Below are 56,915 nucleotides of genomic sequence, written 5' to 3'. Positions count from 1 at the left end.
CTGTGGCCTCGGCACTGGATCAGAAGAACCTCAGCATCCACGACGCCCAGATCATGAATTCGCGCAACGACTACGTGCTCGATACCTTCATCGTGCTGGAGCCAAACGGCGAGCCCATCAGCCCCAACCGTACCGCCACCATCAAGAAGGCGCTGGAGAAAGCCCTTCAGGAGCCGGGCAAGCTGGTGCTGCGCAGCAAGCCCCTGTCCAGACGCCACCGCCAGTTCAGCGTGCCGACCAGGGTGGTTTTCCTGCCCCACAAGGGGGAAAACCGCCACACCCTGCTGGAGCTGACAGCCCTGGATACCCCGGGCCTGCTGGCCCGTATCGGTGCCGTGTTCCAGCAGTGCGGCCTCTCCCTCCATGCCGCCAAGATCACCACCATCGGTGAGCGGGTGGAGGACTTCTTCAGCCTCACCACCCTGGCCGGAGAGCCGCTGAACCCGGAGGAGCAGCAAGCCCTCGAGGAGAGGCTGGTCAATCAGCTCAACCCCCAGGAACCGCTTGGCGAGAGCGCCTGACACGCTCGGATGAAGCCTCGAAAGAGGCTTTTTGACGTATTGATTCCTCAATCAGAACAAATGGTTGGACCACTCAAGTACAATAAATCGCCCTGATTCTGAAGAAATCGGCGAGAGCCCTTAAAAACGATTGGAAAAGTGTGATACAACAAACAGAATTTTATAAAGGAAACCTGTCATGACCCAGTTGCAACAGACCATCGAAGCGGCCTTCGAGCGCCGTGACTCCATCACCCCCGGCTCCGTCGATGCCGCCACCAAGGCCGCCATTCTGGAAGCCATCGACCTGCTGGACTCCGGCAAAGCCCGGGTTGCCGAGAAGATTGCCGGCGAGTGGGTCGTCCACCAGTGGCTGAAGAAGGCCGTGCTGCTCTCCTTCCGCATCAACGACAACGGCATCATCAAGGGCGACGATGCCCAGTACTACGACAAGGTTCCCCTGAAGTTCTCCAACTACACCGAAGAGCAGTTCAAGGCTGCCGGTGTACGCGTCGTGCCGCCCGCGACCGCGCGCAAAGGCTCCTTCATCGCCCCGAACACCGTGCTGATGCCCTCCTACGTCAACATCGGCGCCTTCGTCGATGAAGGCACCATGGTCGACACCTGGGCCACCGTGGGCTCCTGCGCCCAGATCGGCAAGAATGTGCACCTCTCCGGCGGCGTCGGCATCGGCGGCGTACTGGAGCCACTGCAGGCCAACCCGACCATCATCGAAGACAACTGCTTCATCGGTGCCCGTTCCGAGGTGGTTGAAGGGGTGATCGTCGAGGAGGGCTCCGTCATCTCCATGGGGGTCTTCATCGGCCAGTCCACCCGCATCTATGACCGCGAAACCGGTGAAATCCACTACGGCCGCGTCCCGGCCGGCTCCGTGGTCGTTTCCGGCTCCCTGCCCTCCAAGTGCGGCAAGTACAGCCTCTACGCCGCCGTCATCGTCAAGAAGGTGGATGCCAAGACCCGCGCCAAGGTCGGCATCAACGCCCTGCTGCGCTCCATCGACGAGTAATCCACGCCGATGTCATCAAGGGCACCTCTGGTGCCCTTTTTCATGCCCGCTTGGGTGGGCGCCAACTCCCCCCTGCCCCACCAGCACTGCACACCCCATGAGACGATACCGCTTATGGCAGTGCTGGCAAGGCGTTCACCCCTCCCCTTGGCTCATTGATTAAAGAAGACCTTTTTGACACCAATTTGAATTTGGCGCGCCTGTCACAGGCAAGGCGTCCGGACTCGGGTAAGATAGAGGGGTCAGGATCGTTTCAAACCAAGGAAGCCCGATGTACGAGAATCTCAAGAGCCTGGGGATCCAGGAACCCACCTCGGTGGACAGCTACACCCTGCGCCAGGAAGCCAACCACGACATCCTCAAGATCTATTTCAAGAAGCAGAAGGGTGAATTCTTCGCCAAGAGCGTCAAATTCAAATACCCTCGCCAGCGCAAGACCATGCTGGTCGACTCGGGGACCCATGAGTACAAGGATGTCACCGAGATCAACGCCAACCTCAAATACGTGGTGGATGAGCTGGACAATCTGACCCAGGGCGGCCAGCCTTCCGCCGATCCGGACATCAAGCAGAAGATACTGCGCGACCTGCGTCATCTGGAAAAGGTGGTGCAGAACAAGATCAGCGAGATAGAACGGGATCTCGAAAAGCTTTAGCCGGGCTGATGCAGCAAAGGCGCCCAGGGGCGCCTTTTTCATTGGGTAACACCATGCTGGCGCCGTCAGGAAAGTCCCCGCACATGTCCCGCCACCAAACGCAACCCAGCAAAAAGGGAGGCTTGCGCCTCCCTTTTCGGAACTCGGATATCGGAGCGCAATCAGTTGCTCTTCATCCAGATGTCCATTTCAGTTTTCAGGTTGTCGGACTTGGTGCCGAAGATGGCTTGTACACCGGAACCAGCCACCACCACACCGGCGGCACCCAGCTTCTTCAGACCAGCCTGGTCAACCTTGGCCACATCCTTCACACCGACACGCAGACGGGTAATGCAGGCGTCCAGAGAGGCGATGTTCTCTTTGCCACCGAAGGCGGAGACCAGTGCAGCAGACATCTCGTCCTTGCTTTGACTGGCAGAGGACTCTTGAGCGGCTTCGTCTTCACGACCCGGAGTTTTCAGGTTCATGGCACGGATGACCACGGTGAAGACCACGTAGTAGATGACCGCGTAGACCAGACCCAGACCCACCAGCAGCAGCATGTTGTCGGCACGCGGGGATTGCACCACGAAGTCGATGAAGCCGTTGGAGAAGGTGTGACCGTGAACGACACCCAGCATGTTGGTCAGGACATAGGCCAGACCGGCAAGCAGGGCGTGGATGGCGTACAGTACCGGGGCCACGAACAGGAAGGAGAATTCGATAGGCTCGGTGATACCGGTCAGGAAGGATGTCAGGGCAGCAGAAGCCATGATACCTACGATCTTGGCGCGGTTTTCCGGCTTGGCGGAGTGCGCAATGGCAAACGCGGCAGCAGGCAGACCGAACATCTTGAACAGGTAGCCACCCGCCAGTTGACCGAAGCCGTTACCGGCAGCACGGGAAGCGTCATCAGCAGTCAGGAAGCAGGTCATGATGCCGTGTACGGTTTCACCGGCGGCGTTGACGCAGGTACCAGCCTGATAGAAGAACGGCACGTTCCAGATGTGGTGCAGACCGAACGGGATCAGGGAGCGCTCAACCACGCCGTAGATGCCGAATGCCAGGACCGGGTTCTGGTTGGCAGCCCAGTCGGAGAAGGCACCGATGGCACCACCAATCGGCGGCCAGATGAAGGAGAGCACGACACCCAGACCGATGGAAACGAAACCGGTGATGATGGGCACGGCGCGCTTGCCGGCGAAGAAGCCAAGGTACTCTGGCAGCTGGATCTTGTAGAAGCGGTTGAACGCCCAGGCAGCCACGCCACCGGCGAGGATACCACCCAGCACACCGGTATCGATCTTCTCGACACCCATCACAGGCGCCATCACAGTCAGGGTGGCGGTCATGATGCCGTAGCCGACGATGGCGGACAGGCCGGACACACCGTCGTTATTGGTGAAGCCAAGGGCGACGCCCACGGCGAACAGCAGAGCCATCTGGCCGAATACGGAACCACCGGCCTGCTCCATCAGTTGGGAGACGATTTCCGGCAACCAGCTGAAGTGGGCAGCCCCCACCCCCAGCAGAATACCTGCAACGGGCAAGACCGATACGGGCAGCATCAGCGCCTTACCGACCTTTTGCAGATTAGAGAAAGCATTTTTTAACATGTGTGCGCTCCTGAATGGATTTTTTTCCGACAACGACTCAGGGCAGTTTATTGATGACGATGTGCTTCATCCGTCACTGCGCCAAGTGCGTTTTCCGGGTTGCTTATTTTGACCAGCAGAATATAACCCAGCGGGGGTGGAAATGCCTCCGTCGGAAACAAGGGAATAATAAATTTGGAGGAGAGATCACAAGATAATAAATAAGCAGAGAGGGGACTGTCTTGAATATTATTTCGTATTGTTATAGCTTCGCCGCAAAAAGAAATAAACCACTTCAAAATAAATCACAAAGAAACCAAACAATACCCAACGATACTCACTGTAACCAAATGTAACTTATTGCGGATTTATATTATCCAGTCTACCGATTAAAAAGGCCTCCAACAAGGGAGGCCTCCAATAAATATCGATTTTAATAAACCGAGATATTTAGTTCTTCTGTGAACGTTTCACTGCATCAATAAAGACCGATTTCGCCTTGGTTGAACCGGCGCGCTCGGCTTCATTCACGAGTTGCATCGCCTTGTCGATGTCACCGGCCTTCACCGCTTTCTCGATCTGGGCGTTGTAGAAGCTCTCGGTCTCGCTCAGCATGGCGGGAGCCGGTTTGCTCGGCGCTGCGGCAACGGCTGCCGTGGTGGCCGCCGTCGCAGCCACGGCAGTGGTAGCAGGCTTGGCCTGGCTCATCGCCACTTTGTCGGCGTATTCAGGCTTGAACACGGCTTCCAGGCCTTGTCCCTTGGCCATGTCCGTGACCTTTATCTGTACCAGACCCCAGGGCGAATGGGGAATCACGGGGTCCTTGATATCCGGCTCGACCGTGCCGTTGGCACGGGCAAAGGCCTTCGCGGGGTGCAAGATGGTGGTGCTGCCCGCCGTCTCGTTGGCCGGCGCATAGACCACCATATAGGTTTCAGTGGCGGGATTGCCCGGCATGCTGCGGTCCACAAACACACGTCCCTCAATCCTGTCATTGTCGAGCAGGTGGGCAGGTTGGTAGCTGAATACGGACTCACCCAATACGCGAGTCACCTTGAACTGGGCATCCAGCATGATGACCTTGGGAACCAGAACCGTCTTGCTCACCTGGGACGCCAGCGTGATGGCCAGGTTGCCGGTATTGATGGGCAGACGATAGGCGGCGAAGTAGCTCATCCCCTCGTCAAACTGATAACTGGGCTGCTTGCCGTCGATGGCCAGCAGCGTCTCGCCTTCCGGCAGAGAAACATAATTGAATTCGTTGAAATCCTTGCAGCAGCTCGTCGCCTGGGAGAGCGCCTGCTTGGCCTGATCGGCATTACTCAGAATGGAGGCGTGATCCTGCACAGGCACGACCATGCTACCGGAACAGCCGGCCAACAGCGCGGTAACCACGGCCGCGATAGACATCTTTACCAGTTTCATTCTTCTTCTCTCCATAACCCGATTGCCAATTCCTGAGAAACAAAACTGCCCCCATAAGGGGGCAGTGACTAACTTAACTGAAGATATTGCTTACCACCAGGCTTCTGCTTGCACACCGAAGTTCCAAGTGTTGTCGTCGTTGTTGCTGCCATTGAAAGTCTGGCCGTTGTCGCCACCGGACTTCAGATAGGAAGCGAACACACGGATTTCCGGACGGGCCCAGAAGCTGGGGCCGGCAGACCAAGCCTGTGCAATGGTATACTTCTGACCGTCACGATCCTGGCTATCCTGCCCCTTGAGGTCTTTGGTGTCATGATAGTAGCCCAGCTCCAAGATGGTCTTCTGGATCTCATCCCATTTGTACATGGGACGAACCACTACGGAGAAGGTATCGGCATCAGAACCCGCCACACCGTCGATGGTCACGTCATTAGACTGGCCGTAGACTAGCTGGTGGCCAAATTCGACCTTGTCACCAACCGGCAATACGCCCCAGTTGATGATGCGGAAGCCATCACCGCTGGCACCGTCCTGGCTGGTCCAGCTACCAGCACCGTAGTAAATCGGCAGTGTGGCATAGCTGTCACTCATGTATTGCAGAGTGGTCTTGTTGAAACCCCCCAGCAGGTTTTGAGTCAGTTCAGCTGTCAGCATGACACCGTCTTTAATGTCGTCGTTGGCCTTGTCTTGATCGTCGGTCGGATTGGCGATGGCATAGTCAACACCCAGCTCCAAGGAAGCATCGCTCCAGAGCGGAATACCGGCATAACGGGCATCCAGAATATTGTTGTTCAGCTCACCAGCATCACTGCGGGTCCAAGCAAAGGAGAGTTTCCCCGGGCCTGCTTGGATATTTTCGATACCGGCACCAGCGCCAGACACATCCCAGTAGTAGAAGTCGGAGATATGGATGTCGTGACGCTGGTAGTAACGCTTACCGGCCCAGAGGGTGGCTTCCGGGGCAAAACCGAGCACCCCCTTGGCTTGCACGTTGAACTGACGCAGGGCGAAAGTGGCATCGTCTTCACACTGCTTGGTGTCGAAATTACAGCTGGTGCCGGTCCCTTCCCAGTCGTTGGACTGGTTGCTGACCATGGCGACCATGGAGTCTACGTAGAAGGACTTGCCATCTTTGTTGAAGACTTCCTGACCCAGTTGCACTTCGCCGTAGGTTTCGTTTTCGTTACCAAGACGACCCACTTTATTCTTATCGAAGGTCTGCATGTCACCATCTTCGGAGATGCCGACACCTGAACGGAAGTAGCCGTGGAAATCAACGGCGAAGGCGGCTTGGGAAGCCAGGGCTGCGGTTACTGCTGCAGCGATCGGGAGCCACTTTGCTTTCATTTTCATTTTCCTTATTCCCGCTGAGAGGAGTGTGATCCTGATATTCAAGTTCTTATCACCGGAAAAACGTTTTGGTGATAACCGAGGTCGATTATATGTACCCAAATTCCCTGCAAACATGAGCTGATTCACAAAACGATGACAAATCGCACGCCGCCAACAACTACAGCAACAACAGCTCATTAAACTTAAGTTTGTTGGCCAAAGTCTCCAGTATCGAGCAAAAACAAGAAAACAAACACCAAAGAAAGCGCTTTCAAATATTAATTCGCGACGAGATTTAAGTTATAAATCCGTGTCGCAGTAGCAAAAACATGACTGAAATCGCTTTCAATGCGGAACTTTTAATTTTTCAATTTGTCGTGGGTGATGATGAATATGGCCAACCGGTTATCATCATTGGCGAGAAAAATAACCGGACGAAAGAGAGGATATATTTGGGAGCTGATGCGTGACGCCCCAAAAATAAAACACCCCCGTCAGCACACTCACGGAGGTGAATTTATTCTCGGGGAGAAGGGTCTGGCTACAGTCTATTTTCCCAGGTTTTCAACCACGCCAGCGCCGCAACTTCCGGCTCATCCTCCACCGTTGCATCTATCTCCAGACGCGGCACCAGGGCGTCGGCGGCCAGCTCCTGCAGCAGTTCATCGAGCCGGCGCCCTGCCCCGCAGAAGTGTTCATAGCTGCTGTCTCCCATGGCGATGAGGGCATAGCGCCATCCCTTCATATAAGGAGCACGATCGGCCAGGGCACTGGCAAAGGGCTGCAAATTGGGAGGTATATCCCCCTGCCCCGTGGTGGCGGTCACGATGAGCAGAAAGCGGGAGGCATCGATGTCGGTCAGCGCCGCGTCATCGAAGATCTGGCAGACATGGCCATTGGCTTGCAGGTGGTCACAGAGGGTCTCGGCCACCAGCATGGCAGAGCCGTAGACGGTGCCGACCAGGATATCGATCTCGGCCATCAGCGACTCCTCAGGGACAAACAATGGGCCCGGCAAGACCGGGATGGGTAGGAAGAGCCCCCCTGAACGGGCGGGGGGCACGCGATTGCGCAGGCGATATCTCGTTGAGCCATAAGTCATTCCTCTGACGTACCTGGGCTACAGCATGCCACAGCCCGGTCAGAGGCAACAGATGGAAAGAGGCTCAGGCGCCGTAGTCTTGCTCGCTGGCAGGCCAGCCCAGACGGGCGAACAGACCCAGCACCTCGGGGCCCAGGGGCGCCTGGATCCGCATCGGCACCTTGAGCACCGGATGCTCGAAGCTCAGACGGTGCGCGATCAACAGCAGGCGGTCGCACCCATAGTGCTCGCGAAAGAACCGGTTGTGCCGGCCATCCCCGTGGGTGGTATCACCAACGATGGGGTGGAACAGGTGATCCAGATGGCGGCGCAGCTGGTGCTTGCGCCCCGTCTTGGGAAAGAGGCGGACCAGGCTGTAGCGACTGGTGGGATGCTTCTTGGAGACGGCGAAGGGCAGCTCGACCTGATGCAGACGACGAAACGCGGTCACCGCCTCCTGAGCGGGGCGATCCGGGTCGCTGAAGGCATCGGCAATCTTGTCCAGCTGCTCCTTGAGCGGATAGTCGATGAGCCCCTCTTCGGGGGCCCATCCACGCACCAGTGCCAGGTACTCCTTGTGGACCTGACGGGCAGCAAAGGCCTCGGTCAGGGTACGGGCCACGGCAGGATCGAGAGCAAACAGCAGCACACCCGAAGTGGGCCTGTCCAGTCGGTGCACGGGGTAGACATGACGACCCCCGATCAGATCCCGGGTCATCTGCATGGCGAAACGGGTCTCGGCCTTGTCGAGCCAACTGCGGTGCACCAGGAGACCGGACGGTTTGTTCACCGCTACCAGCCAGTCATCCTGATAAAGCAGTGTCGGCTGCAAGGCATCCGCTGTCCGGGTCTGCTCGTCCATCATTGTTCGACCACTTTGCCGGAGAGCAGCAGATCGAAACGGGCGATCAGACGAAGCAGGGCCTCGACCTCCGCCAGCTCCTCTTTATAGACCTCACTCGCCATGGGATAGAGGGAGACGCTGGTCGGCAGCGGAGCCTGCAGCAGCACCAGCTGCTCCATGCGCGGGATCAGCACGAACTGCAGCCACTGATCGAAACTCAGGGTATCGACACAGAACGGCAGCTCGCTTGCCAGCGCCTCGCTCCCCGGATGGTCGGCTTGCCAGCGTTCCAGACGTTGCAACTCGGCAGTCAGCTCTCCCAGCAGACCGGCAACCAGCAGATATTGATTCATCTCGCTCACTTCCTCATCGCGGGCCCGGTCTGCGACGGGGCCCCACTCAATACGGCCATCAAAAAGGGGCGCTACTATACACCGACCCCGCAATGGCTGCCATGTTGCCGTCACCTTCATACCCTGCATCACCGCCTCTGGCTATCTGGTGCAGCCCCCTTATAATCGCCCGCATTATCTTCAAGCGGGATCTCTTCATGTCTTCCATCAACACCCTGACCGAGTTTCTGACCCAGGCCGATACCCAGTTCCAGCTGTTCGATCTGGGCCGCCAGGTGCGCCCGCTCCCCAGCGACCTCTTCGTGCGCATCGAGCAGCAGCAGGAGCCCTACCCCTGGCCGTTACAGCAGCACGCCTGGCTCGGCGTGCACTTCTTCCAGCCAACCGAATCCAGGCACTACCTCTGGTTCCTCAAGTTCGCCCTCGATGAACGCGGCCTGCTCATCTCCAGCGGCCCCAAGCATTTCATGGATCAGGTGGTAGAGACTCTGGGCTACAAGCTCACCGGTGAACTGGACGAAGAGAAGGCCCAGCGTCTAGCGGACAACCCCTACACCTTCCGTCCGGCCGAGGCCAAGATGGCCAGTGTGCACGCCAAGCTGGCCCGCCAGCTGGAACAAGCCCCTTCCGCTTACTACGAGGCCCTCTGCCACTATCTGGCGGCGCCGGGGGAAGAGGGGTGGCAGGCACTGGGACTGCAAGGGTTTGCAGATATCGCGGAGCGGCTACAGGTAGAGCGCAACCTGGCACTGGTCTGCAAGGCCTTGCCCGTGCTGCCGCAGGCCCCCCTTTACGCCCTGTGCCAAAGCCTGGAGAACGCCCCCCTGCCTCCTGCCCTGCAAGGCGCATTGCTGGAGCGCATCGGCAAGGAGCAGGAGTGCGCCGAGCCTGACCCCGAAACCCTGGCCTATCTGTGCCGGGCACTGGCCTCCTGCCCGGGCAACGGACTGCGCACCAACAAGCTGCTGACCCTGCTGCAAACCCGGCCAAGCCCCTCCCTGCTCCTCGCCATCGCTGGCCGCCTCTGGCCCGATCTGAAACACCCCGAACTGCTCGGCCTGTTTCTGGAGCAGCTCGCCCTGCAACCCACCCAGTTCTTCAACCAGGTATTTGCCGAGCTCGTCACGCTACCGGCCTTGCGCAATGATATGCTGGCAAAACTGCGTGACCCCGAACGCAGCGAGGCCCTGGGTCTGGCCATCGGTCGCCTGTTAGCTTCCACCTAGGCCCGGCACGACGGCCCTGTTGCCTGAGGTGAACAGGGCCCCACACACATCACAGAAGGAACCCGCTGATGGGAGAAATGCTTGGGATCTTGCTGCTCGGCCTCGTTGGCTGGGCCTTCTGGCAACAGCGCCGCCAGGCGGAGCTGGCTTGGCAATACATGCGCCGCTACTGCCAGCACCACGACCTGCAACTGCTGTCGCTGGCGCGGACACACCGCGCCCTGGGGCACAAGCCCCTGCGCCTGCTCACCTACTACCAGTTCGAGTTCTCCAGCGACGGAGAGAGCCATTATCAGGGGCAGCTCTGCATGCAGGGGCTGCATGTCGCCGGTGTCGAGCTGCCACCCCATCGTCTCCCCTCCTAGATTTGAGAGCACGGGGGCTGGCTATACTCTTCCACAGCCCCCTTCCAAGGAGTACCGAGATGGAATTGCTCACCCATGACATGGCCGCCCTGTTTGCCCAACTGGGGCTGGCCAGTGACGACATCAGCCAGCAGCGTTTTATCCGCGACCATCCCATCGATCGCCATACCCAGTTGCCCGACGCGCCGTTCTGGACGCCTTCCCAGGCAGGCTTTCTGCGCGATGCCCTCAACTACGACGCCGACTGGGCGGAAGCCATCGACCAACTGGATCTGATGCTGCGCCAGGGGACCTGATCCCCCCACTCCCGGCGGCCAGCGTTGGGTAGACGCGGAGCCGCCAATCCCCTCCCTCCATCGCCCAGGCGCCCCTCCCTCTCGCCACCCACGCCCTTCGCTCCGCTTTCCTGATGGACAGGCTTTGATTAAGCTCTGTGCCACTATCCACCCGCAGCAAGACGGCCGTGCAGGAGCCAAGATGTCAGCCCAAGAGATCATCCAGATAGCCAACGAACTCAGTGCCAGGGGGATCACCCCCTCTACCGCCATGGTCAAGGCCCGCCTCAGCCATCCCGTGCCCATGGCCGAGCTGCTCAAGGTGTTGAGCCAGTGGAAGCAACAACCCCAGCCCGCGTCGACAGCGCCCGCCCCCGCCAGTGCCCCCGCCAGTGCCCCCGAGGCATCCCCCTTGGCCACGGAAAGCGTCACTCTTCAGCAACTGAGCGAACAGCTCGCCCGGCTGGAGCAGAAGGTCGATCGCCTCACCGATCTGCTGCTCAACCAGAAGCCGGATTGACCCATCGCCATGTATATCCTCGAACTCACCTTTGAGTGCTACCGCGATACCTCCCTCGGGGAGGCCGAACGGGCCATCGTCCACTACCTCGACATGCTGCGCTATCAGGGTCAGATCCTGGGGCGGGAGTTTCCCACCAGCATGCACGAAGGCTATTTCGTCAGTCGGGTGGTCTGCCCGGAGCAGGACAGCCTGCACCCTGACAACCAGAGCGAGCTGGTCGCCCTTGCCGAGCAAGGTCTGCACCAGGCGGGCCTGCTCGCCCCCAAACTCCACCTGCAAGGGGCGGATCTGCTCTCGGACAGCACGGACCCGTGCGCAGAGCAGGGGGAGCGTCCCAGCTGGATGCTGCTCTACACCAGCTTCCTGCACAGTTGCTCTCCCCTGCGCTGCGGCGACCACTTCGCTCCCATCCCGCTCTATCGGCTGCCCGCCGTCGCCAACGGTGACCACAAGCAGATCATCAAGTGGCAGGAAGATTGGGAAGCCTGCGATCAGTTGCAGATGAACGGCTCCATCGCCGAACACGCCGCCCTGCACGAAATCGGCGAGGTGGGCAGCCGCCTTCATCGCCGGGGCAGCGATCTCGCCAGACGGCTGGAGGTCCTGAGCGGCATCCCCACCTATTACTATCTCTACCGGGTCGGTGGCCTGAGCGCTGCCGAAGAGCGGGCTCGCCCCTGCCCTGGCTGTGGTGGCCCATGGGCGCTGGCCGCCCCCCTGCACGAGATCTTCGACTTCAGGTGCGAGCCTTGCAGGCTGGTCTCCAACCTCTCCTGGGACTTCAAGGAGTAGGTGCCCACCGCGCACAATGGCGCATTAAAAAGAAAGGGCCTTGCCAGGTGGCAAGGCCCTCTCTTTTGGGGCATCACTGGGGCAAGGTTTCCAGTCGCGCCAGAAAGGCCGGCAACGAGGGGGCCAGCGTCAGGCGCCGCCCGGAGTCCAGCCACTCCAGCCACACCTGGCCGCTCTCGTTATCGAGGGAGACCAGCGTCATCTCGTTGCGGGTCGTGGCAATGAAGAGTGAAGGGGATCGCTTCAACTTGCGCAGCATCAGCAGGTGGCCGATGAGGTTCTCCTTGAGCAGATCCAGATCGGCATCGTTCCACGGCAGGATGAGTTCGATGCGCAACCCCTTGAAAGAGCAGGACAGAGGGCGGCTGAACCAGTGGCCAAACAGGGCGATGGCGCTAGGATGCAGGGTCAGCTCCAGGGCGTTCGCCATGGCCGTGAAGTCGGCTGCCTGCTCCCGCTGGAACGGACGCCAGGCGACCCGCCCCTCCCTGGGTTCATCCAGCTCGCAAGGAGAGCGCCAGTCGGCCTCCCAGTCACACAGGGGCAGCCCCCGCCTTCCTTCGCCATCGCGCTGCCAGCGTAAAAAGAACTGCTCCAGGGCAGACAGGACTTGATCCGACATCGATATTCCCCACAATAGCGGCCTCTGATGGCCGCAAGTACCTGATCGAAAAATCGGGCCATTGCACCATCAAACCCCTTATCAGACAAGCGTGAGCAAACCAGCATGAGCAAACAAGAGAGATACGCCGGCGCCAGTGCGCTGCAAGGCCTGAGCCTGGGGCAGCAGTCAGCCTACATCAGCCAGTACACCCCGAGTCTGCTGCAGCCCGTGCCACGCAGCCTGAACCGCGACGATCTTGGCCTGAGAGGTGAACTGCCGTTCCAGGGGTGCGACGTCTGGACCCTGTATGAACTCTCCTGGCTCAATGCCAAAGGCAAGCCCGTGGTTGCCATCGGGGAGGTCTTTGTGCCTGCTACCAGCCCGAATCTCATCGAGTCCAAGTCGTTCAAGCTTTACCTGAACTCCTTCAACCAGACTCGCTGCGACTCCCTGGAGGCAGTGCAAGCGCTGCTGGTTCAGGACCTGAGTGGCTGCGCTGGTGCCCCGGTGAGCGTCACCCTCTTCACCCTCGACCAGGCCCCCCACCAGATAGCCCAGCTGCCCGGTGAGTGCATCGACAGCCTGGATATCGAGGTGGACGGCTACGAGTTTGACGAAACCCTGCTGCAAGGGGCCGCCGGTCGCGAGATCGTGGAGGAGACCCTGCACAGCCACCTGCTCAAGTCCAACTGCCTGGTGACCAGCCAGCCGGACTGGGGATCCGTGGTGATCCACTATCGCGGCCCGCGTCTCGACCGGGAGAAGCTGTTGCGCTACCTCATCTCGTTCCGCCAGCACAACGAGTTCCACGAGCAGTGCATCGAGCGCATCTTTACCGATCTCAAGCACTTCTGCGCCCCGGAACAACTGACCGTCCATGCCCGTTACACCCGCCGCGGCGGCCTGGACATCAACCCCTTCCGCAGCGACTGGGAGCCGGTTCCGGCGAACCTGCGCCTCATTCGCCAGTAATCACCAGCGCCGCCATCCTGCGGGCTGCGGCCGGCTGCGCATCACCTCAGTAAACTCTGGACGGGCGGGGGTGGGCTTGGATAACATGCCTGCACCTCCGTGCCGTTCTTAATCCAATGAATCAACTGTTTTTTCTGGCAATGATGATGTCCTCCCTGTCGGCTCCTGATCTGGATCTGGCCAAGGAGCAGTTGTCCATCGACCTGCAGCAGGCCCAGACCCTGGTGCTGACCGATCCCGCCAGATGTGCCCAGATTGCCACCTCCTTCCTCGAACGCACGGCCAACAATCCCAAGCAGATCATCAGCAACCGTCAGGAGTACGGCTATCGCGAGCCGATGCTGAACTACGGTACCGCCACCCAGACCACGGGCGCCTATCTGCTCAAGGGGGAGTGTCTGCAGCAGCTAGGGCAGTTCGCCCCGGCACAGGAGTCCTTTGAGCAGGGCATCGCCATGGCCGAGAAAGAGCAGCAGTTCGAGCTGCAGGCCCATGGGCTCTATCTGCTGGTCCGAAGCCGCAACCTGCAACAGCATACCCATGGCGCCGCGGCCCCCCTGCTCGACAAACTCGACAAACTGCTGGCCAATCCCGACCTCAAGGAGAGCCAGTTGCAGGTCTACAGCCGCTTGCTGCGCGTCAACGCCAGCATAGAGGAGCGGCAATTCGATCTCGCCAAACAGCAGCTGGCCGAGACCCGCAAATGGGCGGATCACGCCAAACAGCCTCTGGCCAGGGCCTGGACCAGCGCCGTGGGCGGGGATCTCTATCAGGCTCTGGGTCAGCCCCAGCTTGCACTGGGGGAGTACATCGAAGCACAACAGCAAGCCAAGCCCCTGCAGGATCCCCTCTTCCTCGGCCTGCTCTCGAACCAGATGGTCAGCCTCTATCAGGAAGAGCAGGAGCCACAAAAAGCGCTGCAATACGCCAGCGAGGCGGCCAACTATTTTCATGCCCTCGGCAATCCTTCCATGCTGAGCGACGCCCTGATCGTGCTCGCCCGCCTCAACCGGGATCAGGGCGAGATGAACATGGCGCTGGTCTATTTCTTCAATGCCCTCGACCTGCTGGACGAGAGCAGCAACCGCACCCGCATCGCCCACCTCAAGTTCGAGATAGGCAAGACCTACCTGCAGACCGGCAACCTCAACCTGGCGCGAAACTATCTGAACGCCGCACGCCAGTCCCATGAGCTGGGGGATGACAAGGAGTCGCTCATCGACACCCTGCTGTTGCTGGGAGAGCTGCACCTCAAGCAGCAGGAGGCGGGCATCGCCATCCTGCAGTTGGAGAACGCCCTCACCCTGGCTAACCGGATTGGGGACATCCGGCGCCAATTCGAGATCTTCCGCCTGCTCTCCGTCGCCTATGAGCAGAAGGGTTACCTCCAGCAGGCCCTGGAGAGCTACAAGAATTACCACCAGCGCAGCGAACTGGTTCGCCAGCAGCAGCTGGCGCTGGAGCAGGAGGCGGTGCGCGACAACTACGCCCAAGTGGAGCGAGTGCAACAGGTCAAGGAGCTGGAGCAGCAACTCGACGTCAGCCAGCACCAGCAGGAGCGATACCTCTGGACCAGCGTCAGCACCGGGCTGCTGCTGGCACTCTTCATCTATCTGTTCTTCACCCTCTGGCTGAAACTGCGGGTCGCGCGCCTTCATGCCAAACAGCTGGGAGAGGCCCTGCTGGTAGAGCCGCGCAGCGGCTTGGCCAACTGGCAGCGACTGATGAGCCGCTGGCCGCGGGAGATGGCCAAGCGCCAGCAGAAATCCGAGCGCTGGTACCTGAGCGAACGCCCCACCAGCGAATTTGACGACAAGCTGCACTACCTGCTGTTCCGGGTTCCCTTCCTGAGCAACAGCCTAGAGCAGCATGGGTATCAGGTCAGCCGCGAGATAGAGCAGGCCTTCGGCCGCTACGTCAACGAACTGACCCCGCAGGATGGCCGCATCTACGACCTGCGCGAAGGCCACCTGCTCTATGTGGTGCCCCAGCGTCACGTGGCCCAGTTGCATCAGCTGGCCCAGACCCTGCTCGACACCCTGGCAGCCTTCCCCTGCGAGCACCCGCTGGACAGGCGCATCAGCCTCGGCATCGTCAGTCATCCCTTCCTGCCCAAGGCGGCCATGGCCCTCGATCACCACGGCCTGTTCGATCTCTGCTACCTGGCCCTCTCGGGTGCCATTCAGCTCAGCGAAAAATGCCAGCAGAGCGTCTGGCTTGAGCTGGCTGCCATCGATTGCCAGCAGGCCGCATTTTTTAACGGAGATGTGTGGCAATGCTGCTTGATGGCAATTGACAAGGGACTGGTAAAAGTAAATTCTTCTCATGAAAAGCAATGGGTTAACTGGCTTGCGCTTTCACGGACGAAGGTTGCGGACAATCCGTGACAAAAAGGTACTCAACGGGGTCTTTGATTGGCTTTCTGTTGCTGGACGAAACAAAAACGATAATGACAACAGGGCGACCTGAAGAATGAATGATATGGCTGCCGTAACAGGACAACTGGCAAGACTCAGGGAATCCCTCCAGCAGAAACAGCAGGAGCTTGACGGCATGGCGAGCTTCTCCGATGCCGAACGCACCCGCAGTATCCAGTTCATCGGCAAGTTGATGCAAGCCTGTCGCGGCCACGATCGCGAGCTCGACAACCGGCTCGCCAAGCTCAAGCAGAAACTTGAAGGCAACCCTCCGCTCACCTCCATCGATGCCGATCTGATCGCCATCGAGAAGCTGTTGCAGCAGCACAGCCACACCATGGAAGAGTCCATCAGCCTGACCCGGGCAGCCATCGATCTCGGCAGCAAACAGCTCAAAACCATCAAGGGGTTTCCGGAAGATACCCGCCGCGCCCTCAAGGAGTTTCTCGCCAGCCCGGAGAGTTACGGCATCGGCGATCACCAGAAGAAGGTGATCCGGCTGCTGGAGTTCTACCAGCAGGCGATCAAGATCCAGCTGCTGCCGCGCAAGCCGCTGATTCCCCCTTCGGCGGAGATCCCCACCGAGCTCTCCAGCCCGGCCCCTACCGACTCCTTTGACATCAAGGCACATGCCCAGATTTCAGACGAGTTGCAGCGTCTCATCACCGAGCTCGACTTTGCCGGCGCCGTGGGCGAGAGCCTCGCAGACATCCGCCGCCAGTTGCTCGGGGGCATCACCCCTGCCCTGCTGGCCGAAGCCTGCCTGCAGATCATCGAACTCATCATCGAGGGTACCCGGGAAGAGCGCAAAGCCTCCCAGGCGTTTCTCAGCACCCTGAACGAGAGTCTCTCCTCGGTCCATTACAGCTTTACCGAATCCCTGGATGAAGGGCGGGCGCTGCAAAATGCCGCCCATCTCAGCGGACAGGCGCTGGAGCGGGAACTCGCCGCCATCGATCGCGCCATGGCAGCCCATGACTCGCCACAGATACTCAGGGGCGCCATTTCTGGGCATCTGGACACCATCCGCCGGCTGCAGCAGGAGCGGGAGGAGATGGCCAACCGCGAGCGCCACCTGCTCACCCACCTCTCCAACATGGAAGCCAAGCTCAGGTTGATGAAGGACGAGACCGCCGAGTACAAGAAGCGGCTCAGCATCCAGAAACACAAGCTCTTCCTCGACAGCCTGACCCAGGTACACAACCGGGCGGCCCTGGACGAGCGGCTCGAGCTCGAATACAAACGCTGGCTACGCTATGGCACCCCCCTGTGCCTGGCCATCATCGACATCGACCACTTCAAGCACATCAATGACAACTACGGCCACATGGCCGGCGACAAGGCATTGAAGGTGGTTGCCAAGGCCCTGCAGAACGCCTTGCGCGACACCGACTTCATCGCCCGCTTTGGCGGTGAGGAGTTCGTGGTCTTGCTGCCGAACATCAATCCGGACAAGTACCAGAAGCCGCTGGAGAACCTGCGTCAGACCATCAAGAGCATCCCGTTCCGCTTTCGCGATGCCAGGGTCGAGATCACCATCTCCATCGGTGCCACCCTGTTTCGGACCGGCGACCATACCACGGATGCGTTCGAGCGTGCCGACAAGGCGCTTTACAGTTCAAAGCACTCCGGCCGGGATCAGGTCAATCTCGCCTGAATCCGCTTTGAGGAGCGGCTAAAAAAGCGGCAAACGCACAGTCCCCCTATTCCCCTGCCCACCCCCTTGCCTCTACTATCGAACCCGAGGGATGCCAAAGCATCCCGTTTTCTCCCCAGGGAAAGCACAACGATAACAAGCGAGTGAAAGGGGAAATTATGATTACACACATCAATCCCGTGGGCAGCATGGACCTGCTGTCCCAGCTCGAGGTGGATCGCCTCAAGCAGACGGCCTCCAGCGATATCTATCAACTGTTTCGCAACTGCTCGCTGGCGGTCCTCAACTCCGGCAGCCATACCGACAGTTCCAAAGAGATACTGGAACGTTTCAAATCCTTCGATATTCACGTGATCCGGCGCGAGCGCGGGGTCAAGCTCGAGCTGTTCAACGCCCCCGAGCACGCCTTCGTCGACGGCGAGATCATCCGCGGCATCCAGGAGCACCTGTTCTCCGTGCTGCGGGACATTCTCTATGTGTCGACCCAGCTCGAGTCCAATCGTCTGGTCAACCTGACCAGCTCCACCCATATCTCCAACGTGGTGTTCGCCATCCTGCGCAACGCCAAGGCGATCCTGCCCGGCGCCGATCCCAACCTGGTGGTCTGCTGGGGCGGCCACTCCATCAACGAGGTGGAATACCAGTACACCCGGGCAGTGGGTAGCGAGCTGGGTCTGCGCGAGCTCAACATCTGTACCGGCTGCGGTCCGGGCGCCATGGAGGGCCCCATGAAAGGGGCCGCCGTCGGCCACGCCAAGCAGCGGGTGCGCAACGGCCGTTACATCGGTCTCACCGAGCCTTCCATCATCGCCGCCGAACCGCCGAACCCCATCGTCAACGAGCTGGTGATCCTGCCGGACATCGAGAAGCGGCTGGAAGCCTTCGTGCGTCTGGGTCACGGCATCATCATCTTCCCGGGCGGGGTCGGCACTGCCGAGGAGCTGCTCTACCTGCTCGGCATCATGATGCACCCGGCCAACGATCGCCAACCCATCCCCATCGTGCTGACCGGCCCGAAAGAAAGTGCCGACTACTTCCGCGCCATCGACGACTTCGTCAAGGCGACCCTGGGGGAAGCCGCCACCAGTCTCTACCGGATCATCATCGGCGATGCGCCCGAGGTGGCCCGCGTGATGAAGGAGGCGATGCCGAAGATCCGCGAATACCGCAAGTCGGTGGGAGATGCCTACTCCTTCAACTGGTCCCTGCGGATCGAGCCCGAGTTCCAGCTGCCGTTCGAGCCGGATCACGCCAGCATGGCCAGCCTGGATCTGCATCGCAACCAGCCGCCCCAGCTGCTGGCAGCCAACCTGCGCCGCGCCTTCTCAGGCATCGTCGCAGGCAACGTCAAGGAAGGGGGCATCAGGGCCATCGAGAAGAAGGGTCCCTTCAAGCTGCACGGCGACAAGGAGCTGATGCACCTGATGGACAGGTTGCTGGAAAGCTTCGTCAAGCAGCAGCGCATGAAGCTGCCGGGCAGCCAGTACGTTCCCTGCTACGAGATAGTCAAATAGCCGGGACACCACAATGCACCGGAGGGGCCCATGGGCCCCTCTTTCATTGACTGGTCTTCTACGGGGTTAGCAGAAGACGCCACCATTGTTACAATGGCACTCCCCGACGCCCGGAGTGCCCCATGCCACACCTGCTCATCATCGATGCCCTCAACCTCATCCGCCGACTGCACGCGGTGCAGAGCCAGCAGGGACTGACCCCGGCTCAGGCCCTGCTCGCCACCCGTGCCAACCTCATCAACACCTGCAAGAAGCTCCTGGCGGCCAGCGAGCCGACCCACGCCATCGCGGTCTTTGACGGTGAGGTCCACAGCTGGCGCAAGACGCTCTATCCCCCCTACAAGGAGGGCCGCACCCCCATGCCGGATGAGCTGAGAGAAGGGCTTGCCGACCTGCAGGACGCCTTCTGGGAGTGCGGTGTGGATGCCCTGCTCTCCCAGACCGACGAGGCGGACGATCTCATCGCCACCCTGGCAAGCGGCATTGCCCAGCACGGCGCCAGCGCCACCATCATCTCCACCGACAAGGGGTTCTGCCAGCTCATCTGCCCGCAGATCCGGGTGCGGGATTACTTCAACAAACGCTGGCTGGATGCCGCCTTCGTCCAGCAGCAGTACGGCGTTACACCGACCCAGCTTGTGGACTTCTGGGCCCTGACCGGTATCAGCGGCTCCAACATCAAGGGGGTGCCCGGCATCGGCCCCAAGACCGCCACCCAGTTGCTGCAGCAATACGGGGACCTGGCTGCCATGCTGGAGGCCTGTGAGCGGGAGGAGGCCACCAGACCCCTGCTCAAGCTGCGCCAGCACCGGGAAGAGGCCCTGCTGGCCCAACGCCTGGTCCGGCTGCAGCACGATATCCCGCTCGGGTTCAACCTGCGGGAGATCCGCTACCCTCCCGTCCCTGATGCCGGGGCGTGATCCCCAGCACACCATTTCCCAAGACAGGCCGTACCTGTTGACATAAATGGGTAAAATGTAAAGAAACATGGAGGATGTGGTACAAAAATGGTATAAAGCCGACGAATCCTCCCCCTCTGTTCCCTAGAAGTGGATACGCCTCATGTCAAAAAGAAAGATTACCGTCATCCCGGGCGACGGCATCGGCCCCAGCATCATCGAATCCGCCATCCAGATCCTGACCCACGCGGGTTGTGACTTCGACTACGAATACGCAGACGCCGGTCTGGTAGCCCTGGAAAAACATGGCGAGCTGCTGCCCCAGGCCACCCTCGACCTGATCGAGAAGAACAAGGTCAGCCTGAAAGGCCCGCTCACCACTCCGGTCGGCGGTGGCTTCACCTCCATCAACGTCTCCCTGCGCAAGAAGTTCAATCTCTACGCCAACGTGCGCCCCGTCCTCTCCTTCAAGGGCACCAAGAGCCGTTACGACAACATCGACATCATCACGGTGCGCGAGAACACCGAAGGCATGTACTCCGGTGCCGGCCAGAAGCGCAGCGATGACAACCAGAGCGCCGAGGCGATGAGCATCATCACCCGGGAAGGGGCCGAGCGCATCGTCACCTTCGCCTTCGAGCTGGCGCGCCAGGAAGGACGCAAGAAGGTCACCATCATCCACAAGGCCAACATCCTCAAGTCCACCTCCGGCCTGTTCCTGGAAGTGGCCCGTCAGGTCGCGGCCCGCTACCCGGACATCCAGAACGAGGAGATGATCGTCGACGCCGCCTGCATGAACCTGGTGATGTACCCGGAGCGCTTCGATGTGATGGTCACCACCAACCTGTTCGGCGACATTCTCTCGGATCTCTGTGCCGGTCTGGTGGGGGGGCTGGGCATGGCGCCAGGCGCCAACATCGGTGAAGGGGCCGCCATCTTCGAAGCGGTACACGGCTCTGCGCCGGACATCGCCGGCAAGAACATCGCCAACCCCACCTCGGTGATCCTCGCCTCCATCCAGATGCTGGAGTATCTCGGCATGCAGGACAAGGCGGAGCGCATTCGCGAGGCCGTGCGGACGACCATCGAGTCCGGCGATCGGGTGACCCGTGACCTGGGGGGCACAGCGTCCACCAGCGAATTCACCCAGGCCATCATCGACCGTCTATAAATAGAATCCAACCATATGATTTTAAAAGGGAGCTTCGGCTCCCTTTGTTTTATGCCAACGCCTCCCTACCTCCCTCGCCAGATGAATACTATGTTGATATGAGGGATAAGGAGATCCACCATGCGTGCTACTTTCATCTTGCTGATTGTCAGCAGCAGTGCCACGGCATTAGACAGGCCAGTCGACAATGCCTGGTTGACGCCGCCTCCCCAGCACGAGGCGCCAGCCAAGCAGACCTGGCAATCCACCCTGGATACCAACGATCTGCTCAAACAGCCCAAGCCGCTCTCCCTGGGGGTGGATATCACCACCGACAGCAACGGCAATCGGCAGATCACCCCCTATCAGAAGCTGAACCTCACGGCAGAGAAGAGCGTCAGCCTCTCCTTCGAAAAGCAAAAGCCCAGGATCAAGTTCAACGCTGGCGGCATCAACACCTCGGTCAAGCTTCGCGGGGATGGCGTCAAGATGCAGTTCAACCCCAGTGACAAGACCATTCCCCTGCAAATTGAGCTGAAGATCACCGACGACGAGTCCATGATGCGTCTGGACTACCGATTCTGATGACCCAGACACAACAAAACCGGACGTCGCCGTCCGGTTTTTTCATGCCCTGTTCCCGATGCTGCTTCAGGACTTGGGTGCCAGCTTGGAGACCCAGAATTTGTTGTAGACGTGCACCGTGATCTCTTCGCGATCGTGATAGAGCTGCTTGGCCTGAATGATGAAGCCGCTGTCGATCTCCGCCAGCAGTCCGCGCAGCACCTCGATGTTGTGCACCGCCTCGGCATAGCGCTTCTTCATCGGCAGCTTGAGGTTGAACATGGCTTCCTGACAGTCGTTCTCCCTGAACCAGTCGGCCACCATGTGGGTCACACGCGCAGGCTTGTCCACCATGTCGCACACCAGCCAGTAGGTATTCTTCTTGCTCGGCCGCCACACGAAACCATCGTCACGGATGTGCTTCACCTGACCTGTGTCCATCAGGGATTGGGCCATCATGCCGTTGTCCACCGCCGTCACCATCATGCCGCGACGCACCAGCTGATAGGTCCAGCCACCCGGGCAGGCGCCGAGATCCACAGCCTTCAGGCCGGAGCACAGACGCAAGTCCCACTCTTCCTTCGGCACGAAGACGTAGAACGCCTCTTCCAGCTTGAGGCTGGAGCGGCTCGGGGCATCGGCCGGGAAGCGCAGGCGCGGGATCCCCATGTGGAAGGCGGAGTTGTTGAAGGAGTAGGAGTACCCCAGCATCAGGTGGTCATTGGCCAGGAAGAAGGCGTGGAACACGGGACGGTTCGGGGTCTCCTTCTTGGTCAGGATCTCGTTGCTGCGCAGCGCCTGGCGAAGCGGCACGGTGAACTTGCGGCAGAAGGCGGAGAGCTCCTTCGCCTCGTTGGTATCGGCCGTCTCCACCCGAAGATCACCGCAAATGGCGTAACCGCTCGCCGCCTCCAGGATGGGAGAGACCCGATCGCTTATTTCCAGATCTTTCAGCTCGTGGGTCACCACCAGCATCTGGCGAATGAAGATGAGCTCGCGGAACGGCAGCTTGCGCGCCAGCAGATCGGCCTGCTCCTCGTCATACAACTCGAAGATCACATAGCCGCTGTCGTCCTTGACCCGGGCAAAGCCGTAGCACTGCATGTTGCCGGCACGCTCGGTGATCTCTGCCGCCGCCTCTTTCTCAAAACCCGGGCGGCAATAAAGCAGCAGATTATTCATTCTTTCCTCCAAGACGACAGCCGGCCCACATCAGAGCCGCCCATCCCAACATAAAACAGAGGCCACCGGCCGGGGTGATGAGCCCCAGCCCCTTGCTGCCAAGCAGCACCATGGCGTAAATACTGCCGGAGAATCCCAGGATCCCCAGCACAAAGACGGCGCCCGCGAAGGTGATCACCTTGCCGCGCACGCCGCACAACCCCAGCACCAGCAGGGCCAGGGCGTGGAAAAACTGGTATTGCACGGCGGTGTTGAACGCCGCCAGCAACGAAGGAGCAATGCCGGTCGCCGCCAGCCCGTGAGCGCCGTAGGCCCCGAGCATGGTGGCCGTCAGGCCGAAGAAGCCCGCCAGCACCAGCCAATGTCGTTGGATCTGCATCTTCTCTCCTTGCACGCTTCTTCTCTCGACCCGCTCGAGATGGTCAGGAGCGGCCCACCGCCGCGATAAAACCCTTGATCCGCTCCGCGGCCAGTCGCAGGTTCTCCTGCTCGCTCATGCCGCTCGCCTTTCTCGGTTTGAAACCATGATCCCCGTCGGTCAGCCAGTGGACCGATACGGCGGGTGAGAAGGGGAAATCGGCCAGCTCGGCGCGAGAACCGAAGGTATCACGCTCCCCCTGCAGCAGCAGCGTGGGCGTCGTGATCAGCTTGAGCACCTCGCCCCGCCATGCGTCGGGCTTGGCCGGGGGGTGGAAAGGATACCCGAGAACGATCAATCCTGCAGCATCCATCTCGTCGTCCCCCTCGCAAAACAGCTCGGCCGCCATCCTCCCCCCCATGGACTTGCCCGCCAGAAACAGCCGGGGATGGGCAAACTGACGCACCATCTCGCGCCAGTGAGCCAGCAGCACGGGTTGTCTGTCCGGCGGCCTGCGTTTGCCGTCCTGAGCCCGTTTGATCATATAGGGGAAGTTGAAGCGCACCACCTCGATATCCGGCCCCGCCAGCAGTCGCGACAACTCGGCCAGGAAGCCGTGCTCCATGCCCGCCCCCGCGCCGTGGGCCAGCAGAATGCGAACGGGGGCGTCACTCGCCCCCTCTCTTGTCAGGTCAGTCACCAAGTCAACTCCTCAGGCATCGGCAAGGCGGGCACGCCTGCGGGCCTCTTCCTGCTCCACCAGTTCCAGCATCCAGTCGCGAAAAGCCACTATCTTGCCCTGATCGGACTGCTGCTCCTGACACACCAGATAGAAAGCGTTCTTGCTCACCAGCACCTGTTCGAACGGGCAGATGAGACGACCCGCCTCGATCTCCGGCTGGGCCAGAACGCTGTGGCCGAGCGCCACCCCCTGACCGTGGATCGCCGCCTGGATCACCATGGTGGAGTGGCTGAAGATGGGCCCCTGATTGACATTGGGGGCGTCGATGTCGAGCTGGCGGAACCAGGCCTTCCAGTCGCGCCGGGAGGTGTCGTGCAGCAGGGTGTGACGGGTCAGATCGTCCGGGGTGCGCAGGGGCTTGGGGCCGGTCAGCAACAGGGGCGAGCAGACCGGGATCAGGTACTCGGTGTGCAGTTTGTCCGAACGAAGACCCGGCCAGTTGCCGCGGCCGTAGTAGATGGCCACGTCCACGTCGTCGGTCAGCGACCCCTCGTCCATGTCCACCGCCTTGATCCGCACATCGATGTCCGGGTGGCGTTCGCTGAACTTGACCAGGCGGGGCACCAGCCACTGGATGGCGAAGCTCGGCTGCAGGGAGACGGTGAGCGCCCCCTTGGCGCTGCGGGCCAGCAGCTTGTCGGTCGCCTCGGAGATGGAGGCGAAGATGTCCTTGATGTCGAGGAAGTAGCTCTGCCCCTCCTCGGTCAGCAGCAGGGAGCGATTCTTGCGGCGAAACAGCTTGATGCCGAGATACTCCTCCAGCGCCTTGATCTGGTGGCTGATGGCTGCCTGGGTCACGAACAGCTCTTCTGCTGCGCGGGTAAAGCTCAAGTGACGAGCCGCGGCTTCAAACGCTTTCAGTGCATTGAGCGGAGGTAAACGACGAGACATGGAATCGGCCGACGATGAATTTTTCTAATGGGGCGCATTATAAATTGTCGGTTGCGGGTCGACCAGTGAATAAACATAATTCGCCACGCAATTCGTTGTCATATGGCTCACACCTTCTCTTCCATGTTGGTTTACATGTGGTTTTTGTGAGTGAGTCGACAGTGATTGTGGTGTTGTGTTTCTTCCTCTGCGGGAAGAAGGGCTAAATCAGGTCGATTTAACCCAGTCTGTCATCTGAATGTGTTTGGCGCCTCCGGTTGGATGGCGCCTTTTTTCTTATCCTCCCCTACACCCGGAACTGGCCCACCAGTTGCTGCTGCTTGTCCGCCAGTTGCGACAGCTCGCGCCCGTTGTCAGCGGAGGTCGCCGCTTCCGCCCGAATGGTATGGCTCACATCGCGAATGTTGCTGACGTTGCGATTGATCTCGTCCGCCACGCCGCTCTGCTCCTGCGCGGCCCTCGCGATCTGCTCATTCATCTGGTGGATGGTGCCGACCGCCTGGATGATCTGCTCCAGCACGCTGACCGACTGCTCCACCTTGGTGAGGGTCAGATCCGCCTGGTGATGACTGGTCAGGATCGCCTTCACCACCGCCTCCGTCCCCGACTGCAACTGGCCGATGAGGTTCTGGATCTCGACGATGGCGTTCTGGGTTCGGCCCGCCAGGTTGCGCACCTCGTCGGCGACCACCGCAAAACCGCGCCCCTGCTCACCGGCTCGGGCCGCCTCGATGGCCGCGTTCAGAGCCAGCAGGTTGGTCTGCTCGGCAATCCCCTGGATCACCACCAGGATGTCGTTGATGTTGTCGCTGTTGGCAGAGAGGTGCTCCACCACTGGTTTGGCATCGCTTATCACCGTCATCAGTCTGGACATGGCCTCCTGGGTCTGCGCCACCACGGACTTGCCCTCCTGGGCCGCCGTGTCGGCCTCATCGGCCGCCGCCACCGCCGCATTGGCATTGCCAGCGACCTGCAGGGCGGTAGCGCTCAACTCTTCAAACGCGGTCGCCACCAGATCCACCTCCTGATACTGGGACTGCATGCCGGCGCTGGTACGGGCTGCCCCTTGCGCCGCCAGGGCCGCACTGGCCCGAGTGCCCGCAACGGTGTCGATCACCTCGCTGATGGTGGACTGCAGCTTGTCCAGAAACTTGTTGAACCACTTGGCCAGCTCGCCTATCTCGTCATCCCTGCGCAGATCGATGCGCTGGGTGAGATCCCCCTCCCCGCTGGCGATGTCCTTGAGGCGTGCCACCACGGCGCGGATGGGCGCCACGATGCGCTGGGCCATCAGCCAGATGCAGAGCAGGGCGAGCGCCGAAATCCCGCCACCTATGGTGAGCTGGGTGGCCACGCTGCGCTGGGCCTGATCCTCAAGCTCCCCTTGCAGTTGCAGGGCTGAGGCGAGCACCACGGCGCGGGGCAGCTCGATATAGGTGCCCCACTTGCGATCCGTACCGCGCATGCTGACCGGCACGAAGGTCTGCAACAGTGCGCCATCCGGGCTCCAGCGCGTCACCACATCTCCCTTGGTCAGCCACCCCTTGAGATCCTGCGCCAGCCCTTGCTGCTCCAGCAGATTGCCAAGGGCGACGGGGAACCCTTCCACGCCGGCCACCCGCCCTTCACTGCTGAGCAGAAGCACCTTGCCCTGCCCCTTGTAGAGGGTCCGGCCCATCTCTTCCACCAGGCTCTGCAGGGTCCCCAGGGAGATGTCGACCCCCACCATGCCAAGCAGGGAGCCCTGGTCCAGCAGCGGCACGGTTACCGAGGTCATCAACACCTGCTGGGTCCCCACCTCGTCCACATAGGGTTCGAGCAGACAGAGCGCCTTGCTGCGGATGCTGCAACTGTACCAGTCGTTCTCAAGGCCGCCGTGTCCGGAGGGCTTGTCGTTGGCCAGTATCGCCTCGTCCATCACCTCCAGGGTCACCTTGCCATCGACCCTGGCCCAATAGCTGGAGAAACGCCCCTTGTCGTTGGCCCCGAGCGCCGTCGACCCCTGATAGTTGTCATCCTCCCCGTCGAGCTGGTTGGGTTCGAATACCGCATAGACACCGAGCAGGTTCGCTGACGACTCCGCCGCATCCTGCAACTGCTGGTTGACGGCATTGCGCAGCGCCTCGGAGTGAACGAAGTTGTCGGCCGCGTTCTTGCGCTGGAACAAGATACCCTCGGCAAGCAGGGTCGCCCTGAAGTAAGCCTCATCGAGGTAGCTGGTCACCCGGGCTGCCTGGGTCGCTCCCATGGCCTGCATCCAGTTTTCTGCCGCGTGCTGCCCCTCCAGGGTGGTGGAGGTGAGCACCTGCTCCTGCATGCGGGCCGCGTTGAAAAGAGAAGAAGCCACCAGCGCGACGGCACTGGCCAGCAGACAGCAACCGGCGATCAGGGTGATCCGTCCCTGAACAGAAAGAGAACTCATGCCACTATTTCCTAACGTCTACAGATGTGAACACTGTATCGGTTTTGGATACAAAAACTTAACTAAATCAGCAGAAATCCAGGCTTAATTGATTGATTTCACCCGCTCCGGGCAAACCAACGACCAGACCGAGCAGGCGAATGGGCTTTCCTTGAGCCCGTTGCAGTCCCTCGTGCAGCAGATCGTGGAAGCGGGCCGCCTGATAACTCCCCTTGCGATAAACGGTGGTCTGGTGAAAATCGGCAAACTTCAGCTTGATCCCCTGCCCCATCAGCATCTCCGCAGGGCAGGCCTTGGCAAAACGCTGCTCCAGCTCGGGAATGAGCCGGCTAAGCACCTGCCAGCAGGCGTCCTCGTCCAGCACGTCGCTGGCGAGCGTCGTCTCCACACCGATGCTCTTGCGCACCCGCCTGGCCTGCACCGGCTGATCGTCATGCCCCCAGATGCGGCCGGCCAGCATCTCCCCGAGCTTGCCGAAACGGGCGATCAGCTCCTCGTTGCCGAGCTGGCGGGCATCTTCGCACGAATACAGCCCGAGGGACTCCAGCCGCTCTGCCGTCTTGCGGCCGATGCCGGGCAACTTGCCAAGAGGGAGCTGACGCACGAACTCGTCCACCTCCTGGGGGCGGATGACGAACAGGCCGTCAGGCTTGCGCTGCTCCGAGGCGAGCTTGGCCAGAAACTTGTTCGGCGCCACACCGGCCGAGGCAGTCAACCCAAGCTCGGCGCTGATGGCGGCGCGGATCTCCGCCGCCATCATGGTGGCGCTGCCACCGCAGCGGGGACTCTGGGTCACGTCGAGATAGGCTTCATCGAGGGAGAGCGGCTCCACCTGCTCGGTGTAGCGCAGGAAGATGGCGCGCAACTGGCGCGAAGTTTCTTTGTAGACGGCCATCCGCCCGGGGATCAGCACCAATGGCGGACAAAGCTTTCTGGCCAGGGCGCTCGGCATGGCGGAGCGCACCCCGAAGCGGCGCGCCACGTAGTTGCAGGTGGAGATGACCCCGCGTCGGTCGGCGGCGCCACCAATGGCGAGCGGCACCTCCCTGAGGGCCGGGTTGTCCCGCATCTCCACCGCGGCGAAGAAGCAGTCCATGTCGATGTGAATGATCTTGCGCATGGCCGTGTCTGTTGCTGTGTCGACAGCCTCCCGAACAGATCATAGGGATAGACCCTGGGCATCCGGCGAGGAGACATGTCGAACGCCAAAAATACTGTATGGATAACCAGTTGGACGTTCCATGCTACCCCAAGCCTGTCATTTCTGCCAGTCTGCGCGCGGGCGCGGCGGCATAGACTCTCAAGGCCACATCCACACGAGACTCAAGGAGGAGAAGCATGAGCATCATCCGGGCGGGGCTCTGCCTGCTGCTGTTGCCGCTAGCGACCATGGCCAAGGATCACCCGACAGCCGAATGCAGCTGGCTGTACAAGCGCATCGAGATACTGGAAACCGCCATCAGGCAGGGAGATGAACTGGGCACCAGGGAAGAGCTGGCAAAGCGAAAGAAAGAGTTCAAGGCAAAGGCATGCAGCCAATATGACTACTGACCCCATGCCACATATAAAAACGAGCCGACCCAGGGGTCGGCTCGTTTCGTTGCAAGGCTGCCTTCAGAGCGATATCCACCGTTAGATGATGCGGTTGTCCACCAGCATCTTGCGACGGGCCTCTTCCTTGGCCATCTTCTTCTTGCGGTTGTCACAAGGCTCGGGGCAGTCGCACTCCTTCTCGATCCCGATGGAACCCAGGCCGCCACAGGAGCCGGAGATGGACTTGCGCTGGAAAATGTAGCCGATGGCCATGGCCACCACAACCATCAGAAACACCCCGAAGGTGATCAGAAAGATCTGCATGTAGTTACCCCTTACTTCTTGACCAGATATGGTTTGAAGGCATCCGAATAGGCCTCTTCGAACCCGTCATCCGTCTTGGTGATGGTGAAGATGGCCAGCCCCCGTTCCTTGGCATAGGCCAGGCTCTTCTCCGGCCCCATGACCATGAACACGGTCGCCAACCCGTCTGCAGTCATGCAGGAGGGGTGGATGACGGTCACCGACACCAGGCGGTGCTGGATGGGCTTGCCCGTCAGCGGATCCATGGTGTGGGAGAAGCGCTTGCCGTCCAGCTCGTAATAGTTGCGGTACTCGCCCGAGGTGGCCACCCCGTTGTCACCGGGCAGGATCACCTCCTGTACTGAACCGGCATTGACGGTCGGCTTCTCGATGGCGACACGCCAGGGATGCCCCTTGCCGTTGACACCGTTGATCCGCAGCTCGCCGCCGATCTCCACCAGATAGTTGCGCGCCCCCTGGGACTCCAGGTACTCGGCCACCTTGTCCACGCCAAACCCCTTGGCAATGGCGGAGAGATCCACGTAGAGGTCCGGGATGTCCTTTTGCAGGGTATCGGCATCGGCAGAGGTTATCACATGCAGATTGCCAAGGCCCGTCTTCTGCCGGGTCTGGGCGATCAGCTCGTCGGACGGCACCTTGGTCGGTCTGGCATCCGGCCCAAAGCCCCACAGATTGACCAGAGGACCGACGGTGACGTCCAGCGCCCCGCGGCTCTCGCGGCCAATGTGAATGGCCTCGGTCACCACCCGCGCGGTATCGCGGGAAACCACCACAGGGGTATTGCTCTTGTGCTGGTTGAAGCGTGACAGCTCGGAATCCGGGCGATAGGTCGACATCTGATCGTTGACCCGCTCCAGCAAGACATCGACCTCGGCTTGCAGCCTGGCGGCATCCTGAACGGCGCTATCCGCCACCTTGATGGAGTAGTAGGTACCCATGGTGCTGCCGGTGATGTGGATCTCCGGCTTCGATTGGACCGTTTCCTGACCGCACCCAGTCAAGAAAAAGGCTAGCCCGAAGGCTAGCCAGGTCTTTACAACGCTGCGCATGGATTAACCACCGAAGTCATCCAGCAGGATGTTCTCGTCTTCAACACCGAGGTTCTTCAGCATGTTGATGACGGCGGCGTTCATCACGGGAGGCCCGCACATGTAGAACTCGCAATCCTCAGGCGCCTCGTGGTTCTTGAGGTAGTTCTCGAACAACACGTTGTGGATGAAGCCGGTGTAGCCATCCCAGTTGTCTTCCGGTTGCGGATCGGACAGGGCGACGTGCCACTGGAAGTTGTCGTTCTCGGCCTGCAGCATGTCGAAGTCTTCGACATAGAACATCTCGCGCTTGGAACGGGCACCGTACCAGAAGCTCATCTTGCGCTTGGTCTTCAGACGGCGCAGCTGGTCGAAGATGTGGGAGCGCATCGGCGCCATACCCGCACCACCACCGACGAACACCATTTCGGCGTCGGTGTCCTTGGCGAAGAACTCGCCGAACGGACCGGAGATGGTCACCTTGTCACCGGCCTTCAGGCTGAAGATGTAGGAAGACATCTGGCCGGGAGGGGCAGTCCAGTTGCTGGGAGGCGGGGTTGCGATCCGCACGTTCAGCATGATGATGCCGAACTCTTCCGGATAGTTCGCCATGGAGTAGGCACGGATGATCGGCTCGTTGACCTTGGACTCCAGCTCGAAGATCTTGAAGCGATCCCAGTCGCCACGATACTCCTCGGGAATATCGAAGTTCTTGTACTGCACGTGGTGGGCAGGCGCTTCGATCTGGATATAACCACCGGCGCGGAACGGCACGCTCTCGCCATCCGGGATCTGCAGCTTGAGCTCCTTGATGAAGGTGGCCTTGTTGTCATTGGAGATGACGGTACAGTCCCACTTCTTCACGCCGAAGATCTCTTCCGGCAGCTCGATGTCCATGTCGGAACGCACGGTGACCTGGCAGGCCAGACGCTCCCCATGACGGGCTTCGCCCTTGCTGATGTGATCCAGCTCGGTCGGCAGGATGTCGCCGCCGCCGGATTTCACACGCACCTTGCACTGACCACAAGAGCCGCCGCCGCCACAGGCGGAGGAGACGAAGATACCACTGCCGGCGAGCACGCCAAGCAGCTTGCCACCCGCCGGGCTGGTCACAGCCTTGGCCGGGTCGCCGTTGATGCTGATTGTCACGTCACCGGCGGTCACCAGCTTGGACTTGGCGAACAGAATGACTGCCACCAAGGCCAGCAGGATCACGGTGAACATGACCACACCCAGAATAATTTCCATCTATATTTCCTTTCCGATTACAGGGAAATACCAGAGAAGGACATGAAGCCCAGCGCCATCAGACCCGCGGTGATGAAGGTGATGCCAAGGCCACGCAGGCCTTCCGGAACATCGGAATATTTCATCTTCTCGCGGATCCCTGCCATCGCGACGATAGCCAGCATCCAGCCTGCACCCGAACCCACGCCATAGACCACGGACTCAACGAAGTTGTAGTCACGCTGCACCATGAAGGAGACGCCGCCGAAGATGGCGCAGTTCACGGTGATGAGCGGCAGGAAGATACCGAGGGCGTTGTAGAGGGCCGGGAAGTACTTGTCCAGCGCCATCTCCAGGATCTGCACCAGGGCCGCGATCACCCCGATGAAGGTGATGAAGCTCAGGAAGCTCAGATCCAGACCGGATACCAAGGCACCGTCTTTGAGCACGTAGTTGTAGATCAGGTTGTTGGCCGGGACGGCAACGGTCTGAACCACGATAACGGCAATCCCCAGACCCATGGCGGTCTTGACCTTCTTGGACACCGCCAGGAAGGTACACATCCCCAGGAAGAAGGAGAGCGCCAGGTTCTCGATGAAGATCGAGCGAATCAACAGACTGATATAGTGTTCCATACCTTAATCCTTCGCCTCCACCTGCTTGGGATCCTTGGTGCGCACGCCCCAGATGATCAGACCAATGATGAAGAACGCACTCGGCGGCAGCAGCAGCAGGCCGTTGGGCACATACCAGCCACCATTGTTCACCAGCGGCAGCAGCTCGATGCCGAACCAGGTGCCGGAACCCAGGATCTCGCGCACGGTGGCCACGGTCAGCAGCACGGCGCCATAACCCAGACCGTTGCCGATACCGTCCAGGAAGGAGGGCAGCGGGGCACTCTTCATGGCGTAGGCTTCGGCACGACCCATCACGATACAGTTGGTGATGATGAGGCCGACAAACACCGACAGTTGCTTGGAGATGTCATAGGCATACGCCTTGAGCACCTGGTCAACCACGATAACCAGCGAGGCAATCACCGCCATCTGGGCGATGATCCGCACGCTGTTCGGGATCTGGTTGCGGATCAGGGAGATGAACAGGTTGGAGAAGGCGGTGACCGCGGTAACGGCCAGCGTCATCACGAACGCCGTCTTCATCTGGCTGGTAACGGCCAGCGCGGAACAGACACCCAGCACCTGCAGTGCGATGGGGTTGTTGCCGAGCACAGGCGTCAACAGCAACTTTTTCATTTCGCTCTTGTCAGCCATTGTTGATTTCTCCTGCACGTACCTTGGCCAGGAAGGGACCGAAGCCCTTGGGGCCCATCCAGAAGTCGAAGGTGTGCTGTACACCATTACCGGTCAGGGTTGCACCAGACAGGCCGTCGATTTCATGCTCGGAACCAGCCGGAGCATGGCCCTTGATCACCCGCAGCGCAGGCTGACCGTTCTGGTCGAACAGCTTCTTGCCGACGAACAGTTCGCGCCAGGCCGGGTTCTCGATCTCGCCACCCAGACCCGGGGTTTCACCGTGGTCATAGTAGGTGATGCCCTTGATGGTCTGACCGTCGGCCGCGACCGCTACGAAGGCATACATGGTGGACCACAGACCCTGGCCGTAGATCGGCAGGATGATGTTGTCGACCTTGCCTTCGGAATCTTTCGCGAAGAACACGGGAACCAGCTTGGAGATCTGACGCAGGCCGGCCTTGTCGTCGGCCGGGGCCAGACGGATGCTCTTGGCCGGATCCTTGGCGGCAACCTTGGTGTCGAAGTTGTCGGCGTCGCCGTCAACGAACTCACCGCTGGTCAGATCCACCAGACGCGCTTCAATCTTGTCGCCATAGAGCTGGGCCAGATCACGCTTGGCCACGGCGCTGATGTCGACGCCGGCGACGGACAGGATGTTGCTTTGCTTGTCCAGTGCCTTGTTTTCCAGCTGGGCCGGACGCAGACCCACGGCAGCCACGGAGACCACGATGGAGCAGACCAGACACAGACCGGTCACTACGGCGAGAGTGCCGGTAGTAGAGTCTTTATTAAACGCCACGTGCGATCCTCCGCTTGATGTTCGCCTGTGCCACGAAATGGTCAAACAAGGGGGCAAACAGGTTGGCGAACAGAATGGCCAGCATCATGCCTTCCGGGAATGCAGGGTTAACTACCCGGATCAGCACCACCATCACGCCGATCAGGGCGCCATACCACCACTTGCCCTTGTTGGTGAAGGCAGCGGAGACGGGGTCGGTCGCCATGAAGGCCATGCCGAACGCGAAGCCACCCAGCACCAGGTGCCAGTGCCACGGCATGCTGAACATGGGGTTGGTATCGGAACCGATGACGTTGAACAGCAGGGAGGTCGCGACCATGCCCACCATGACGCCGGCGATGATGCGCCAGGAGGCGATGCGCATGTAGACGATCATGGCTGCGCCGATGAGGATCATCAGGGTGGAAACTTCACCGATGGAACCGGGCAGGTTGCCAAGGAAGGCGTCCATCCAGCTGATGGCTTCACCGGTGGCACCGTTGATCAGCGCCATCTGGCCGCCCTGGGCCCACTGGCTCAGTGCGGTTGCGCCGGAGAAGCCGTCAACGGCAACCCAGACCGCATCACCGGAGATTTGACCCGGGTAGGCGAAGAACAGGAAGGCACGACCCGCCAGCGCCGGGTTCAGGAAGTTTTTGCCGGTACCACCGAACACTTCCTTGGCCAGCACCACACCGAAGGTGATACCCAGGGCAGCTTGCCACAGGGGCAGCTCGGGCGGCACGATCAGGGCGAACAGGATGGAGGTCACGAAGAAGCCTTCGTTGATCTCGTGCTTGCGCACCATGGCGAACAACACTTCCCAGAAACCACCGACGATGAAGACGGTGATGTAGATCGGGAAGAAGTGCGCCGCACCGATCAGCATCTTGCTGCCGATGCCGGCGACGGCCGGATCCAGCGAGGCACCGAACAGGGTGGCCAGGGCGTATTGCCAGGAATCGGCACCGGCCGCGCTGCCCATGTGGGCGATAGCGGCGATAGACTGGTTGCCGACGTTGTACATGCCCCAGAACATGGCCGGGAACACAGCCAGCCACACCATGATCATCATGCGCTTCAGATCGATCGCATCACGGACATGGGCGGCATTGCGGGTCACGGAACCCGGGGTATAAAACAGGGTGTACGCCGCTTCGAACAAGGCATAGTACTTTGCGTACTTGCCACCCGGCTCGAAGTGATGTTCCATATTTTCAAGAAGTTGCTTGAAACTCATCGCTTAACCTTCCAGTTCGATCTTGGTCAGGCACTCACGCAAGACGGGGCCGTACTCTGTCTTGCCGGGGCAGACGAAGGTACAGAGCGCCAAATCTTCCTCATCCAGCTCCAGGCAGCCGAGCGCCTGCGCGCTGTCGGTATCACCGGAGATCAGATCCCGCAGCAGCAGGGTCGGCAGGATGTCGAGCGGCATCACACGCTCATAGTTGCCGATAGGCACCATGGAGCGATCACTACCGTTGGTGGTGGTAGTGAAGTTGATGAGTTTGCCCTTCATCAGGTGAGAGAGGGTGGTACGGGTGATGGAGAACTTGTTGGCACTGGGTTTGACCCAGCCCATGAACTCTTTCTCACGGCCTTCGCCCAGCACGCTCACCTGGTTGTGGAAGCGACCCAGGTAGTCATGGACCCCTTCGGCCTTGGCACCGCTCAGCAGGGAACCGGAGATGATGCGGTTTTCGTCCGCACGCAGCTCGTTGTTGGTCAGCTGGCTGAGGCTGGCACCCAGACGGGTACGCAGCAGACGCGGCTTGATGACGTTCGGGCCAGCCAGGGAGATCACCTTGTCGGTAAAGATCTGGCCGGTGGTGAACAGCTTGCCGTAAGCGATCACGTCCTGATAGTTGATGTGCCACTGCACCTTGTTGGCACCGACCGGATCCAGGAAGTGGATGTGGGTGCCCGGCAGACCGGCGGGATGCGGACCGACGAACACGGCTTCCTTGACCTGGGCCAGGGAGGAGTGCGGCAGGCTGGCTTCGCCCTTGCAGACGTGGACGGTACCATCGGTCAGGCGGGTCAGCACGGCCAGACCGTCGAGGAAGGTCTGGGCCTGTTCCTTGATGATCAGCTCCGCACTGGCGGCCAGCGGGTTGGTGTCCATGGCGGTGACGAAGATGGCGCGCGGGGTGGAGCCCACGGCCGGCACCTTGCTGAACGGGCGGGTACGCAGCGCGGTCCATTGGCCTGATGCGACCAGGATCTCCTGCACCTTGCTGCGCTCGAGCTGTGCCAGCTCGGCGGAGGCAAAATGCTCAAAGGTCACCTGCTCGTCGGACCCATCGATGTCGATGACGACGGACTGGAGAACACGCTTGGCACCACGGTTGATCTCAGAAACCACACCGGTGGCAGGGGCCGTGAATTTAACGCCGGGATTCTTCTTATCTTCGAAGAGCTCCTGACCTTTAATGACGCGATCACCTACTTTGACAAACATAGTAGGACGCATCCCCACGAACTCTTCGCCGAGTGTAGCAACACGGGTGATGGCCGGGCCATCGTAGATTACTTGCTCCGGAGCACCCAGCACGGGGATGTCCAGTCCTCTTTTAATTGTAATCATACTCACTTGCACTACCGTTAAGGGAAGACAGGTTGGTTAGCGCCGAGAAATACATCACGACGAGTTGTTGAATGAGCCCGTCAACATCGCGGAAAGCTGTCGAAGAAATAAACAAATCAGCAACATACAGGATCATTCAAAAGCGCCTGAGTTTACCACCTTAGGCGAGTTAGCCGCCACGCCAAATGGGGAAAATCCCCGCCCTATCACAAAATTAACCTTCACTGAATATTTCGCGCACGTCCTTGCAAACCGTGGTTTTAAAGGACTTTTCGCAAAACTAACCATATAGAGGTATTCTTCAGGCACAAGAAAAAGGATTAGAAAAAATAATGCTCCTCCCCCTCATCCCTGGCGGCACACCATTCGTGATAGCGCTGTTAATGGCCCGAGGAAGGCGCCATCAGAAGGTCCAACGGCTCACGCAAAGGGGGATTTGCTGACGCAACCCGGCGTCTTTGGCGCCTGCTCCCTGGCCTGCCACTCGGATTCGGTATAGGTATGCAACGCCAATGCATGAATGGCTCCCGCCAACTCGTCGGCCAGCACCCCGTTCACCTGACGATGGCGACCCAGCAAACGCTGTCCCTCAAACGCCTGGCTCACCACGACTACCTTGAAGTGGCTTTCGGAGCCCGGTGCCACCCTGTGCATGTAGCTCTCATTGATCACTTCCAGGTGGCTCGGGGAGAGCGCGGCGGCCAGCTTGGCCTCTATCTGTTGTTGCATGCTCACGGTAAGGACTCCTCGTTGAATATCCGGCCATTGTAGCCAGGGTTGTGCGCCCGATGCATCAGGTACGAAGGATCCGCTCGCTCTCGCCGCACCGGACTGGTGAATTTCTCCGCCGCCGCTAGAATAGCGCCACTTTCACCGCTGCCGGGCAACACGGGGCAGACGGTCGCCATTCATCAATCACACGTTGGACTCTTGCCTATGCAAACCCTGCTCGACACGGCCCACTGCCGCCTGACCCTGTATCGTTACCCGCGGCAGAGCCAGGATCCCCTGCAGGCCTGGGATGCGGCGGACGAGTACCTGATAAGCCACCTTGCCGAATCGCAGCAGGCACCTGACGGCCCCGTCATCATCATGAACGACGGCTTCGGTGCCCTGGCAGGCTACCTGCATGCCCACGCCCCCGTCTGCGTGACCGACTCCCACATCAGCGAGCGGGCCACCCTGGCCAACCTGGCGGAAAACGGGCTGGATCCCCACGCAATAACCCTGCAGGATGCCCTGGCCCCCCTGCCCGATGCCCCCGCCCTGGTGGTGATCAAGGTCTCCAAGTATCAGGCGCTGCTGGAGCAGCAACTGCTTGCCCTGCGCGGGGTCGTGACCCCTGCGACCCGCATCATTGCTGCCGGCAAGGCCAAGGACATCCACACCTCCACCCTCAAGCTGTTCGAAAAGTATCTGGGGGAGACCCGCACCTCGCTCGCCTGGAAGAAGGCACGCCTCATTCATTGCACCCCGGCCGCCGAGCGCCCGTCCCTGACCAGTCCCTTCACGACCGTCTGGCCGCTGGAAGGCACCGACATGCTCATCCACAACCATGCCAACGTGTTCTCGCGCACCAGCCTGGATATCGGCGCCCGCTTCATGCTGGACAACCTGCCCATCAACAGTGCCCGCAGAGTGATCGATCTGGGCTGTGGCAACGGCGTGCTCGGGCTCTCCCTGCTCGCGCGGGACAGCGAGGTGGAGGTGACCTTCATCGACGAATCCCGGATGGCGGTGGCGTCCGCACGGCTCAACGTCGAGCACAACCTGCCCGATGCCCTGCCCCGTGCCCACTTCATGGTCAACAACTGTCTCGATGACGTTCCCGTCGGGGCAGCGGACAGGATCCTCTGCAATCCCCCCTTCCATCAGTTGCAGGCGATCACCGATCACATCGCCTGGCAGATGTTCAGCGATGCCCACCGGGTGTTGCCTCAGGGGGGCGAACTCTGGATAGTAGGCAACCGTCATCTGGACTATCACAACAAACTCAAGCGCCTGTTTGGCAACGCACAAGTCGTTGCGTCGAACAGCAAATTCGTTATTTTGAAAGCCATCAAACGCTAAAGATAAAGCTAAAGGAAACCCATGATGAAAAAGTCACTCTTGCTGCTGGCCGCTCTGGTATTGGGCGGTTGTGCTACTCACTGGCCCGAGAGCGCCCTGCTCAACCCGCAAGTCATCCCCTCCAACCAGCAGTACTACTCCGGCAACCGCATCACCATGGAAGGGGTGGACAAGCGTGAAGCCGCCTATGTCTTCTCCATCAAGAAGAAAGAGAAGGCTCCTGTGCTGGTGAACAGCAGTCAGCCTCTCAACAGCCTGCTGGCTGAAAAACTGGCGGAAGGGCTGCGCAGCCAGGGCCTGGAAGTGGGCAACAGCGGCACCACCAACCTGACGCTGGCCATCTCCACTGCCGCCGTCACCGTGGAAGAGAAGACCTTCACCTATGTCACCAAGTCCCGCGTCAGCCTGCAGGTGATTGCCGACTTCCAGGGCAGCAAGCTGACCAAGCAGTTCAACATGTCCTCCAGCAAGGAGGGCCCGGGTGAGCCGAGCATGGCCGATCTGGAATCCACCCTGAACCAGCAGCTGGGCAGCGTGCTGCAGCAGATCATGGCCGACGAGGCGCTGCGCGGTTATCTCAAGGGCCAGCCGAGCTGAGCGAGGACATATAAATGAAGAAACTCTGGTTACTGGTCACCCTGATCGCCCCCCTGGCTTTTGCCGGTCAAAAAGTCCAGATGGAGACCAACCATGGCACCATCGTCGTGGAGCTGGCCCCCAAACAGGCGCCCCAGACCGTGAAGAACTTCCTGCGCTACGTGGCAGACGGCAGCTATGACGGTAGCCTGTTCCACCGGGTGATCCAGAACTTCGTGGTGCAGGGTGGGGGCTACAACCAGCAGTTCCAGCCCCTGCCGACCTTCGATCCCGTGGTCAACGAGTCCAGAGGCGGCCTGCCCAACAAGCGCGGCACCATCGCCATGGCCCGCACCCAGGCGGTCGACAGCGCCACTCGCCAGTTCTATTTCAATCTGGTGGACAACGACAACCTCAACGCCAATGCCGGCGCCGGTTACACCGTGTTCGGCCAGGTCGTGAAGGGGATGGAGGTGCTGGACAAACTGGCCCAGGTCCAGACCGGCTACAGCTCCATCCTGCGTGCCAACGACGTCCCCACCAGCCCCATCATCCTGAAGAAAATGGTGCTGCTCGCGGACAAATAACGCGGCCCGGATCACATTCCACCGCGTCCCTGAACGGGTCACCGGTCTCTTTTTCTATACTCTGCTCCCCGATGTGTGCCACGCATCGGGGAGCAGAACCAGAAGGAGGAGCCGGTGACCTGTCATGATTACATAACCCAACACGCCGGCCCGCTGGCCCAGGCGGTCCGCCATTTTCTGGCACGCAAGATTCCCTATCAGCAGCTGGAGGACTTGAGCTGGCAACTCCTCTCCCATTGGCAGGCGCTCTGTGTGATCCCCATGGACAAAACCCCCGCCAACGCACAGGAAGGAGTGTTCTGGCATCTGCTTCACAGCCTGCACCTGTGGGATGAGCAGCACCTCCTCTGTGATGATGCGCTGCGTCTGCAACTCATGGCCTGCGCCAATTTTCTCGCCGACGAGGGCCCCTGCCCGCACCACTGCATCGGCTCGCGCCCCTGAAACCTGCCGCCCATCCCTCGGCTTGCCTTGGCTACGCCTGCCGAACCTGACAAAATGACCCCCTTTTCCCAGAGGAGTCAGGCAGTTGAACAATCTCCGCCCGCCCAGCCACACACCGGGCCGCGCCACCCGCTGGCGAGATGCCCTCGCCGTCTATCTGGAAGCGCGGGTGCTCATCCTGTTTGCCATGGGATTCTCCTCCGGCCTGCCTTTGCTGCTGGTCTTTGGCACCCTCTCGTTCTGGCTGCGCGAGGCGGATGTCAGCCTGACCGACATCGGCTACATGAGCTGGGTAGCGCTGGCCTACGGTTTCAAGTGGCTGTGGTCGCCTCTAGTGGATCGGCTGCCCCTGCCCCTGCTGTCACGGCTGCTTGGGCGGCGACGCAGCTGGATGCTGTTCTCCCAGGTGCTGATCGCCCTCTCCCTGGTGGGGATGGCCTATTGCGATCCCAAGACCCAGCTCGCCCAGCTGGCCCTCTTCGCCCTGCTGGTGGCCTTCTCCTCTGCCACCCAGGACATCGTCATCGACGCCTATCGCATCGAATCTGCTCCCGAGCGGCTGCAGGCGGCCATGGCCGCTTCCTATATGACGGGGTATCGACTCGCCATGATCATGGCGGGAGCGGGGGCACTGGCGCTGGCGGCCTGGCTCGGCAGCAACAGCGGCTATGACTATCGCGGCTGGCAGCTCACCTATCTGCTGATGGGAGGGCTGATGTCTCTTGGCATCCTCACCACCCTGATGAGTCACGAGCCGCAGATCGATCTCAAGAGTCAGGACGAGCAGCAGATGGCGCACAAGGCCACCCTGCTGGCACGGGGTTGGTCCCCCACGCTGGCCGGGCTGGGGGCCTGGACCTACGAGGCCATCTGGTGTCCCTTCGCCGACTTCTTCCGCCGCTACGGCTCCTCGGCCCTGCTGATCCTGGGGCTTATCGCCTGCTATCGCATCTCGGACGTGGTGATGGGGGTGATGTCCAACAGCTTCTATGTGGATCTGCAGTTCAGCAAGACGGAAGTGGCCACCATCACCAAGGTCTATGGCGTCATCATGACGCTGGTGGGGGCCGCACTCGGAGGCGTGCTGGTGATGCGCTTTGGTACCCTGCGCATCCTGTTCCTCGGCGCCGTGCTGACCGCCAGCACCAACCTGCTGTTCGCTCTCCTCAACGAAGTGGGCCACAACCTGGAGCTGCTGACCCTGATCATCTCGCTGGACAACCTCAGCGCCGGCATAGCGACGGCTGCGTTTGTGACCTATCTCTCAAGTCTTACCAACGTCGCCTTCTCCGCCACCCAGTACGCCCTGTTCAGCTCCATCATGCTGTTGCTGCCCAAGTTGCTGGCGGGGTTTTCCGGTCGCGTGGTGGAGCAGATCGGCTACAGCCACTTCTTCATCGGCACCAGTCTGCTCGGCATTCCGGTGATGATCCTGATCATCATGGTTGCCAAACGAGGCAGCACCTTGTCACCACAAACGCACAAATAGCAAGCGTTTGCGCATTTTAGGGGGTGATTAGATTCACAAATCCTGACAAAGTTCCCTGGTGCTTGTTTATCCGTTGAATTTATTTGGCTAGAATCCCTCCCGCTCCTTGTGGGCAGGCTACGGAAAACCTCAACTAACGCACAAGAGACCAATAAAATGGCCAAATTTACCAAGACTCTGATCGCTGCCGGTCTGCTGGCTGCCTCCGCCACTCCGGCCTTCGCTGCCGACTACAGCGGCGACATCCACAAGAACGACTACAAGTGGATGCAGTTCAACGTGATGCACACCATCGACCAACGTCCTTTCACTGCAGGTGCTGAAGATTACAACGACACCTACTTCGAAATGGAATTCGGTGGTCGCTCCGGCCTGTTTGACCTGTACGGTTACGTCGACGTCTTCGATATCTTCGACTCCCGTCACAGCGACAAGCACAAGGGTCAGAACCTGTTCATGAAGTTTGCGCCGCGTATGTCTCTGGATGCGCTGACTGGTAAAGATCTCTCCTTCGGTCCGGTGCAAGAGGTTTACATCGCCTCTCTGAACAACATCGGCGACAACCAGATGGAAAACATGATCGGTCTGGGTGCTGATGTACAAGTGCCTTGGTTCGGCAAAGTGGGCATGAACCTGTATGCTCGTCACGCCACCGAAAACCAGTTCTTCACCGAAGAAGAGGGTGAGTGGAACGGTTACTGGTTCGCCATGAACTGGTTCAAGCCTTTCTACACCTTCAGCAACGGCAGCTTCGTCTCCTATCAGGGTTACCTGGACTACGCCTTCGACTTGGACACCCACAACCGTGCTGACCGTACCAGCGACAACCTGGCTACCTTCCACGGTATCTACTGGCACTCCGACCGCTACGCCGTCGGTTACGGCCTGAAGTACTTCATGGATGCCTACGGCACCAAAGACGGTTCCACCGCCTACGACGGTACCCCGTGGAAGAGCTCTGGCTTCAGCCACTACTTCTCCGTGACCTACAAGTTCTAATCGAACTCGTCACACGGATACAAAAAACCGGAGCAGCTGCTCCGGTTTTTTTATGCCCTCATGCTGGCAGTGGGGGGAGAGCCGCGCCCTCCCCGTTCGCCATCAGTCGCGGAAGTTCTGGAACTGCATCGGCTGGCCCAGTTCGGCGCCACGCACCAAGGCCATGGTCTCTTGCAGATCGTCGCGCTTCTTGCCGGTGACCCGCACCTCGTCGCCCTGGATGGCAGCCTGCACCTTGATCTTGGAATCCTTGATGAGCTTCACCAGCTTCTTGGCCACTTCCTTGTCGATCCCCTGCTTGAACTTCACGGTCAGGTGGAAACGCTTGCCGGAGTGGACGCTGTCACCCACATCCATGGAACTGTTCTCGATCTGGCGCTTGAGCAGGGCGCCGCGCAGGATCTCGACCATCTGCTTGAGCTGGAAATCGGCATCGGCTTCCAGCTTCACTTCTTCCTTGTTCAATTCGAAGCTGGCTTCCACACCACGAAAATCGAAACGGGTCGCCAGTTCACGGTTGGCGTTATCAACGGCGTTCAACACCTCGTTCATTTTGACTTCAGAGACAATATCGAATGACGGCATAGCCGGGCTCCTCATGCTGTACTTCAGGTTGTGCTGACAGGTGGGCAAATCTACCAGAAAACGGGCAAATTTGCTGATTTCGATGGGATTGCTCTGCTAGAATCCCCTGCGCACAGGAATGGTGAGACCCGTTAGAACCCGTTCAGGAGCAGTCGCGAGAGGTCCGACACTCGGTGAAGTGCAGCCCAGGCCCCCGTATGGTCATGCATACATGAGGCTCCCTGGCTGCGCATGAACCTTGAGCACGACCCGGCAACCAGCTCATGCACCGGTTCCAGGTATTCACCAAGCGACATCTTCCCTTATCCCGGGTTGGCGGTTGACAGGATGGCAGCCCTTCCCATGATCGAGCCTCTTCATGCCAAGCGGATTACGCGACAACAACCTGAAAACACGCCGTCACCCTGTCTCTCCCGAGTGGACCTTGCTGGGCTGCGGCGCCCTGGGCGGCGTCTTCGCCTCCCTGTTGACCCAAAGCGGCCAAGCAACCCGCCTCCTGCTGCGCGAGCGCCATCGTGCCACCTTGCACCCCGGCGTCGACTTTACCTCCCTTGAGGGGCATACCCAGCTCCTGGCCATCGAACGCGCCTTCATCGACAAGCCGGGCTGCATCAAACGCCTGCTGGTGATGACCAAAGCGGGGCAGGTGATATCGGCCCTCACTCCTCTGGTCGGGCAACTGGCGGCAGGAGTGCCCATCGTGCTGCTGCACAACGGCATGGGGATCGCCGATCAGGTGGTTGCACTCTTCCCCGACAATCCGGTGATCGCCGGCGTCACCAGCCATGGCGCCATGCAGAGCGGCCACTTCGTGTTCCGCCACACCGGCAAGGGGGAGACCTGGTTGGGCCCAATCAACGAAGCGGCCCGTGCCCATGCCCACCTCGCCGACGAGCTGGCCAGCGCCCTGGGTCAGGCCGGTTGGGATGAGCAGATCCTGACACGCCAGTGGCAGAAACTCGCCGTCAACTGTGCCATCAATCCCCTCACCGCGCTCTACAAGCTCAAGAACGGCGAATTGGCCGGTCCGCGTTTTGCCGATGCCCTGCAGCAAATCTGCGTGGAAGTGGCTGACGTCATGCGGGCCGAAGGTCAACCCACCGGCGGCGAAGAGCTGCTGCGCCGCGTCATGATGGTGGTGGAGCTCACCGCCGACAATTACTCTTCCATGTATCAGGACATGGAACAGGGCCGCGAGACCGAGATAGAGGCCATCACCGGCTTCCTGCTGGGCAAGGCCGCCCTTCACGGTATCGCGGTGCCGGTCAATCAGGGCCTCTATCAGGCCGTCAAAGAGAAGCGCTGAGCAGAGCAGCTGGCAAGCAAGGAGTGCAAGATGAACGTACTGGTACTGGTGGCCCCCGGGTCGGAAGAGATAGAGACGGTTGCCATCGTCGATACCCTGGTTCGGGGTGGCATCGATGTGGTGCTGGCCTCCTGCTGCCCCACTGGAGCGCGCCAGATCCGAGCCTCTCGCGGGGTGCAACTGGTGGCGGATTGCCATCTCGACGAGCTGACCACCCGTGACTTCGATGCCATGGTCGTGCCGGGCGGTCTGCCCGGCAGCGAAGTGATCCGCGACACCCCCCTCGCCATCGACCTGCTACGGGAGCAGGCAGACCTCGGCCGCTGGCGCGCCGCCATCTGCGCCGCACCCGCCGTGGTACTGCACCATCACGGCTTGCTGGGGGATGCGAGCATCACCTGCCACCCGGGCTTTCAGGCCCGTCTGCCCGCGACACAATTGAGCACGGCAAGGGTAGTGACCGATGAAGCCCATCGCCTGATCACCAGCCAGGGCCCGGGTACCGCTATCGAGTTCGCTCTCGAGATAGTACGGGTACTGCGCGGTGACGAGGCCGCCCGTACGGTGGCCGGTCCCATGGTGTTGCCCCCCTCGCTATCGCCATAACCACATCGGGCACTCCGATGAAAGCGACAGAGCCCCCTTGCTTGGTCTATGTTGGCTGCTCTTGTGCTAGATAAAACAATCCGGGCTTCCACGGCCTGGCACCGACTGTTAACATGCGCCCCTTATGCCTGTTATGTGCTCTGGGGTGGCCGTCACGCCGCCCTGACCCTGCCCTGTGCGGCCTCTGCCGCCTGACTCCGGTTATGCCGACCGGCCGGTTTACCCGACCATCAACAGCCAGTCCAATCCTGTGATCCCCGCCATTCCCCCTGATTTGCGGGCCTGTGGCCATGGATCCTCAACGAGCGAGAAAATCCCCATGCTGGAACGTGCAAGACAAGAGTGGTTCTCCAACATACGGGGCGATCTGCTGTCAGGCATCGTCGTCGCCCTGGCGCTGATCCCGGAGGCCATCGCCTTCTCCATCATTGCGGGCGTCGACCCCAAGGTCGGCCTCTATGCCTCCTTCTGCATCGCCGTGGTCATCGCCTTCGTCGGCGGTCGTCCCGGCATGATTTCCGCCGCCACCGGCGCCATGGCGCTCCTGATGGTGACCCTGGTCAAGGAACATGGCCTGCAGTATCTGCTGGCGGCCACCCTGCTCACCGGCCTCTTCCAGATAGCGGCGGGCTACCTCAGGCTCGGCAGCCTGATGCGATTCGTCTCCCACTCCGTGGTGACCGGCTTCGTCAACGCCCTGGCCATCCTTATCTTCATGGCCCAGCTGCCCGAACTCACCAACGTCACCTGGCAGGTCTACGCCATGACCGCGGCCGGGCTTGGCATCATCTATCTGTTCCCGCTCGTTCCCGTGGTGGGCAAACTGCTCCCCTCCCCCCTGCTGTGCATCGTCATCCTGACGGCGGTGGCCATCACCCTGGGCATCGACATCCGTACCGTGGGCGACATGGGCGAGCTGCCCGATACCCTGCCGGTCTTCCTCTGGCCCGACGTGCCCCTCAATCTGGAGACCCTGGCCATCATCTTCCCCTATTCAGCGGGGCTGGCGGTGGTGGGACTGCTCGAGTCCATGATGACGGCAGCCATCGTCGACGAGATGACCGACACCCCAAGCGATCGCAACCGCGAGTGCAAGGGTCAGGGGATCGCCAACATCGGCGCCGGTCTGCTGGGAGGCATGGCGGGGTGCGCCATGATTGGCCAGTCCGTCATCAACATCAAATCCGGTGGCCGCGGCCGCCTCTCCACCTTCGTGGCGGGGACCCTGCTCATCCTGATGGTGGTCTTCATGGATGAGTGGATCCGTCAGATCCCCATGGCAGCCCTGGTGGCCGTGATGATCATGGTCTCCATCGGCACGTTTTCCTGGGAGTCGGTATGCAACCTGAAGAGCCACCCCCTCTCCACCAACCTGGTGATGGTGACCACCGTCGCCGTGGTGGTCGCGACCCACAACCTGGCACTCGGGGTCTTCGTGGGGGTGCTGCTCGCCTCTCTCTTCTTCGCCCACAAGGTTGCCCGCGTCATGCTGGTCAAGAGCGACAGCGAGCGCAGCGGCGCCGTGCGTACCTATCTGGTGCGGGGCCAGGTCTTCTTTGCCAGCGCCGAGCAGTTCCTGGCCGGTTTCGATTTCAGGGAGGAAGTGGAGAAGGTGGTCATCGACCTGACGCACGCCCACTTCTGGGACATCACCGCCATCACGGCCCTCGACAAGGTGGTCATCAAGTTCCGCCGTGAGGGGAAAGAGGTGGCGGTCATCGGCCTGAACGACGCCAGTGCCACCCTGGTCGATCGCTTTGCCATCCACGACAAATGCCAGGAGGGAGAGCCCCTGCTGGCCGAGCATTGATCCCGGTGCGCCCCATGAGGGCGCTGCCTGCAAGCCATAAAAAAAGCCCGTCTCTCCCCATGAGATGGGCTTTTTTGGGCTGTTGGATCACAGTCAACACACGCGCCTCGGCGCTCCCATCCTCAACCGATGCAGCAATGCGGGGTCATGACCTGCCGTCAGGGTGCAAGAGGGGCCAGGAAAGCAGGAACAGGGTGCCGCCCCGCCCGCCGGATTGGCAGACCGCACTGCCGCCGTGAGCCTCGGCAATGGCCTTGACCACGGCCAGCCCGAGCCCGCTACCGCCACTCTTGCGTGAGCGTGACGGATCCCCCCGGCGAAACGCCTCGAAGATATGGGCGGCGACCTCCTCGCTGATGCCGGGCCCTTCGTCTTCCACGCTCAGGATGCACTGGGTGCCCGAACGATGCAGGCGCACTGTCAGCATGCCCGGCACCCCATGCTTCTGGGCATTTTCCAGCAGCGCCATCAGGGCCTGACGGATGCGAAGAGCATCGCAACAGACCCAGAGTTCGGCATCGAGCTCCCGCTTGATAGTGAAACCGCTCGCGGCCAGGGGGGTGGCAAACGCCTCAAGCACCACGGCAAGCTCGTCGGCCAGCCTGATCGCCTCTCGTTGCAGCTCCAGGTGGCCGCTGTCGTTGAGACTGAGTACCCGCAAGTCTTCGATCAGGTGGGTCAATCCCTCCACCTGGCGCAACAAACCTTCAAAGAGCGCACGTTCTGGCGGAAATACCCCTTCGGCCAGCCCCTGCAAGCGGCCACGCAAGATGGTCACCGGGGTGCGCAATTCGTGGGCGATGGCGGCATTCCAGAACTCCCGCTCACGGGTCATGCTCTGCAGCCGTTCGGCCATGGTGTTGAAGTCCCGCACCAGTTGCGCCGTCTCCCCGATCGCCTGTTCATCCAGCGGCACGCGCGCATCGAGTTTGCCCTCTGCCACCTCGCGCAGGCTGTTCGCCACCGAATTGAGCGGAGTCAGGATGCGGCGAGAGAGGCGCACCGCCACGTACAGCGCCATCCCCAATGCAATGAGAATGGTCGAGCCAATCCAGATCATCTCGACCCTGGAGGGCATCCAGCTCTCAGAGATGCTGCCAGGCACATAGGTCACGGCAATGGCGTAGAACACATAGGTGCCGATCACCGCGAGGCAGATGATGCCGAGCGCCATCAGCCCCAGGGAGCGGATGATTTGCCTGCGCAGGCCGGGTGCCGATGTCACGCATCACCCCCGAAGCGATAGCCGACGCCCCAGACACTGGCGGGCACCCCCTGGATGCCCTGTGCCTCCAGCTTCTTGCGCAGCTTGCTGATGTGGCTGTCCACCGTGCGCTCCTGGGTATCCCCCTCCGGCAGGCAGTGGGTCAGCAGTTCGGCGCGGCTGAACACCCGCTTGGGTGCCCGCATCAGAGAGGCGAGCAACTTGAACTCGGTAAGGGTCAGATCCAGCACCTGCTGCCCCTCATCGCGGCAAATGCTGGCCTCGTGGCTCTCCAGATCGATCTGGAAGGGGCCGACCCGCAGCACCCGGGCCATGGTCTGCTTCGCAGCCTGGCTGCGTCTGAGCACCGCCTGTACCCGGGCCACCACTTCGGCCGGGTTGAAGGGTTTGACCACATAGTCATCCGCCCCCATGCGCAGCCCCATCAGCTTGTCGAGGTCCTGATCCAGGGCGGTCAGCATGATCACCGGCGTGTCGCCACGGGCCCGGATCTCGCTGAGCACCTGCCAGCCATCGAGCTGCGGCATCTGCACATCCAGCAACAGGAGATCGGGTTTGCATGTCTGGTGCATGGCCAGGGCTTCGCGGCCATCGACGGCATGCAGGGTGCGCAATCCGTGGCGTTGCAGGTAAGCGGCGAGGATGTCGGCTATCTCGGCTTCATCCTCTGCAATCAGTACCAGTGACTGGGCCGCCGGGTTGGCGGAAGCAGGAAGATACGACATGGTCGGACTCGAAAATGGTGGGCTTGAACTTTATCACCGCCTCCATGGATTCTCCACAAAGCCTCGAATCATTCGCAATAGCCCCTCTCCATAATACCCGTTCGATGTGCTCTCGCGGCAGCACCATGCCCGGGAGACGGTTTAACGAGGTGAGTATGATGTTTGTCAAACAGCGGTATGCGGGCACCCTGCTCGCCGTCATTGCCGTATTCGGATTGGCAGGTTGCGATGGGGCGTCGCAAGCGCAAGATGCGCCGACCCGTCCTCAGGTGTCGGTGATGACGCTGGCAGGTCAGGACCTGGTCATCAGCGAGGATCTGCCCGCCCGGGTGGCCGCGGTGCGAAGCGCCGAAATTCGGGCCCAGATTAGCGGCATCGTGCAGCGCCGCCTGTTCGAGCAGGGCGCCGAAATCGGCGCAGGCACCGTGCTGTTCCAGATAAATCCGGCCCCCTTCAAGGCGGATGTCGACAGCGCCGCCGCCGCATTGCAGCGCGCGGAGGCCGTGCTGGCCCGCGCCCGTATCCAGATTGACCGTCTGGTGCCACTGCTGCGCACCGAGGCCATCAGCCGCCAGACCTATGACGATGCGGTCTCCCAGCGTGATCAGGCGGCCGCCGACGTGGCTCAGGCCAGGGCGACCCTGGCCCGGCACCAGCTGAACCTGCAATTTGCCAGCGTGGAAGCCCCCATCGCCGGGCGCATCGATCAGGCACTGGTGAGTGAAGGGGCCCTGGTGTCCCCCACCGACGCCACCCCCATGGCCAGGATCCAGCAGATCGATCAGGTCTACGTCGATGTGCGTCAACCGGCCTCTGTGCTCGACACCCTGCGCCAGCAGGCTGGCTCGACGGCACCGGAACTGACGGTGGATATCCTCGGCAGCGACGGCAAGCCGCTCGGCATGCAGGGGCACATCCTCTTCTCCGGCATCGAGGTGGATGCCGGGACCGGTGACGTACTGCTGCGGGTACTGGTGGACAACCCGGAGCGGCGGCTCTTGCCCGGCCTCTACGTACAGGCGCGCATTCCCCGTGCCCGCTATGCCAACGCCCTGAGCGTGCCTCAGCAGGCGGTGGTGCGCACATCGGGCCAGACCAGCGTGTGGGTGGTGGATGGCCAGGGGCAGGCACAACTGGTTCCGGTCAACACCGCTGAACTGGTGAATAGCCAGTACCGCATCGCGTCCGGGCTCAACGCCGGACAGCGGGTGGTGATCGAGGGGATCGACCGCCTGACCCCGGGGACGCAAGTCATTGCCCATCCCTGGCAATCCCCCGCCGTCAGCCAGCAGGCTGACGCCGGTAACCGTTGAATCGGAGACATTTCATGCCGCAGTTTTTCATTCATCGCCCGGTGTTTGCCTGGGTGATCGCCCTCTTCATCGTGCTGGCGGGGGTCATCGCCATCCCCAAGCTGCCCATCTCCCGCTATCCCTCGGTGGCGCCGGTTTCGGTGACCCTCTATGCCACCTATCCGGGCGCCACGCCGCAGACCCTGAACGATGCGGTGGTGAGCCTTATCGAGCGCGAGCTGTCCGGGGTGAAGAACCTGCTCTACTTCGAGTCGTCGGTAGATGCCTCCGGCAGCGCGCAGATCACCGCCACCTTCAAGCCGGGCACCGATCCGGAGCTGGCCCAGATGGACGTGCAAAACCGCATCAAGGCGGTCGAGCCTCGCTTGCCACAGGCGGTGCGGCAAACCGGCCTGCAGGTGGAGTCCGCCTCGTCCGGCTTTCTGATGATGGTCGGCATGACTTCACCGGATGGCCGCTTCGATGAGGTCGCGCTGAACGACTACATGGCCCGCAATATCGTGCAGGAGCTGCGCCGCATCGACGGCGTGGGGCGAGTGCAGCTGTTCGGCGCCGAGCAGGCCATGCGCATCTGGGTGGATCCGGGCAAGCTCGCCGCCTACGGGTTGACCATCAGCGAGGTGGCGCAGGCCATCGAGCAGCAGAACGTGCAGATTGCACCGGGGCGCCTCGGCGACGAACCCGCCCTGCCTGGCCAGCGACTGACGGTTCCCCTCACGGTACAGGGGCAGCTGACCACTCCCGAGGCGTTCGCCGCCATCGTACTGCGGGCAGGTGCCGATGGCGCCAAGCTGGTGCTGGGTGACGTGGCCCGGGTCGAGCTGGGGGCGCAATCCTACGCCTTTTCCAACCGCGAGAACGGGGTGGCTGCCACCAGCGCCGCCATCCAGCTCTCCCCCGGCGCCAACGCCGTGCGCACCGCCGATGCGGTACGCACTCGTCTTGCCCAGCTTGCCCCCACCCTGCCGGCGGGCATGGCCTATTCGATCCCGTTCGACTCGGCCCCCTTCGTCAAGGTCTCCATCGACAAGGTGATCCACACCCTGCTGGAAGCCATGGTGCTGGTGTTCCTGGTGATGTTTCTCTTCCTGCAGAACCTGCGCTACACCCTGATCCCGGCCATCGTCGCCCCCATCGCCCTGCTTGGCACCTTCGCGGTGATGCTACTGGCCGGCTTTTCCATCAACTCCCTGACCATGTTCGGCATGGTGCTGGCCATCGGCATCATCGTCGACGACGCCATCGTGGTGGTGGAGAACGTCGAGCGCCTGATGGCCACCCAGGGGCTATCGCCCAGGGAGGCGACATCGCGGGCCATGAAGGAGATCACCGGGGCGGTGATCGGCATCACCCTGGTGCTCACGGCGGTGTTCATCCCCATGGCGTTCGGCAGCGGCTCCGTGGGGGTCATCTACCAGCAGTTCACCCTGTCGATGGCGGTGTCGATCCTGATTTCCGCCTTCCTCGCCCTGACCCTGACGCCAGCGCTCTGCGCCACCCTGCTGCGTCCGGTCAGCCCGAGTCACCATGAGAAGCTCGGCTTCTTCGGCGCCTTCAACCGGGGCGTCGAGCGGCTCACCGCAGGCTACGACGTTCGGGTCACCCGGCTGGTCGGGCGCAGCGGACGCATGATGGCTACCTTCGCCGCCCTCTGCGCCGTGCTGGCCATCGCCGCCACCCAGTTGCCCTCCTCTTTCCTGCCGGACGAGGATCAGGGCTACTTCATGACCTCCATCCAGCTGCCGACCGGCGCCACCAGCGAGCGCACCCTGGCCGTCATCAAGGAGTTCGAGGCCCATGTGGCCTCTCGCGAGGCGCTCGACACCAATCTGGTGGTGCAAGGCTTCAGCTTCTCCGACGCCGGCCCCAATGCGGCCATGGCCTTCACCATGCTCAAAGAGTGGGACCTGCGTCATGGTGCCACGGCTGCCGAAGAGGCTGAGCTGGCACAGGCCGCCATGGCCAACAGCAAGGAAGGCACCGTGATGAGCCTGCTGCCGCCCGCCATCGACGAACTGGGCACCTCTTCGGGTTTCACGCTCTTCCTGCAAGACAGGGCCAACCAGGGGGAGGCCGCGCTGCTGGCCGCCCAGGCGCAACTGCTGGCACTGGCGGCCCAAAGCGAAGTGGTGAGCGATGTCTATCTCGACAGCCTGCCCCCCGGCGAGAGCATTCACCTCGAGATCAACCGGCAGAAGGCCGAGGCCATGGGACTCTCGTTCACCAGCGTGAGCAGCACCCTGTCGGCGGCGATGGGATCGCTCTACATCAACGACTTTCCCAACGGCGGGCACATGCAGCAGGTCATCCTGCAGGCCGACGCGTCGGCGCGCATGCAGCTCGATGACGTACTCGGCGTGCGGGTGCGCAATGCCAGCGGCGGCATGGTGCCCCTGCGGGAGGTGGTGACGCCGACCTGGCGCCAGTCGCCGCAACAGATGATGCGCTTCGAGGGCTTCCCCGCCGTGCGTCTCTTCGGGAGTGCCGCCCCCGGGGTGTCCAGTGGCGCCGCGATGGCGGAAATGGATCGCCTGGTGGCGCAATTGCCGCCAGGCTTCGCCCTGGCCTGGACGGGACAGTCGCTGCAGGAGCGCCAGTCGGCGGCCGAGGCCCCCCTGCTGATGCTGCTGTCAGCGCTGGTGGTCTTCCTGGTGCTGGCCGCGCTCTACGAGAGCTGGTCCATTCCGCTCTCCGTGATGCTGGTGGTCCCCCTGGGCCTGCTCGGCGCCGTGGCGGCGGTGATGCTGCGCGGCATGCCCAACGACGTCTTCTTCAAGGTGGGCATGATCACCATCATCGGCCTGTCGGCCAAGAACGCCATCCTCATCGTGGAGTTTGCCCGCCAGTTGCATGGCGAAGGGCGCTCGCTGCTTGACGCTGCGGTGACCGCCGCACGCCTGCGTCTGCGCCCCATCCTGATGACATCACTCGCCTTCACCCTCGGTGTGGTGCCGCTGATGCTTGCCAGCGGTGCCAGCGCGGAGACCCAGCATGCCATCGGCACCGGCGTGTTCGGCGGCATGATCAGCGGCACCCTGCTGGCCATCTTCTTCGTGCCGGTCTTTTTTGTCTTCGTCATCGGCACCCAGGCGCGCATTCAGGCCTGGAGGGCCAGACGAGCCACGTAGCGGAGAGCGTCATGATGTTGCCCCCTGATGTCTGGCGCTCGGCAATGCCGGCAGGGGGCTGCAGGGAGTGGCTCTCAGCCCTCACTTCCAGTGTCATCACGGGCGCTGTGGTGGCGGCCAAGGTGAGAAGGCATGGGCTGGCAGGAGAGCACGGGAGGCGGGATTATCGTCACTGGCGGCAGCAATCTAACGGCCCAGACAATGACAGCGTTCAGACAACAGAGGCCATCGAGACCGTGAAAGAGACAGGCTCGGCGTTCGAGCCAGACATCCACCGGACTGACGGGCAGCCTGGCCGTGCTCGTCCGCATCTTGTTGGCCACCATTGAAGGAACTGACGGGTGGGAGAGCCCCGCTCAGGTTGTCACTCAATGGCACCTGCATGTAGCACGCGAATACGAAAAAGCCCAACTGAATAAATCAGTTGGGCTATATAGATGGCGGAGGAGGTGCCCGCCGCAACCAAGTCCAACTCAGCCCGCGCAAATACATCAATTCATTTAATATCATCAACTTATAAGCAAAACAAGTCCAATCCATTCCAATCAGATATTACCACTGCGTATGCTTGGTGGCATACTGTGTGGCATACTCAATTCTCAAGGAGGTTACCTGATGGCAATCCTCACCGATACCAAAGCTCGTAGCATCAAGCCAGAAGATAAGCCCCTTGCTCATGGTGGCATTACCGGGTTAACGCTACACCCTTCTACCATCAAGGGTAAAGGCAAGTGGGTATTCCGCTATGTCAGCCCACTGACGAAGAAACGGCGGAATGCTGGCCTCGGGACTTACCCCGAGATCTCTATCGCTGACGCGGCTCGAGACGCACAAGCAATGCGGGAACAGCTGGCGAATAATTTGGACCCATTGGAGATCCGATTACAGGAGCAGAACAAGCCGAAGATCCCGACCTTGGAAGCATCTGCCAGACTGGTTTACGAAAGCTTGTTACCCGGCTGGAAGAACCCCAAGCATGGTAAGCAATGGATCACCACATTGGAGCAATATGCCTTTCCTACCATTGGCGCTATCTCCATTGATGCGATAACTCCAGCTCATATCGCTTCCGTTTTGCAACCGATATGGCTGACGATCCCGGAAACAGCAAGCCGTGTTAAGCAGCGCCTACACGCAGTGATGGCTTGGGCATGGGCCCACGGCTATACCTCTGCCAACCCAGTGGATGTTGTGGGTCACTTACTACCGGCACAACCCAGCAAGTCTGTACGGGTAGAACACCAGCCTGCAATGCCTTGGCGTGATATCCCCGCCTTTGTGCAAAAACATCTGAGAACAACGCAACAGTACGACGTCACCCGCTCTATGCTGGAGTTCTTGATTCTGACAGCATGTCGCTCAGGTGAAGTCCGAGCAATGAGATGGTCTGAAGTCGATCTGGAGGCAAAGGTCTGGACTCTGCCAGCTGAACGTATGAAGGCCAAGCAACAACATCGTATTCCGTTATCTCTTCGTGCTGTCGAAATCCTGATGGGGTTAAGGGGATTGCATGATGTGTTGGTATTCCCTTCTCCCAGAGACCAAGTACCGCTCTCAGACACAGTTCTGACGATGTTTCTAAGAAGGGCCAAGGCGGAGAGTTGTACTCCTGGCCGTCTGGCAACTGCTCATGGCTTTCGTTCCAGCTTTCGAGACTGGTGCAGCGAGCAGGGTTATGCACGGGATCTCGCTGAACGAGCGTTAGCCCATACGGTGCAGAACAAGGTTGAAGCTGCATACCACCGCACTGACCTGCTGGACCAACGGCGCCCCATGATGGATGCATGGGCTGAGTTTGTGTCTGGTGACTTGCTGGTTGAATAAGAAGGAAGCGGCCAATGGCCGCTTCCTTCTATGAGCCCGTATAGCCAGATATGCTAAGCAGCCACTGGTGTTCAGGGCGGCTGGTGCTGGCAATAAATGACAGAAACTCCACATGCCCATTAGCCCCATGTCAGGGAAAGGTGATGCCATCACGTAATCCTGCTTCATAGGTCTGCAGCATGACCTCCATACCAGCGGTATCCTGTTGCTCACAGCACTCGTTGATGAGGTCTGTCCAGAGAATAGGTGTGATCTGGGTCGGAATCAATATTTCACACTAACGTAACACCGATATTCGTCTCTACTTAAACGCCAAGCAGACTACCTGGTTTTTACTGTTAGCCCTAGGCTTCCTGCTGATACACTCCATTTGAAAGGCCTATGTCCACTTTCAAAAATTACCGTTTTTCAGATTGTGGCTTGGATGTATTTTTAGCTTTCAGATTGACGTCAACCTCGCAACGCGGGAGAATACAAGTCATTCTCTTCATCATACGTTATACCGAAGCATGAATTATTTTCCTCAGATTTGTTAAAGGTTTTTCTGTATTCTTCATCAATAAGAACAGAAATAAGCTCCCTCTTAGTTAATTTATTATTGTCTTTACATTTTTCCAAGTATAATTTTTCAAATCGCTCCTTCACTAGAGATGGAACATCAAAAGTAAGTTGCTCTACTCTTTTTAGTTCTTTATTCTTTTTCGTGCTATTGGCAGATTGTATACTATTTAACAGGCTATCTATCTGCTGATATGTCATAAAGAAGGAATTCAGAAGAGCTTTTATGTAAACAAATTTATCCTGCTTGTTTTTTGCTGATGCCATTAACTCAGAAAACCACCAGCATGACTTGATGCGTGAAAAAACAGTTTTAGATAAACGCTCAATGGTATGTTCATCTGAGTAGACTAATTTTTTTAGCTTGTTTGATAAACGCTCATCGATCACAGTTAATGCTAGCTGCTTAGCACCAAGTATTATTGCCATTATAGCATTTTTACGAGCAAGCCTTGATTTATCATCAATACTTGCGGATATAATTATTGCGTCTATTAAAATCTGAAGCATTCCTTCAACACGTTTATTGTCTTGAGACAGCAACAAGTTTTTTTCACTCAAGGAGAAAAAACGCTCGGCAACGACATTACTTCGTAACGCCATATGGTTTTTATCGCTCTCAGATATCTTCATTAAATTAATGAATACCACTGACAATGTATCCATTGATGGGGTTTTCTCAAAGACCCCTTGAACAGTGTAACATTTGCTATCAAGCGCTCTCGACAAATAAGAAAGGATAGTGCTTGAAAATAATTTGACATCCTCTATGGATAGGTTTTGCTTGTATATTTCAATAACATCTTCTATCTGTTCAATTGAGATGTGAAGCCAATCATGAATAATTACATCTAGTCTTTCTAGATCAGTGTGAGCATTTTCTAGCCTAAAAGCAGAGTTAACTTTATTTTTAGGAACAAGCTGGAAAAGCATATTCCCACTCACACGTCGAAAGTGGCATACATCCTCAAAGCCCAATTGAAATTGAGGCGGGTGGGGTGATGATATGGGATATCTCCGCTTATAGATAAGATATCTGTAGATAAGATCATGCACCGCACACTCTTTTGTTTCAATAAGAGGTGACATTATTGATATATATGCCGCGTCTCTCTTGTATTTTTCACACCCTCCATTTATTTTATTGGATTTAAATAAAAAACAATGAAAAATAAAATTAATTACTCTGCGTTCTATATTCAAATGACCCCGCCCATTAATAAATTAAAAAACAAAAAAGAGATGGTCACCTAGGTGACAGATAGCAGCTTTATCATAGCCTCTGCAGACGATTGTTTCCATACATTGCACAGCCCAATCCTATGTCAGTCACATTGACTATCACATGAGTTATCCTTCAAAAACACACCGCGTAGCATCCCACTTGCCCTCAATCAATCTTGCTCTACAACATCATACAGCCTTGTTATGACATGACAGGCCATCATTAACTTGCTATCGCAGTCACCCCCTCCTTAAAGCCAGTTTTTTTCAACCCCCAATCCCTTCTGGTGAACGAAACCCCCAACTACCAGGAGAACACCATGAACACGTCCCCCAAAGTACTGCGCATCAAAGACGTTATCCAAAAGACCG

The 56,915-nt window shown here is 60.0% G+C and carries 55 protein-coding genes (1 of these 55 running past the window's edge); 29 read left to right on the top strand and 26 right to left on the bottom strand.

Annotation, left to right across the window (positions count from 1 at the left end; translation table 11 throughout):
- The 3 genes from glnD to J9889_RS05810 form a co-directional block, all read left to right on the top strand.
- Positions 1–521, top strand: the 3' portion of a protein-coding gene (gene glnD / locus J9889_RS05820) for a bifunctional uridylyltransferase/uridylyl-removing protein GlnD (RefSeq protein ID WP_010673401.1). 2,122 nt of this gene lie to the left of the window's left edge; the window shows 521 of its 2,643 coding nt (coding positions 2,123–2,643); its start codon lies off the left edge, out of view; it ends in the stop codon at positions 519–521.
- A 178-nt stretch (positions 522–699) separates the two neighbouring features.
- On the top strand, positions 700–1,527 hold the full coding sequence (gene dapD / locus J9889_RS05815) for a 2,3,4,5-tetrahydropyridine-2,6-dicarboxylate N-succinyltransferase (RefSeq protein ID WP_010673400.1): 828 nt from the start codon (positions 700–702) through the stop codon (positions 1,525–1,527).
- A 271-nt stretch (positions 1,528–1,798) separates the two neighbouring features.
- Complete coding sequence (locus tag J9889_RS05810; protein ID WP_039039426.1) at positions 1,799–2,182, top strand: DUF3461 family protein; 384 nt, start codon at positions 1,799–1,801, stop codon at positions 2,180–2,182.
- A 161-nt stretch (positions 2,183–2,343) separates the two neighbouring features.
- On the opposite strand, the gene ptsG is transcribed toward J9889_RS05810, so the two are convergent.
- The 3 genes from ptsG to J9889_RS05795 all read right to left on the bottom strand — a co-directional run bounded on the left by ptsG (position 2,344) and on the right by J9889_RS05795 (position 6,528).
- Entirely contained in the window at positions 2,344–3,777 is a 1,434-nt protein-coding gene (gene ptsG / locus J9889_RS05805) for a PTS glucose transporter subunit IIBC (protein WP_045523587.1), read from the bottom strand.
- A gap of 429 nt (positions 3,778–4,206) precedes the next feature.
- Positions 4,207–5,181 (bottom strand): MalM family protein, encoded by a 975-nt coding sequence (locus J9889_RS05800; protein ID WP_210556120.1) that lies wholly within the window; start codon positions 5,179–5,181, stop codon positions 4,207–4,209.
- Between the two features lie 90 nt (positions 5,182–5,271).
- Entirely contained in the window at positions 5,272–6,528 is a 1,257-nt protein-coding gene (locus J9889_RS05795) for a maltoporin (RefSeq protein WP_282597941.1), read from the bottom strand.
- A 314-nt stretch (positions 6,529–6,842) separates the two neighbouring features.
- On the opposite strand from J9889_RS05795, the gene J9889_RS05790 reads away from it, so the two are divergent.
- Positions 6,843–6,983, top strand: coding sequence for a hypothetical protein (locus J9889_RS05790; RefSeq protein ID WP_201925578.1), 141 nt, complete (start codon positions 6,843–6,845; stop codon positions 6,981–6,983).
- Between the two features lie 71 nt (positions 6,984–7,054).
- On the opposite strand, the gene J9889_RS05785 is transcribed toward J9889_RS05790, so the two are convergent.
- From J9889_RS05785 to J9889_RS05775, 3 genes are all read right to left on the bottom strand, one after another.
- The gene (locus J9889_RS05785) at positions 7,055–7,495 is read right to left on the bottom strand and encodes a flavodoxin (protein WP_210556118.1); all 441 of its coding nucleotides are present in this window, start codon (positions 7,493–7,495) and stop codon (positions 7,055–7,057) included.
- Positions 7,496–7,679: 184 nt separating this feature from the next.
- Entirely contained in the window at positions 7,680–8,459 is a 780-nt protein-coding gene (gene truC / locus J9889_RS05780) for a tRNA pseudouridine(65) synthase TruC (RefSeq protein ID WP_010673393.1), read from the bottom strand.
- Complete coding sequence (locus tag J9889_RS05775) at positions 8,456–8,791, bottom strand: YqcC family protein (RefSeq protein WP_010673392.1); 336 nt, start codon at positions 8,789–8,791, stop codon at positions 8,456–8,458. The genes truC and J9889_RS05775 overlap by 4 nt, the downstream gene beginning before the upstream one ends.
- A gap of 197 nt (positions 8,792–8,988) precedes the next feature.
- On the opposite strand from J9889_RS05775, the gene J9889_RS05770 reads away from it, so the two are divergent.
- The 5 genes from J9889_RS05770 to J9889_RS05750 all read left to right on the top strand — a co-directional run bounded on the left by J9889_RS05770 (position 8,989) and on the right by J9889_RS05750 (position 11,972).
- Positions 8,989–10,017 carry a DUF3549 family protein gene (locus tag J9889_RS05770; RefSeq protein ID WP_210556117.1) on the top strand — a complete coding sequence of 343 codons (1,029 nt, stop codon included), beginning with the start codon at positions 8,989–8,991 and terminating at the stop codon, positions 10,015–10,017.
- Between the two features lie 68 nt (positions 10,018–10,085).
- Entirely contained in the window at positions 10,086–10,382 is a 297-nt protein-coding gene (locus tag J9889_RS05765; RefSeq protein WP_039039421.1) for a DUF3301 domain-containing protein, read from the top strand.
- Between the two features lie 59 nt (positions 10,383–10,441).
- Positions 10,442–10,678 (top strand): DUF2789 domain-containing protein, encoded by a 237-nt coding sequence (locus tag J9889_RS05760; protein WP_210556116.1) that lies wholly within the window; start codon positions 10,442–10,444, stop codon positions 10,676–10,678.
- A gap of 181 nt (positions 10,679–10,859) precedes the next feature.
- A complete protein-coding gene (locus J9889_RS05755) occupies positions 10,860–11,177 on the top strand; it encodes a DNA-binding protein (protein WP_210556115.1) in 318 nt (105 codons plus the stop codon).
- 9 nt (positions 11,178–11,186) lie between these two features.
- The gene (locus tag J9889_RS05750; protein WP_167825378.1) at positions 11,187–11,972 is read left to right on the top strand and encodes a Zn-ribbon-containing protein; all 786 of its coding nucleotides are present in this window, start codon (positions 11,187–11,189) and stop codon (positions 11,970–11,972) included.
- Between the two features lie 73 nt (positions 11,973–12,045).
- On the opposite strand, the gene syd is transcribed toward J9889_RS05750, so the two are convergent.
- A complete protein-coding gene (gene syd, locus J9889_RS05745; protein ID WP_069785577.1) occupies positions 12,046–12,594 on the bottom strand; it encodes a SecY-interacting protein in 549 nt (182 codons plus the stop codon).
- A 105-nt stretch (positions 12,595–12,699) separates the two neighbouring features.
- Here syd and queF point away from each other — a divergent pair, with 105 nt between their 5' ends.
- The 7 genes from queF to J9889_RS05710 all read left to right on the top strand — a co-directional run bounded on the left by queF (position 12,700) and on the right by J9889_RS05710 (position 21,770).
- The gene (gene queF, locus J9889_RS05740) at positions 12,700–13,548 is read left to right on the top strand and encodes an NADPH-dependent 7-cyano-7-deazaguanine reductase QueF (protein WP_010673385.1); all 849 of its coding nucleotides are present in this window, start codon (positions 12,700–12,702) and stop codon (positions 13,546–13,548) included.
- Between the two features lie 116 nt (positions 13,549–13,664).
- Positions 13,665–15,935 (top strand): hypothetical protein, encoded by a 2,271-nt coding sequence (locus tag J9889_RS05735; protein ID WP_210556114.1) that lies wholly within the window; start codon positions 13,665–13,667, stop codon positions 15,933–15,935.
- 85 nt (positions 15,936–16,020) lie between these two features.
- Positions 16,021–17,622: a GGDEF domain-containing protein gene (locus J9889_RS05730; RefSeq protein ID WP_210556113.1), complete on the top strand. Its 1,602-nt coding sequence runs from the start codon at positions 16,021–16,023 to the stop codon at positions 17,620–17,622.
- 158 nt (positions 17,623–17,780) lie between these two features.
- Positions 17,781–19,136, top strand: coding sequence for a nucleotide 5'-monophosphate nucleosidase PpnN (ppnN, locus tag J9889_RS05725; protein ID WP_010673382.1), 1,356 nt, complete (start codon positions 17,781–17,783; stop codon positions 19,134–19,136).
- A 122-nt stretch (positions 19,137–19,258) separates the two neighbouring features.
- Positions 19,259–20,056 carry a flap endonuclease Xni gene (xni, locus tag J9889_RS05720; protein ID WP_069785575.1) on the top strand — a complete coding sequence of 266 codons (798 nt, stop codon included), beginning with the start codon at positions 19,259–19,261 and terminating at the stop codon, positions 20,054–20,056.
- Between the two features lie 142 nt (positions 20,057–20,198).
- Positions 20,199–21,206 carry an isocitrate dehydrogenase gene (locus J9889_RS05715; protein ID WP_049636264.1) on the top strand — a complete coding sequence of 336 codons (1,008 nt, stop codon included), beginning with the start codon at positions 20,199–20,201 and terminating at the stop codon, positions 21,204–21,206.
- A gap of 120 nt (positions 21,207–21,326) precedes the next feature.
- Positions 21,327–21,770 carry a hypothetical protein gene (locus J9889_RS05710; RefSeq protein WP_010673379.1) on the top strand — a complete coding sequence of 148 codons (444 nt, stop codon included), beginning with the start codon at positions 21,327–21,329 and terminating at the stop codon, positions 21,768–21,770.
- A 66-nt stretch (positions 21,771–21,836) separates the two neighbouring features.
- On the opposite strand, the gene rlmM is transcribed toward J9889_RS05710, so the two are convergent.
- The 6 genes from rlmM to dinB form a co-directional block, all read right to left on the bottom strand.
- On the bottom strand, positions 21,837–22,931 hold the full coding sequence (rlmM, locus tag J9889_RS05705; protein WP_041211280.1) for a 23S rRNA (cytidine(2498)-2'-O)-methyltransferase RlmM: 1,095 nt from the start codon (positions 22,929–22,931) through the stop codon (positions 21,837–21,839).
- A complete protein-coding gene (locus tag J9889_RS05700; protein WP_010673377.1) occupies positions 22,924–23,310 on the bottom strand; it encodes a DUF423 domain-containing protein in 387 nt (128 codons plus the stop codon). The genes rlmM and J9889_RS05700 overlap by 8 nt, the downstream gene beginning before the upstream one ends.
- A gap of 43 nt (positions 23,311–23,353) precedes the next feature.
- A complete protein-coding gene (locus tag J9889_RS05695) occupies positions 23,354–23,989 on the bottom strand; it encodes an alpha/beta fold hydrolase (protein WP_069785574.1) in 636 nt (211 codons plus the stop codon).
- Positions 23,990–24,001: 12 nt separating this feature from the next.
- Entirely contained in the window at positions 24,002–24,922 is a 921-nt protein-coding gene (locus J9889_RS05690; RefSeq protein ID WP_029313926.1) for a transcriptional regulator GcvA, read from the bottom strand.
- 286 nt (positions 24,923–25,208) lie between these two features.
- Positions 25,209–27,344: a methyl-accepting chemotaxis protein gene (locus tag J9889_RS05685; protein WP_202041427.1), complete on the bottom strand. Its 2,136-nt coding sequence runs from the start codon at positions 27,342–27,344 to the stop codon at positions 25,209–25,211.
- 67 nt (positions 27,345–27,411) lie between these two features.
- The gene (gene dinB, locus J9889_RS05680; RefSeq protein WP_119197399.1) at positions 27,412–28,464 is read right to left on the bottom strand and encodes a DNA polymerase IV; all 1,053 of its coding nucleotides are present in this window, start codon (positions 28,462–28,464) and stop codon (positions 27,412–27,414) included.
- 218 nt (positions 28,465–28,682) lie between these two features.
- On the opposite strand from dinB, the gene J9889_RS05675 reads away from it, so the two are divergent.
- On the top strand, positions 28,683–28,895 hold the full coding sequence (locus tag J9889_RS05675; protein WP_039040708.1) for a hypothetical protein: 213 nt from the start codon (positions 28,683–28,685) through the stop codon (positions 28,893–28,895).
- 81 nt (positions 28,896–28,976) lie between these two features.
- Here the strand turns inward: J9889_RS05675 and nqrM are convergent, their stop codons facing one another.
- The 9 genes from nqrM to J9889_RS05630 all read right to left on the bottom strand — a co-directional run bounded on the left by nqrM (position 28,977) and on the right by J9889_RS05630 (position 36,803).
- Positions 28,977–29,201 carry a (Na+)-NQR maturation NqrM gene (gene nqrM, locus J9889_RS05670; RefSeq protein ID WP_010673371.1) on the bottom strand — a complete coding sequence of 75 codons (225 nt, stop codon included), beginning with the start codon at positions 29,199–29,201 and terminating at the stop codon, positions 28,977–28,979.
- Positions 29,202–29,212: 11 nt separating this feature from the next.
- Positions 29,213–30,250, bottom strand: a complete 1,038-nt coding sequence (locus tag J9889_RS05665) for an FAD:protein FMN transferase (RefSeq protein WP_109112121.1) — start codon at positions 30,248–30,250, stop codon at positions 29,213–29,215.
- A gap of 3 nt (positions 30,251–30,253) precedes the next feature.
- Positions 30,254–31,477, bottom strand: a complete 1,224-nt coding sequence (gene nqrF / locus J9889_RS05660; protein WP_010673369.1) for an NADH:ubiquinone reductase (Na(+)-transporting) subunit F — start codon at positions 31,475–31,477, stop codon at positions 30,254–30,256.
- 17 nt (positions 31,478–31,494) lie between these two features.
- On the bottom strand, positions 31,495–32,091 hold the full coding sequence (gene nqrE / locus J9889_RS05655; protein WP_005303538.1) for an NADH:ubiquinone reductase (Na(+)-transporting) subunit E: 597 nt from the start codon (positions 32,089–32,091) through the stop codon (positions 31,495–31,497).
- 3 nt (positions 32,092–32,094) lie between these two features.
- Positions 32,095–32,727 carry an NADH:ubiquinone reductase (Na(+)-transporting) subunit D gene (locus tag J9889_RS05650; protein WP_005303545.1) on the bottom strand — a complete coding sequence of 211 codons (633 nt, stop codon included), beginning with the start codon at positions 32,725–32,727 and terminating at the stop codon, positions 32,095–32,097.
- On the bottom strand, positions 32,720–33,508 hold the full coding sequence (locus tag J9889_RS05645) for a Na(+)-translocating NADH-quinone reductase subunit C (protein ID WP_210556112.1): 789 nt from the start codon (positions 33,506–33,508) through the stop codon (positions 32,720–32,722). The genes J9889_RS05650 and J9889_RS05645 overlap by 8 nt, the downstream gene beginning before the upstream one ends.
- Positions 33,498–34,727, bottom strand: a complete 1,230-nt coding sequence (locus tag J9889_RS05640; RefSeq protein WP_010673367.1) for an NADH:ubiquinone reductase (Na(+)-transporting) subunit B — start codon at positions 34,725–34,727, stop codon at positions 33,498–33,500. Before J9889_RS05640 ends, J9889_RS05645 begins: the two co-directional genes overlap by 11 nt.
- A gap of 3 nt (positions 34,728–34,730) precedes the next feature.
- Positions 34,731–36,074 (bottom strand): Na(+)-translocating NADH-quinone reductase subunit A, encoded by a 1,344-nt coding sequence (locus J9889_RS05635; protein WP_210556111.1) that lies wholly within the window; start codon positions 36,072–36,074, stop codon positions 34,731–34,733.
- 420 nt (positions 36,075–36,494) lie between these two features.
- Positions 36,495–36,803 (bottom strand): BolA/IbaG family iron-sulfur metabolism protein, encoded by a 309-nt coding sequence (locus J9889_RS05630; RefSeq protein WP_010673364.1) that lies wholly within the window; start codon positions 36,801–36,803, stop codon positions 36,495–36,497.
- A 207-nt stretch (positions 36,804–37,010) separates the two neighbouring features.
- On the opposite strand from J9889_RS05630, the gene J9889_RS05625 reads away from it, so the two are divergent.
- From J9889_RS05625 to J9889_RS05600, 6 genes are all read left to right on the top strand, one after another.
- A complete protein-coding gene (locus J9889_RS05625) occupies positions 37,011–38,144 on the top strand; it encodes a methyltransferase (protein ID WP_210556110.1) in 1,134 nt (377 codons plus the stop codon).
- 24 nt (positions 38,145–38,168) lie between these two features.
- A complete protein-coding gene (locus J9889_RS05620; protein WP_039040711.1) occupies positions 38,169–38,741 on the top strand; it encodes a YajG family lipoprotein in 573 nt (190 codons plus the stop codon).
- Positions 38,742–38,755: 14 nt separating this feature from the next.
- Positions 38,756–39,307, top strand: a complete 552-nt coding sequence (locus J9889_RS05615) for a peptidylprolyl isomerase (protein ID WP_113977709.1) — start codon at positions 38,756–38,758, stop codon at positions 39,305–39,307.
- A gap of 114 nt (positions 39,308–39,421) precedes the next feature.
- Positions 39,422–39,751: a hypothetical protein gene (locus J9889_RS05610; RefSeq protein WP_103260660.1), complete on the top strand. Its 330-nt coding sequence runs from the start codon at positions 39,422–39,424 to the stop codon at positions 39,749–39,751.
- Between the two features lie 187 nt (positions 39,752–39,938).
- Positions 39,939–41,240, top strand: a complete 1,302-nt coding sequence (locus tag J9889_RS05605; protein ID WP_223931931.1) for an MFS transporter — start codon at positions 39,939–39,941, stop codon at positions 41,238–41,240.
- Between the two features lie 156 nt (positions 41,241–41,396).
- On the top strand, positions 41,397–42,239 hold the full coding sequence (locus J9889_RS05600; protein ID WP_041211271.1) for an outer membrane protein OmpK: 843 nt from the start codon (positions 41,397–41,399) through the stop codon (positions 42,237–42,239).
- Positions 42,240–42,341: 102 nt separating this feature from the next.
- Here J9889_RS05600 and J9889_RS05595 read toward each other — a convergent pair whose 3' ends face one another.
- Positions 42,342–42,824 carry a YajQ family cyclic di-GMP-binding protein gene (locus tag J9889_RS05595; RefSeq protein ID WP_010673357.1) on the bottom strand — a complete coding sequence of 161 codons (483 nt, stop codon included), beginning with the start codon at positions 42,822–42,824 and terminating at the stop codon, positions 42,342–42,344.
- 358 nt (positions 42,825–43,182) lie between these two features.
- On the opposite strand from J9889_RS05595, the gene J9889_RS05590 reads away from it, so the two are divergent.
- From J9889_RS05590 to J9889_RS05580, 3 genes are all read left to right on the top strand, one after another.
- Positions 43,183–44,130, top strand: coding sequence for a 2-dehydropantoate 2-reductase (locus J9889_RS05590; RefSeq protein ID WP_128296724.1), 948 nt, complete (start codon positions 43,183–43,185; stop codon positions 44,128–44,130).
- A 30-nt stretch (positions 44,131–44,160) separates the two neighbouring features.
- The gene (locus tag J9889_RS05585) at positions 44,161–44,736 is read left to right on the top strand and encodes a DJ-1 family glyoxalase III (protein WP_128296725.1); all 576 of its coding nucleotides are present in this window, start codon (positions 44,161–44,163) and stop codon (positions 44,734–44,736) included.
- 319 nt (positions 44,737–45,055) lie between these two features.
- Positions 45,056–46,546 carry a SulP family inorganic anion transporter gene (locus J9889_RS05580; protein ID WP_210556109.1) on the top strand — a complete coding sequence of 497 codons (1,491 nt, stop codon included), beginning with the start codon at positions 45,056–45,058 and terminating at the stop codon, positions 46,544–46,546.
- A 145-nt stretch (positions 46,547–46,691) separates the two neighbouring features.
- Here J9889_RS05580 and J9889_RS05575 read toward each other — a convergent pair whose 3' ends face one another.
- Together J9889_RS05575 and J9889_RS05570 are read right to left on the bottom strand one after the other, a co-directional pair.
- Entirely contained in the window at positions 46,692–47,771 is a 1,080-nt protein-coding gene (locus tag J9889_RS05575; RefSeq protein WP_114523164.1) for an ATP-binding protein, read from the bottom strand.
- Complete coding sequence (locus tag J9889_RS05570; protein ID WP_119197810.1) at positions 47,768–48,496, bottom strand: response regulator; 729 nt, start codon at positions 48,494–48,496, stop codon at positions 47,768–47,770. The genes J9889_RS05575 and J9889_RS05570 overlap by 4 nt, the downstream gene beginning before the upstream one ends.
- Positions 48,497–48,651: 155 nt before the next feature.
- Here J9889_RS05570 and J9889_RS05565 point away from each other — a divergent pair, with 155 nt between their 5' ends.
- The 3 genes from J9889_RS05565 to J9889_RS05555 all read left to right on the top strand — a co-directional run bounded on the left by J9889_RS05565 (position 48,652) and on the right by J9889_RS05555 (position 54,761).
- On the top strand, positions 48,652–49,809 hold the full coding sequence (locus J9889_RS05565) for an efflux RND transporter periplasmic adaptor subunit (RefSeq protein ID WP_160836554.1): 1,158 nt from the start codon (positions 48,652–48,654) through the stop codon (positions 49,807–49,809).
- A 14-nt stretch (positions 49,810–49,823) separates the two neighbouring features.
- Complete coding sequence (locus tag J9889_RS05560; protein WP_210556108.1) at positions 49,824–52,937, top strand: multidrug efflux RND transporter permease subunit; 3,114 nt, start codon at positions 49,824–49,826, stop codon at positions 52,935–52,937.
- A 615-nt stretch (positions 52,938–53,552) separates the two neighbouring features.
- Positions 53,553–54,761 carry a tyrosine-type recombinase/integrase gene (locus tag J9889_RS05555; protein ID WP_210556107.1) on the top strand — a complete coding sequence of 403 codons (1,209 nt, stop codon included), beginning with the start codon at positions 53,553–53,555 and terminating at the stop codon, positions 54,759–54,761.
- Positions 54,762–55,211: 450 nt separating this feature from the next.
- Here the strand turns inward: J9889_RS05555 and J9889_RS05550 are convergent, their stop codons facing one another.
- On the bottom strand, positions 55,212–56,252 hold the full coding sequence (locus J9889_RS05550) for a hypothetical protein (protein WP_210556106.1): 1,041 nt from the start codon (positions 56,250–56,252) through the stop codon (positions 55,212–55,214).
- Positions 56,253–56,915 lie beyond the last annotated feature (663 nt).

The organism is Aeromonas sp. PrichA-15, assembly GCF_017939245.1.
Classification (GTDB): Bacteria; Pseudomonadota; Gammaproteobacteria; order Enterobacterales; family Aeromonadaceae; genus Aeromonas; species Aeromonas caviae.
The sequence above is the reverse complement of the archived record's forward strand: the minus strand, read 5'-3'. Positions and strand labels throughout refer to the sequence as shown.

Bases quoted from the DNA above. Each gene is read 5' to 3' on its own strand.
- J9889_RS05775 (WP_010673392.1), bottom strand. From the start codon at position 8,791: ATGAATCAATATCTGCTGGTTGCCGGTCTGCTGGGAGAGCTGACTGCC.
- J9889_RS05715 (WP_049636264.1), top strand. From the start codon at position 20,199: ATGTCAAAAAGAAAGATTACCGTCATCCCGGGCGACGGCATCGGCCCC.
- nqrE (WP_005303538.1), bottom strand. From the start codon at position 32,091: ATGGAACACTATATCAGTCTGTTGATTCGCTCGATCTTCATCGAGAAC.
- J9889_RS05755 (WP_210556115.1), top strand. From the start codon at position 10,860: ATGTCAGCCCAAGAGATCATCCAGATAGCCAACGAACTCAGTGCCAGG.
- J9889_RS05785 (WP_210556118.1), bottom strand. From the start codon at position 7,495: ATGGCCGAGATCGATATCCTGGTCGGCACCGTCTACGGCTCTGCCATG.
- J9889_RS05580 (WP_210556109.1), top strand. From the start codon at position 45,056: ATGCTGGAACGTGCAAGACAAGAGTGGTTCTCCAACATACGGGGCGAT.
- J9889_RS05750 (WP_167825378.1), top strand. From the start codon at position 11,187: ATGTATATCCTCGAACTCACCTTTGAGTGCTACCGCGATACCTCCCTC.
- nqrF (WP_010673369.1), bottom strand. From the start codon at position 31,477: ATGGAAATTATTCTGGGTGTGGTCATGTTCACCGTGATCCTGCTGGCC.
- J9889_RS05570 (WP_119197810.1), bottom strand. From the start codon at position 48,496: ATGTCGTATCTTCCTGCTTCCGCCAACCCGGCGGCCCAGTCACTGGTA.
- J9889_RS05555 (WP_210556107.1), top strand. From the start codon at position 53,553: ATGGCAATCCTCACCGATACCAAAGCTCGTAGCATCAAGCCAGAAGAT.
- J9889_RS05730 (WP_210556113.1), top strand. From the start codon at position 16,021: ATGAATGATATGGCTGCCGTAACAGGACAACTGGCAAGACTCAGGGAA.
- xni (WP_069785575.1), top strand. From the start codon at position 19,259: ATGCCACACCTGCTCATCATCGATGCCCTCAACCTCATCCGCCGACTG.
- J9889_RS05550 (WP_210556106.1), bottom strand. From the start codon at position 56,252: ATGCTTTTCCAGCTTGTTCCTAAAAATAAAGTTAACTCTGCTTTTAGG.
- J9889_RS05685 (WP_202041427.1), bottom strand. From the start codon at position 27,344: ATGAGTTCTCTTTCTGTTCAGGGACGGATCACCCTGATCGCCGGTTGC.
- J9889_RS05615 (WP_113977709.1), top strand. From the start codon at position 38,756: ATGAAGAAACTCTGGTTACTGGTCACCCTGATCGCCCCCCTGGCTTTT.
- dapD (WP_010673400.1), top strand. From the start codon at position 700: ATGACCCAGTTGCAACAGACCATCGAAGCGGCCTTCGAGCGCCGTGAC.
- J9889_RS05590 (WP_128296724.1), top strand. From the start codon at position 43,183: ATGCCAAGCGGATTACGCGACAACAACCTGAAAACACGCCGTCACCCT.
- truC (WP_010673393.1), bottom strand. From the start codon at position 8,459: ATGATGGACGAGCAGACCCGGACAGCGGATGCCTTGCAGCCGACACTG.
- J9889_RS05630 (WP_010673364.1), bottom strand. From the start codon at position 36,803: ATGCAACAACAGATAGAGGCCAAGCTGGCCGCCGCGCTCTCCCCGAGC.
- queF (WP_010673385.1), top strand. From the start codon at position 12,700: ATGAGCAAACAAGAGAGATACGCCGGCGCCAGTGCGCTGCAAGGCCTG.
- J9889_RS05565 (WP_160836554.1), top strand. From the start codon at position 48,652: ATGATGTTTGTCAAACAGCGGTATGCGGGCACCCTGCTCGCCGTCATT.
- J9889_RS05650 (WP_005303545.1), bottom strand. From the start codon at position 32,727: ATGGCTGACAAGAGCGAAATGAAAAAGTTGCTGTTGACGCCTGTGCTC.
- J9889_RS05665 (WP_109112121.1), bottom strand. From the start codon at position 30,250: ATGCGCAGCGTTGTAAAGACCTGGCTAGCCTTCGGGCTAGCCTTTTTC.
- rlmM (WP_041211280.1), bottom strand. From the start codon at position 22,931: ATGAATAATCTGCTGCTTTATTGCCGCCCGGGTTTTGAGAAAGAGGCG.
- J9889_RS05635 (WP_210556111.1), bottom strand. From the start codon at position 36,074: ATGATTACAATTAAAAGAGGACTGGACATCCCCGTGCTGGGTGCTCCG.
- J9889_RS05640 (WP_010673367.1), bottom strand. From the start codon at position 34,727: ATGAGTTTCAAGCAACTTCTTGAAAATATGGAACATCACTTCGAGCCG.
- J9889_RS05710 (WP_010673379.1), top strand. From the start codon at position 21,327: ATGCGTGCTACTTTCATCTTGCTGATTGTCAGCAGCAGTGCCACGGCA.
- J9889_RS05600 (WP_041211271.1), top strand. From the start codon at position 41,397: ATGGCCAAATTTACCAAGACTCTGATCGCTGCCGGTCTGCTGGCTGCC.
- J9889_RS05770 (WP_210556117.1), top strand. From the start codon at position 8,989: ATGTCTTCCATCAACACCCTGACCGAGTTTCTGACCCAGGCCGATACC.
- J9889_RS05810 (WP_039039426.1), top strand. From the start codon at position 1,799: ATGTACGAGAATCTCAAGAGCCTGGGGATCCAGGAACCCACCTCGGTG.
- J9889_RS05560 (WP_210556108.1), top strand. From the start codon at position 49,824: ATGCCGCAGTTTTTCATTCATCGCCCGGTGTTTGCCTGGGTGATCGCC.
- J9889_RS05760 (WP_210556116.1), top strand. From the start codon at position 10,442: ATGGAATTGCTCACCCATGACATGGCCGCCCTGTTTGCCCAACTGGGG.
- J9889_RS05605 (WP_223931931.1), top strand. From the start codon at position 39,939: ATGGGATTCTCCTCCGGCCTGCCTTTGCTGCTGGTCTTTGGCACCCTC.
- J9889_RS05700 (WP_010673377.1), bottom strand. From the start codon at position 23,310: ATGCAGATCCAACGACATTGGCTGGTGCTGGCGGGCTTCTTCGGCCTG.
- nqrM (WP_010673371.1), bottom strand. From the start codon at position 29,201: ATGCAGATCTTTCTGATCACCTTCGGGGTGTTTCTGATGGTTGTGGTG.
- J9889_RS05595 (WP_010673357.1), bottom strand. From the start codon at position 42,824: ATGCCGTCATTCGATATTGTCTCTGAAGTCAAAATGAACGAGGTGTTG.
- J9889_RS05625 (WP_210556110.1), top strand. From the start codon at position 37,011: ATGCAAACCCTGCTCGACACGGCCCACTGCCGCCTGACCCTGTATCGT.
- dinB (WP_119197399.1), bottom strand. From the start codon at position 28,464: ATGCGCAAGATCATTCACATCGACATGGACTGCTTCTTCGCCGCGGTG.
- J9889_RS05795 (WP_282597941.1), bottom strand. From the start codon at position 6,528: ATGAAAGCAAAGTGGCTCCCGATCGCTGCAGCAGTAACCGCAGCCCTG.
- J9889_RS05675 (WP_039040708.1), top strand. From the start codon at position 28,683: ATGAGCATCATCCGGGCGGGGCTCTGCCTGCTGCTGTTGCCGCTAGCG.
- J9889_RS05690 (WP_029313926.1), bottom strand. From the start codon at position 24,922: ATGTCTCGTCGTTTACCTCCGCTCAATGCACTGAAAGCGTTTGAAGCC.
- J9889_RS05735 (WP_210556114.1), top strand. From the start codon at position 13,665: ATGAATCAACTGTTTTTTCTGGCAATGATGATGTCCTCCCTGTCGGCT.
- ppnN (WP_010673382.1), top strand. From the start codon at position 17,781: ATGATTACACACATCAATCCCGTGGGCAGCATGGACCTGCTGTCCCAG.
- J9889_RS05585 (WP_128296725.1), top strand. From the start codon at position 44,161: ATGAACGTACTGGTACTGGTGGCCCCCGGGTCGGAAGAGATAGAGACG.
- J9889_RS05800 (WP_210556120.1), bottom strand. From the start codon at position 5,181: ATGAAACTGGTAAAGATGTCTATCGCGGCCGTGGTTACCGCGCTGTTG.
- syd (WP_069785577.1), bottom strand. From the start codon at position 12,594: ATGTCGGATCAAGTCCTGTCTGCCCTGGAGCAGTTCTTTTTACGCTGG.
- J9889_RS05620 (WP_039040711.1), top strand. From the start codon at position 38,169: ATGAAAAAGTCACTCTTGCTGCTGGCCGCTCTGGTATTGGGCGGTTGT.
- ptsG (WP_045523587.1), bottom strand. From the start codon at position 3,777: ATGTTAAAAAATGCTTTCTCTAATCTGCAAAAGGTCGGTAAGGCGCTG.
- J9889_RS05790 (WP_201925578.1), top strand. From the start codon at position 6,843: ATGACTGAAATCGCTTTCAATGCGGAACTTTTAATTTTTCAATTTGTC.
- J9889_RS05765 (WP_039039421.1), top strand. From the start codon at position 10,086: ATGGGAGAAATGCTTGGGATCTTGCTGCTCGGCCTCGTTGGCTGGGCC.